The organism is Halorubrum zhoui (genome assembly GCF_051194155.1).
Lineage (GTDB): Archaea > Halobacteriota > Halobacteria > Halobacteriales > Haloferacaceae > Halorubrum.
Map to the genome: position 1 here is coordinate 1 of NZ_JBLZNJ010000001.1, position 56446 is coordinate 56446.

At 68.6% G+C, this 56446-nt stretch carries 53 protein-coding genes and 1 rRNA gene (1 of these 54 cut by a window edge); 31 read left to right on the forward strand and 23 right to left on the reverse strand.

Translation table 11 applies throughout. The features are described from left to right. The first annotated feature begins 203 nt into the window (after positions 1-203). A 5S ribosomal RNA gene (gene rrf / locus ACNTAO_RS00005) occupies positions 204-325 on the forward strand. 119 nt (positions 326-444) lie between these two features. Here rrf and ACNTAO_RS00010 read toward each other — a convergent pair. Further along, entirely contained in the window at positions 445-723 is a 279-nt protein-coding gene (locus ACNTAO_RS00010) for a DUF8124 family protein (RefSeq protein WP_435159864.1), read from the reverse strand. Between the two features lie 110 nt (positions 724-833). Here ACNTAO_RS00010 and ACNTAO_RS00015 point away from each other — a divergent pair, with 110 nt between their 5' ends. Next, positions 834-1727, forward strand: coding sequence for a DMT family transporter (locus tag ACNTAO_RS00015; protein WP_435159865.1), 894 nt, complete (start codon positions 834-836; stop codon positions 1725-1727). Positions 1728-1735: 8 nt separating this feature from the next. Here the strand turns inward: ACNTAO_RS00015 and ACNTAO_RS00020 are convergent, their stop codons facing one another. Beyond that, on the reverse strand, positions 1736-2236 hold the full coding sequence (locus tag ACNTAO_RS00020) for an SRPBCC family protein (protein WP_435159866.1): 501 nt from the start codon (positions 2234-2236) through the stop codon (positions 1736-1738). Positions 2237-2410: 174 nt separating this feature from the next. Here ACNTAO_RS00020 and ACNTAO_RS00025 point away from each other — a divergent pair, with 174 nt between their 5' ends. Together ACNTAO_RS00025 and ACNTAO_RS00030 are read left to right on the forward strand one after the other, a co-directional pair. Further along, positions 2411-3337, forward strand: coding sequence for a DNA-3-methyladenine glycosylase family protein (locus ACNTAO_RS00025; protein WP_435159867.1), 927 nt, complete (start codon positions 2411-2413; stop codon positions 3335-3337). Between the two features lie 79 nt (positions 3338-3416). Further along, positions 3417-3764, forward strand: a complete 348-nt coding sequence (locus ACNTAO_RS00030; protein ID WP_435159868.1) for a DUF555 domain-containing protein — start codon at positions 3417-3419, stop codon at positions 3762-3764. Between the two features lie 79 nt (positions 3765-3843). Here the strand turns inward: ACNTAO_RS00030 and ACNTAO_RS00035 are convergent, their stop codons facing one another. The 4 genes from ACNTAO_RS00035 to ACNTAO_RS00050 form a co-directional block, all read right to left on the reverse strand. After that, complete coding sequence (locus tag ACNTAO_RS00035; protein ID WP_435159869.1) at positions 3844-4077, reverse strand: UPF0058 family protein; 234 nt, start codon at positions 4075-4077, stop codon at positions 3844-3846. Between the two features lie 119 nt (positions 4078-4196). Continuing rightward, positions 4197-4376, reverse strand: a complete 180-nt coding sequence (locus ACNTAO_RS00040; protein ID WP_435159870.1) for a DUF7836 family putative zinc-binding protein — start codon at positions 4374-4376, stop codon at positions 4197-4199. Between the two features lie 77 nt (positions 4377-4453). Then, complete coding sequence (locus ACNTAO_RS00045) at positions 4454-5473, reverse strand: transcription initiation factor IIB (RefSeq protein WP_435159871.1); 1020 nt, start codon at positions 5471-5473, stop codon at positions 4454-4456. Between the two features lie 194 nt (positions 5474-5667). After that, positions 5668-6993 (reverse strand): Zn-dependent hydrolase, encoded by a 1326-nt coding sequence (locus tag ACNTAO_RS00050; RefSeq protein WP_435159872.1) that lies wholly within the window; start codon positions 6991-6993, stop codon positions 5668-5670. 203 nt (positions 6994-7196) lie between these two features. Between ACNTAO_RS00050 and ACNTAO_RS00055 the strand changes: the two genes are divergently transcribed. Then, positions 7197-7382 carry a PLDc N-terminal domain-containing protein gene (locus tag ACNTAO_RS00055; protein WP_435160215.1) on the forward strand — a complete coding sequence of 62 codons (186 nt, stop codon included), beginning with the start codon at positions 7197-7199 and terminating at the stop codon, positions 7380-7382. Between the two features lie 14 nt (positions 7383-7396). Here ACNTAO_RS00055 and malQ read toward each other — a convergent pair whose 3' ends face one another. Then, positions 7397-8878 carry a 4-alpha-glucanotransferase gene (malQ, locus tag ACNTAO_RS00060; protein ID WP_435159874.1) on the reverse strand — a complete coding sequence of 494 codons (1482 nt, stop codon included), beginning with the start codon at positions 8876-8878 and terminating at the stop codon, positions 7397-7399. 149 nt (positions 8879-9027) lie between these two features. Between malQ and ACNTAO_RS00065 the strand changes: the two genes are divergently transcribed. After that, complete coding sequence (locus ACNTAO_RS00065) at positions 9028-13794, forward strand: DUF7997 domain-containing protein (RefSeq protein WP_435159875.1); 4767 nt, start codon at positions 9028-9030, stop codon at positions 13792-13794. A gap of 21 nt (positions 13795-13815) precedes the next feature. Here ACNTAO_RS00065 and ACNTAO_RS00070 read toward each other — a convergent pair whose 3' ends face one another. Together ACNTAO_RS00070 and ACNTAO_RS00075 are read right to left on the reverse strand one after the other, a co-directional pair. Then, a complete protein-coding gene (locus ACNTAO_RS00070) occupies positions 13816-14268 on the reverse strand; it encodes a DUF8009 family protein (protein WP_435159876.1) in 453 nt (150 codons plus the stop codon). Further along, a complete protein-coding gene (locus ACNTAO_RS00075) occupies positions 14261-16063 on the reverse strand; it encodes a DNA mismatch repair protein (RefSeq protein ID WP_435159877.1) in 1803 nt (600 codons plus the stop codon). Before ACNTAO_RS00075 ends, ACNTAO_RS00070 begins: the two co-directional genes overlap by 8 nt. A 133-nt stretch (positions 16064-16196) precedes the next feature. Here ACNTAO_RS00075 and ACNTAO_RS00080 point away from each other — a divergent pair, with 133 nt between their 5' ends. After that, the gene (locus tag ACNTAO_RS00080) at positions 16197-17369 is read left to right on the forward strand and encodes an MFS transporter (protein WP_435159878.1); all 1173 of its coding nucleotides are present in this window, start codon (positions 16197-16199) and stop codon (positions 17367-17369) included. Positions 17370-17589: 220 nt separating this feature from the next. On the opposite strand, the gene ACNTAO_RS00085 is transcribed toward ACNTAO_RS00080, so the two are convergent. Both ACNTAO_RS00085 and ACNTAO_RS00090 read right to left on the reverse strand, forming a co-directional pair. Then, complete coding sequence (locus tag ACNTAO_RS00085; RefSeq protein WP_435159879.1) at positions 17590-18243, reverse strand: potassium channel family protein; 654 nt, start codon at positions 18241-18243, stop codon at positions 17590-17592. Positions 18244-18247: 4 nt separating this feature from the next. Continuing rightward, positions 18248-19693, reverse strand: coding sequence for an APC family permease (locus ACNTAO_RS00090; protein ID WP_435159881.1), 1446 nt, complete (start codon positions 19691-19693; stop codon positions 18248-18250). A gap of 220 nt (positions 19694-19913) precedes the next feature. Here ACNTAO_RS00090 and ACNTAO_RS00095 point away from each other — a divergent pair, with 220 nt between their 5' ends. Beyond that, positions 19914-21089, forward strand: coding sequence for a glycosyltransferase family protein (locus ACNTAO_RS00095; RefSeq protein ID WP_435159882.1), 1176 nt, complete (start codon positions 19914-19916; stop codon positions 21087-21089). A gap of 74 nt (positions 21090-21163) precedes the next feature. Then, entirely contained in the window at positions 21164-21697 is a 534-nt protein-coding gene (locus ACNTAO_RS00100) for a DUF7109 family protein (protein WP_435159883.1), read from the forward strand. A gap of 38 nt (positions 21698-21735) precedes the next feature. Here the strand turns inward: ACNTAO_RS00100 and ACNTAO_RS00105 are convergent, their stop codons facing one another. Further along, positions 21736-22119, reverse strand: coding sequence for a TlpA family protein disulfide reductase (locus tag ACNTAO_RS00105; protein ID WP_435159884.1), 384 nt, complete (start codon positions 22117-22119; stop codon positions 21736-21738). An 88-nt stretch (positions 22120-22207) separates the two neighbouring features. On the opposite strand from ACNTAO_RS00105, the gene ACNTAO_RS00110 reads away from it, so the two are divergent. The 4 genes from ACNTAO_RS00110 (at position 22208) to ACNTAO_RS00125 (ending at position 25576) form a co-directional block, all read left to right on the forward strand. After that, complete coding sequence (locus tag ACNTAO_RS00110) at positions 22208-23125, forward strand: PLP-dependent cysteine synthase family protein (RefSeq protein ID WP_435159885.1); 918 nt, start codon at positions 22208-22210, stop codon at positions 23123-23125. A gap of 72 nt (positions 23126-23197) precedes the next feature. Further along, a complete protein-coding gene (locus ACNTAO_RS00115; RefSeq protein ID WP_435159886.1) occupies positions 23198-23587 on the forward strand; it encodes a hypothetical protein in 390 nt (129 codons plus the stop codon). A 76-nt stretch (positions 23588-23663) separates the two neighbouring features. Beyond that, positions 23664-24284, forward strand: a complete 621-nt coding sequence (locus tag ACNTAO_RS00120) for an MOSC domain-containing protein (protein WP_435159887.1) — start codon at positions 23664-23666, stop codon at positions 24282-24284. A gap of 119 nt (positions 24285-24403) precedes the next feature. Beyond that, entirely contained in the window at positions 24404-25576 is a 1173-nt protein-coding gene (locus tag ACNTAO_RS00125) for an MFS transporter (RefSeq protein WP_435159888.1), read from the forward strand. Positions 25577-25608: 32 nt separating this feature from the next. Here ACNTAO_RS00125 and ACNTAO_RS00130 read toward each other — a convergent pair whose 3' ends face one another. Next, entirely contained in the window at positions 25609-26595 is a 987-nt protein-coding gene (locus ACNTAO_RS00130; protein WP_435159889.1) for an acetamidase/formamidase family protein, read from the reverse strand. Between the two features lie 79 nt (positions 26596-26674). Beyond that, entirely contained in the window at positions 26675-27913 is a 1239-nt protein-coding gene (locus ACNTAO_RS00135; RefSeq protein ID WP_435159890.1) for a mandelate racemase/muconate lactonizing enzyme family protein, read from the reverse strand. A 109-nt stretch (positions 27914-28022) separates the two neighbouring features. Here ACNTAO_RS00135 and ACNTAO_RS00140 point away from each other — a divergent pair, with 109 nt between their 5' ends. Beyond that, positions 28023-28601: a TRAM domain-containing protein gene (locus tag ACNTAO_RS00140; RefSeq protein WP_435159891.1), complete on the forward strand. Its 579-nt coding sequence runs from the start codon at positions 28023-28025 to the stop codon at positions 28599-28601. A 101-nt stretch (positions 28602-28702) separates the two neighbouring features. On the opposite strand, the gene ACNTAO_RS00145 is transcribed toward ACNTAO_RS00140, so the two are convergent. After that, on the reverse strand, positions 28703-29782 hold the full coding sequence (locus tag ACNTAO_RS00145) for a geranylgeranyl reductase family protein (protein WP_435159892.1): 1080 nt from the start codon (positions 29780-29782) through the stop codon (positions 28703-28705). A 481-nt stretch (positions 29783-30263) separates the two neighbouring features. After that, positions 30264-32456, reverse strand: a complete 2193-nt coding sequence (locus tag ACNTAO_RS00150) for a thioredoxin domain-containing protein (protein WP_435159893.1) — start codon at positions 32454-32456, stop codon at positions 30264-30266. A gap of 179 nt (positions 32457-32635) precedes the next feature. Here ACNTAO_RS00150 and purD point away from each other — a divergent pair, with 179 nt between their 5' ends. Both purD and ACNTAO_RS00160 read left to right on the forward strand, forming a co-directional pair. After that, positions 32636-33919 carry a phosphoribosylamine--glycine ligase gene (gene purD, locus ACNTAO_RS00155; protein ID WP_435159894.1) on the forward strand — a complete coding sequence of 428 codons (1284 nt, stop codon included), beginning with the start codon at positions 32636-32638 and terminating at the stop codon, positions 33917-33919. Positions 33920-34173: 254 nt separating this feature from the next. After that, complete coding sequence (locus ACNTAO_RS00160; protein ID WP_435159895.1) at positions 34174-34803, forward strand: acyltransferase; 630 nt, start codon at positions 34174-34176, stop codon at positions 34801-34803. A gap of 5 nt (positions 34804-34808) precedes the next feature. On the opposite strand, the gene ACNTAO_RS00165 is transcribed toward ACNTAO_RS00160, so the two are convergent. Further along, positions 34809-35153 carry a DUF5798 family protein gene (locus ACNTAO_RS00165; RefSeq protein WP_435159896.1) on the reverse strand — a complete coding sequence of 115 codons (345 nt, stop codon included), beginning with the start codon at positions 35151-35153 and terminating at the stop codon, positions 34809-34811. A 127-nt stretch (positions 35154-35280) separates the two neighbouring features. Here ACNTAO_RS00165 and surE point away from each other — a divergent pair, with 127 nt between their 5' ends. Beyond that, the gene (surE, locus tag ACNTAO_RS00170) at positions 35281-36096 is read left to right on the forward strand and encodes a 5'/3'-nucleotidase SurE (protein ID WP_435159897.1); all 816 of its coding nucleotides are present in this window, start codon (positions 35281-35283) and stop codon (positions 36094-36096) included. A 6-nt stretch (positions 36097-36102) separates the two neighbouring features. On the opposite strand, the gene ACNTAO_RS00175 is transcribed toward surE, so the two are convergent. Next, a complete protein-coding gene (locus tag ACNTAO_RS00175) occupies positions 36103-36735 on the reverse strand; it encodes a nucleotide exchange factor GrpE (protein ID WP_435159898.1) in 633 nt (210 codons plus the stop codon). Positions 36736-36874: 139 nt separating this feature from the next. Here ACNTAO_RS00175 and menD point away from each other — a divergent pair, with 139 nt between their 5' ends. Continuing rightward, positions 36875-38734: a 2-succinyl-5-enolpyruvyl-6-hydroxy-3-cyclohexene-1-carboxylic-acid synthase gene (menD, locus tag ACNTAO_RS00180; protein WP_435159899.1), complete on the forward strand. Its 1860-nt coding sequence runs from the start codon at positions 36875-36877 to the stop codon at positions 38732-38734. Between the two features lie 98 nt (positions 38735-38832). Beyond that, a complete protein-coding gene (locus tag ACNTAO_RS00185) occupies positions 38833-39612 on the forward strand; it encodes a DUF2797 domain-containing protein (protein WP_435159900.1) in 780 nt (259 codons plus the stop codon). Between the two features lie 9 nt (positions 39613-39621). Here the strand turns inward: ACNTAO_RS00185 and ACNTAO_RS00190 are convergent, their stop codons facing one another. Both ACNTAO_RS00190 and ACNTAO_RS00195 read right to left on the reverse strand, forming a co-directional pair. After that, complete coding sequence (locus ACNTAO_RS00190) at positions 39622-40923, reverse strand: RNA-guided endonuclease InsQ/TnpB family protein (RefSeq protein WP_435159901.1); 1302 nt, start codon at positions 40921-40923, stop codon at positions 39622-39624. Positions 40924-41108: 185 nt separating this feature from the next. After that, on the reverse strand, positions 41109-41558 hold the full coding sequence (locus ACNTAO_RS00195) for a DoxX family protein (RefSeq protein WP_435159902.1): 450 nt from the start codon (positions 41556-41558) through the stop codon (positions 41109-41111). A 69-nt stretch (positions 41559-41627) separates the two neighbouring features. Between ACNTAO_RS00195 and ACNTAO_RS00200 the strand changes: the two genes are divergently transcribed. Next, the gene (locus ACNTAO_RS00200) at positions 41628-42101 is read left to right on the forward strand and encodes a winged helix-turn-helix transcriptional regulator (protein ID WP_435159903.1); all 474 of its coding nucleotides are present in this window, start codon (positions 41628-41630) and stop codon (positions 42099-42101) included. Positions 42102-42165: 64 nt separating this feature from the next. After that, positions 42166-42639, forward strand: coding sequence for a DUF7960 family protein (locus ACNTAO_RS00205; protein WP_435159904.1), 474 nt, complete (start codon positions 42166-42168; stop codon positions 42637-42639). Between the two features lie 10 nt (positions 42640-42649). On the opposite strand, the gene ACNTAO_RS00210 is transcribed toward ACNTAO_RS00205, so the two are convergent. Together ACNTAO_RS00210 and ACNTAO_RS00215 are read right to left on the reverse strand one after the other, a co-directional pair. Next, entirely contained in the window at positions 42650-42928 is a 279-nt protein-coding gene (locus ACNTAO_RS00210; RefSeq protein WP_435159905.1) for an acylphosphatase, read from the reverse strand. 53 nt (positions 42929-42981) lie between these two features. Beyond that, positions 42982-44499, reverse strand: coding sequence for an aldehyde dehydrogenase family protein (locus tag ACNTAO_RS00215; RefSeq protein WP_435159906.1), 1518 nt, complete (start codon positions 44497-44499; stop codon positions 42982-42984). A gap of 89 nt (positions 44500-44588) precedes the next feature. Here ACNTAO_RS00215 and ACNTAO_RS00220 point away from each other — a divergent pair, with 89 nt between their 5' ends. Further along, complete coding sequence (locus ACNTAO_RS00220) at positions 44589-45326, forward strand: helix-turn-helix domain-containing protein (protein ID WP_435159907.1); 738 nt, start codon at positions 44589-44591, stop codon at positions 45324-45326. A gap of 476 nt (positions 45327-45802) precedes the next feature. Here the strand turns inward: ACNTAO_RS00220 and ACNTAO_RS00225 are convergent, their stop codons facing one another. Continuing rightward, positions 45803-46642, reverse strand: coding sequence for a proline dehydrogenase family protein (locus tag ACNTAO_RS00225; RefSeq protein WP_435159908.1), 840 nt, complete (start codon positions 46640-46642; stop codon positions 45803-45805). A 164-nt stretch (positions 46643-46806) separates the two neighbouring features. Between ACNTAO_RS00225 and ACNTAO_RS00230 the strand changes: the two genes are divergently transcribed. From ACNTAO_RS00230 to ACNTAO_RS00270, 9 genes are all read left to right on the forward strand, one after another. Then, a complete protein-coding gene (locus ACNTAO_RS00230) occupies positions 46807-48144 on the forward strand; it encodes an ABC transporter substrate-binding protein (protein ID WP_435159909.1) in 1338 nt (445 codons plus the stop codon). An 8-nt stretch (positions 48145-48152) separates the two neighbouring features. Continuing rightward, positions 48153-49100 (forward strand): branched-chain amino acid ABC transporter permease, encoded by a 948-nt coding sequence (locus ACNTAO_RS00235; protein WP_435159910.1) that lies wholly within the window; start codon positions 48153-48155, stop codon positions 49098-49100. Further along, positions 49097-50362, forward strand: a complete 1266-nt coding sequence (locus tag ACNTAO_RS00240) for a branched-chain amino acid ABC transporter permease (RefSeq protein WP_435159911.1) — start codon at positions 49097-49099, stop codon at positions 50360-50362. The genes ACNTAO_RS00235 and ACNTAO_RS00240 overlap by 4 nt, the downstream gene beginning before the upstream one ends. Beyond that, positions 50355-51137 (forward strand): ABC transporter ATP-binding protein, encoded by a 783-nt coding sequence (locus tag ACNTAO_RS00245; RefSeq protein ID WP_435159912.1) that lies wholly within the window; start codon positions 50355-50357, stop codon positions 51135-51137. The genes ACNTAO_RS00240 and ACNTAO_RS00245 overlap by 8 nt, the downstream gene beginning before the upstream one ends. Then, positions 51134-51877 (forward strand): ABC transporter ATP-binding protein, encoded by a 744-nt coding sequence (locus ACNTAO_RS00250; protein ID WP_435159913.1) that lies wholly within the window; start codon positions 51134-51136, stop codon positions 51875-51877. Before ACNTAO_RS00245 ends, ACNTAO_RS00250 begins: the two co-directional genes overlap by 4 nt. Positions 51878-51915: 38 nt before the next feature. Further along, positions 51916-53457 (forward strand): phosphohexomutase domain-containing protein, encoded by a 1542-nt coding sequence (locus ACNTAO_RS00255; RefSeq protein ID WP_435159914.1) that lies wholly within the window; start codon positions 51916-51918, stop codon positions 53455-53457. A 106-nt stretch (positions 53458-53563) separates the two neighbouring features. After that, positions 53564-54700 (forward strand): BMP family lipoprotein, encoded by a 1137-nt coding sequence (locus tag ACNTAO_RS00260; RefSeq protein WP_435159915.1) that lies wholly within the window; start codon positions 53564-53566, stop codon positions 54698-54700. Between the two features lie 53 nt (positions 54701-54753). Then, complete coding sequence (locus tag ACNTAO_RS00265) at positions 54754-56358, forward strand: ABC transporter ATP-binding protein (RefSeq protein ID WP_435159916.1); 1605 nt, start codon at positions 54754-54756, stop codon at positions 56356-56358. Further along, on the forward strand, positions 56355-56446 hold the start of the coding sequence (locus ACNTAO_RS00270; protein ID WP_435159917.1) for an ABC transporter permease. 1225 nt of this gene lie beyond the right edge of the window; 92 of the gene's 1317 nt are visible here — the first part of the coding sequence; its start codon is at positions 56355-56357; its stop codon lies beyond the right edge, outside the window. Before ACNTAO_RS00265 ends, ACNTAO_RS00270 begins: the two co-directional genes overlap by 4 nt.

The following is a 56446-nucleotide window of genomic DNA, read 5'->3' on the forward strand; positions in this document are numbered from 1 at the left end:
CGAGGCAACGAGGCGTTGAGTCCACGAGCACTAACAGACCATGCCACAGTCATACGTCCACTGGAGTTCCACACTCCGGATGGGTTCAGGCGGTAGCTGGATCGCACGGATACACGGTCGTGCTGGAGTAGTCCAGCCGAATCGAACCAGCCCGACACAGGCGTCTCCACGAGGAGTCTCGGTTCGAGCCCGAGAGTCGGCATAAAGGCGGCCAGAGCGGTGGGGAAACACCCGTACCCATTCCGAACACGGAAGTTAAGCCCACCAGCGTGCCGGGAAGTACTGGAGTGAGCGATCCTCTGGGAACCGCGGGTCGCCGCCTATCCATTCATACGGGGGCATTCCCCCACGCATCTTCATTACGACGAGCAGCAGTGCTGTGAGGCGACTGAGGGCGCTGTCATCGACCGGTCGGGACGATCCGGCCGTCGCGTGGCCGACGGCTCAGCGTCGGGTAGGGGCCGTGAGGTCGTGGTCGACGACGGTCCCGTCTGGGCGGATCGTCACCGTCCCGAGACCGACGGTGTCACCCGTCGTATACTCCGTCGTGATCTGTTCGAGGACGGTCTGCTGGTCGAGTCGGTCCCACACGACGTCGGCGACGAGCGACTGAAACGCCGCTGGATCGGTCCATCCGGGGTCGATGTCTGTCGGCACGTGCACGAGGAACCGGAGTTCGTCGTCGGTGACACGCACGCCGACGCCGAAGGTGTCCGCGGCCATGGTACCGGTTCGGCCCCGTCGGTAAAGTTCTCGTCGGGGCGGTACGCCCCGGCCGTGGCGCGCCGTCCCGAAAGGTGTTTGCGGACTCGTAGCGTGGTCCACGTGCGTATATGTCGAAGTCGTCACCGATCGTCTCTCCGGTCGTCGGACTGGTCGGTGCGGTGCTCGCGGTGAGCACCGGGGCGATACTCGTGCGGTGGAGTGGAGCCCCGAGTTCGGTGGCCGCGTTCTACCGCGTGGTGTTCACGACGGTGCCACTGCTTCCGGTTGCCGTCTGGCGCTACCGCGAGGCGTTCGCACGGATGCGGGCGCGTGATGCAGCGTTCGCTGCGCTCTCGGGCGTCGCACTCGCCGTTCACTTTGCGGCGTGGTTCGAGAGTCTCGCGTGGACGAGCGTCGCGGCGAGCGTCACGCTCGTGCAGTCACAACCGGTGTTCGTCGCGCTCGGGGCGTGGGGACTGCTCCACGAGCGGGTGACGCGTCGGACGGGTATCGGTATCGCGGTCGCGGTCTCCGGGATGGTCGCGATGTCGCTCGGCGATCTCCTCGGTGGCGCGTTCGTCGGTACACGGCCGGTGTACGGCAACGGGCTCGCCTTGCTCGGTGCGGTGACGGCTGCCGGGTACGTCCTCGCTGGACGGTCGCTTCGACAGCGACTCGCGTTGATCCCGTACGTCGTCGTGGTGTACGGCGTGTGTGCGGCCGTGCTGTTGGGTATCGTCGTGGGCCAGGGCGCGCCACTGACCGGCTATCCCCCGCGGGAGTGGGCCGTGTTCGTCGGTCTCGCCGTCGGACCGGGACTGCTCGGGCACACCGTGCTCAACTGGGCACTGGGTCACCTCGAGTCGAGTGTGGTATCGGTGTCGCTGCTCGGCGAGCCGGTCGGAGCGACCGTCCTCGCGGCCGTGCTCCTCGGCGAGTTGCCGACTCGGTTCACGGTCGTCGGTGGCGTGGTCGTCCTCGCCGGCATCCTGCTCACGACGCGCGCGCGTGGCGACCGGTGACGCGCGAGTCAGCCGTCGACGAGCTGTCGTGCCGTACGGCGGTGTCGGTCGCGGAACATCCCTTCGAACCCGACCTTCGCGAGTGGACCGACGGCGTCGCCGAGCGCACCGAGAGGCAGCCGGTACGTCACCGAGTCGACGAGGATCGTCTCGTCGCCGTCGGCGTGGAAGGTGTGGGTGTGTTCCCACCTTCGGAACGGGCCGTCGACCATGTCGTCGACGAAGTAGGCGCTCCCCTCGACTGGTGTGGTACCGGCCGGCTCTCGTTCGACGATCCGTGATGTCCACTGCTGACGGGGGACGACGCCGAGCGGCTGCATCGACATCCGTATCTGCGATCCGACGGTCAACACCGCCGGGTCGGGCTCGCCGTTCGGTCCCTCGACGCGCGCTATCTCGAGGCGCATCCAGTCGGGGGTGAGCGCGACCAGGCCGTCGATCGTCGAGTGAAACGCCCACACCTCGTCGATAGGTGCCGCAATACGAGTCGTCCGGCGGTACGTTGGCATACGAATCGTACGCGCTGACCGAGTAAAAGCCTGCCCGCACGCGATCCACCTCGGGTGTGGTGTCCCGATCCAGCCGTGGACGAGCGAGTCGGCAGTCGTCCGCACCGGAGGCCGCGCGTGGCCGTCAGCGTGGTATCGAAACCCCGATACGGCCGCGTGGCGTGTGTCGTATCGATGGAACGTGGCGCGATCGACATCGCCGACCTCGACGGGCCGTTCGACCTGCAAGCGACCGTCGAGAGCGGCCAGAGCTACCTGTGGAACCGCGCCGACGGTGGGACGTACGAGACACTCCACGCGCACGGCGGCGACGAGTGGTACGCGACCGTCGTTGACCCGATACCGGGAGTTACCGACGAACGCGTCCCGGTGCGGGTGCGACAGGTCGGTGGCGTCCACGACGGAACCGTCGAGTGGGAAGCCTCGACGGACGCGGTGCCGCTGCTCACGCACCTGCTTCGGCTTGACGACGACCTCGACGCGATCGTGGCTTCGATGCCCGATCTACCGCTGCTCGAGCGCGCGTTCGACCGATACGAGGGAATGCGTCTGACCCGGGACCCGGCGTTCCCGTGTCTGATATCCTTCATTTGTTCGGCACAGATGCGCGTGGCACGCATCCACGGGATGCAGCGCCGGCTCCGAGAGACGTACGGCGACGTCGCGCCGCTTGACGGCGAGCCGTACCACGCGTTCCCGACGCCAGGACAGCTCGCAGCGCGTACCGAAGCCGAGCTGCGCGAGCTCTCGTTAGGGTACCGCGCGCCGTACGTCAAAGAGACGGCGACGATGGTCGACGACGGTGAGGCGCACCCGCGTGAGGCAGCCGGACTCCCGTACGAGGACGCCCGCGAGTCGCTCACGCGCTTCGTCGGCGTCGGTGACAAGGTGGCCGACTGCGTGGCGTTGTTCTCGCTCGGGTACCTGGAGGCCGTCCCGCTCGACACGTGGATCCGCACGACGATCGAAGAGTACTATCCCGACTGTGCGTGTGGGTCGTACGCGGAGACGTCGCACGCGATACGGGCGCAGTTCGGGGGCGAGTACGCCGGGTACGCACAAACGTACGTCTTCTACCATCTTCGGGCGGGCGGCGAGTGAGCCACGCCGGCCGACGTCACCGCATGTGGTGTCACGCGGCCGAACGTTGATACGCGCTCGTCCGGTATACGAACACGTAATGGACTGTCGAGTCGTCGTCGAGGCCGCCGTGCCGGTGTACGACGTCGAGACCCCCGAAGAGGCGGTTCGGATCGCGGTCTCGAAGACCGGCGCGTCGTTGAACCCCGACCTCAACTACGTGGAGATCGAGGCGGGTACCCGGACGTCGCCGAGCGGCGAGGCGCTCCCCGCAGCGTTCGTCGCCGCAGACGAGGCGCTCGTCGCCCTCGAACTCCAGATGGACGTGTTCAACGTCGATCGTGAAACACACGCGGGACGGATCGCGAGAACGGAGATCGGCGAGCGACTCACCGACGTCGCGCTCACTGTGCTCTCGGTCGAACCGATACCGTCCGAGGATACCTGAGAGACGGTGGCGTTGAGCCGAAGCGGCCGCTCGCCGGTCGTCGGCACACGGAGTCGGACGGGCGCCCGTCGTAGAAAACTCAGTCTGCGGTCGGTGCGAGCGGCTCCGTAGTCGCCTCGTCCATGGAGTCGGTGATTCCCGCTGTCAGCTTGAACACGGCCGCCTTGTGGTCTGTCTTCGACTTGTGAATCGACGTCGGTTTGACGCCGAGTTCCTCGTACATCGCGAGGTCCATCTCGTTGTCCCAGTACTCGCACTGTTTTCGTACTTCTGCGAGAAGGCCGTGAAGGTGGATGAGTTCCTGCTTCTTCATGAGTACCACCCTTTTGCTACCGGAGGGTTATATTACTATCCTGAGTCTAGTTACCACACCGCGTTTCTATATAGTGCCTCAGCGCGGCGTGTGAGTGGACGTGGTCGCTCGAGACGCGGTCACTGGAACTGCCGAACGGCCTCGAGGTCGCGTTCGGTCCGCATGAACTCCGTAAGCCGGTGGGTCGCGTGACAGCCCGGACAGCTGAAGTTCGTCCGGAGCTCGGGGAGGTCTGCTGGGTTGTCCTGCCACGCTTTTCCACACTCGGGACAGACGAGTCTGACGAACGCGTCGACCATATGATAAGCTCACCTCCGACGGCATAAAAACGTACGCACGAGCGGCCGGTCAGGCCGCGACGGCAGCGTGTCTCGTCTCATGGGAGCCGTTGGTCGCTCGCATCGAGCAGCTCCGTGTATCGGTTTCGGATGGTGACCTCGGAGACGTCAGCCACCTCGCTGACGTCGCTCTGTGTCACCTTTTGATTCGAGAGCAGGGCTGCGGCGTAGACGGCTGCCGCAGCGAGTCCGACCGGTGACTTGCCGCTCGTGATTTCGGCGCGCTTTGCGCTCTCGATGAGCGCTCGTGCCGTGCGCTCGACCTCCTCGTCTCGGTCGAGCCGAGAGACGAATCGCGGGACGTAACTCGCCGGGTCGGCGGGCTCGACCTCCAGTTTGAGTTCGCGGATCAGGTAGCGGTACGTCCGCGTGAGCTCCATCCGATCGACCCGCGAGACGGGCGTGAACTCGTCGAGGCTCCGCGGGGTTCCGGCCTGTCGGGCCGCGGCGTATAGTGACGCAGTCGCGACCCCCTCGATGGAGCGGCCGGGGAGGAGGTCCTCGCGCAGCGCGCGTCTGTAGATCACGGAGGCGGTCTCGCGAACCGTCTCGGGGAGACCGAGCGCGCTCGCCATACGGTCGATCTCGCCGAGCGCCTGCTTGAGGTTTCGCTCCTTCGAGTCGCGCGTCCGGAACCGCTCGTTCCACGTTCGCAGGCGGCGCATCCGCTCCCGCTGGCTGCTCGAGAGCGACTTGCCGTATCCGTCACGGTCCTGCCAGCCGATGTTCGTCGAGAGCCCCTTGTCGTGCATCAGCTTCGTCGTCGGGGCGCCGACGCGCGACTTCGAGTCGCGGTCTGCGGCGTCGAACGCACGCCACTCGGGGCCGCGGTCGACGGAGTCGGTCTCGACGACGAGTCCACACTCCGTACAGACGGTCTCGCCGTGTTCGGTGTCGGTCAGCAGGCGGCCGTCGCACTCCGGACAGCTGGTCGGCCGGGTCGTCTCCGCTCGTGGCGACTCCTCCGGCCGTACGCGTGCGTCCGTCTCGTCGGCTCGACCACCGCCCCGCCCGGTACCCGTCGATCGGTGCTCGTCTCGAATGCGTGTCTCTGTCATGGTGTATCGCCGGTCTGTTTCCCGGCGAAAAATGATGCCGAGAGTTCGACTTGCTAACTACAAGTAATCTATACAAGTATATAAATCATTCGCAAATGCTGGTTCGACGACGCGTGAATCGTCGCTCACGACCGTACGTAGCCACGATAGAAGGCTCCGCCGTGACGGGTGGCGATCGCGACGCGGGCACCCGCTCACACGGTGCTATTTGAACCTTGTGACGACGTTTCCCCCCGTCGGTGACCGCACTCTCCGGCGTCGACACCGGCCGCTCGCGCGAGGCCGCCCGCCAGCACCTGCGTCGCGACGGCACAGTCGTCCCAGTCGGTCCACTCGCGGGGGTTGTGTGAGATGCCGTCTCTCGACGGGGCAAAGAGCAACGATGCGTCGGTGACGCGTGCGACGCGCATCGCGTCGTGTGCGGCACCAGAGTGAAGATCGATTGCCGTCACGTCGGCGTCTGTGGCGGCCTCGTGTGCCGTCGTCCGAAGCCGCGCGCTCATCGGTACCGGGTCGACGCTCGCCGGTTGGACGAACGTGGTGTCGACCCCACGGTCGCGCTCTATCCGGTCGAGTGCGTCGCGCGCCGCGGCGACGATCGTCTCCATCGATTCGGCCGTCACGTCGCGCACGTCGAGGCTCGCCTCGACGCGACCGGGAACGACGTTCGACGCGCCCGGTGCGACCTCGAGTGATCCGACCGTCCCGACGGCCGTCGGCGAGTCGGACTCGACGACGCTCGCTGCTGCCGCCTCGACGTCGAGCACGAACTGACTCGCGGCGGCGAGCGCGTCGGCCCGTTCGTCCATCGCGGTAGCACCCGCGTGGTTCGCCTCGCCGACGATGGTCGCCTCCCCGTGGGTGATTCCGGTGATGGTGGTGACGACCCCGACGTCAGCGCCGGCGTCCTCGAGCGTGGTGTCCTGCTCGATGTGGAGCTCGTAAAATCCCTCCCAGCCGCTCGGGTCGACCGTGGCGTCACCGCGGTACCCGATTTCATCGAGGGCCGCACCGAGCGTCTCACCGTCGTCGTTCTCGAACGCGAGCGCCTCCTCGACGCTCGTCTCGCCGATCGCGACGCTCGACCCGAGGAGTCCGGTTCCGTACGTCGCTCCTTCCTCTTCGGTGAAACAGACCACGACGACCGGCCGTACCGGTTCGACTCCCGCGTCCTGCATGGCCCGAACCGACTCGAGTGCGGCGTACACGCCGAGGGGTCCGTCGAAGATCCCGCCTTCCGGCACGCTGTCGAGGTGGCTTCCGCAGGCGACCGGCGCGGCGTCGGGGTCCGCCTCCGCCGGCACCCACTCGCCGACGACGTTCCCGACGGCGTCGACGCGCACCGAGAGCCCGGCGGCTTCGAGTCGCTCGGTCAGTCGGTCGCGAGCCCGCCGGTTCGCCTCGCTGCCGGTCCGGTTCGTTCGGCCGCGTTTCGCCGGGTCGTCGAACTCGATCGCTCCGAACGCCGCGTTCGCCTCGATGTCCGCTCTGAGTCGGTCGGCGTCGACTGGAAGCTCCATACAGCTCCGGCTCGCTCCGACGGGAAAAACGGTTCGTCGAGTCGGCACGGACGAGCCGACGCGGACCGACGTCGACGGCTCGTCACGCCCCACGCGTTCTGTCTGCGGTGGTCTGGCGGCCACCGCTGCTCTCCGTCGACAGGGCGCCCGACACAAGACACTTGCTTAATCGCGCCACCTGTCTACACGTGGTTCTGATCCAGATGGGGATCGCGGCGGGGGTCTCGCTCGTCGTCGGGCTGCTCACTCTCCTCGCGCACGTCCTGATGATCGCGTGGACCTACCGCGACGCGACACGGCGGAGTTCGCACCCGGCGTTCCTCTGGGCACTCGTCGTGTTCTTCGCCCCGCTCTTTGGCGTCGTCTTGTACCTCATCTTCGGCCGGTGAGCGGACGCGGTCGCTCACCGAACGTGGAACGCACCGACCTCGCGGAGGCGCGCTGCGAGCTCGTCGCTCAGCGCCTCGCTGCTAACGCGCCACTCCCAGTTGCCCGCGACGGTCCCGGGCTCGTTGAGCCGTGCCTCGCTGCCGAGCCCGAGCAGGTCCTGGACGGTCGTCATCGCGAGGATCGCCTCTGACCCCCACACCTCGTCGATGATCGCCCACTCGATCGGGCGGTCGCCGACGCCCAGGTTGTAGTGGAGCGCGTCGCGCTGTGACTCCGGGAGGTCCTCGTAGTAACCGACCCAGGTGTCGGTGTCGTGTGTCGAGGTATAGCCGACGACCTGCTCGGGGTAGTGCATCGGCTGGTACGGGTTGCCTGCCTCCGCCCAGTTCGCGTACTGTGGCACCCGCATGCCCGGTATCTCGAACGCGGTGAGGAGGTCTTCCATCCGCCGGTCTTCGAATCCGAGGTCTTCGGCGATGAACGGGACGTCACCGAATTCGCGTTCGACCGCGTCGAACAGCGTCCGACCGGGACCATCACACCACTCGCCGGCCGCCGGGTCGTCGGCCGCAGCGGGGATCGCCCAGTATCGCACGAACCCGAGGACGTGATCGAGTCGCACCACGTCTGCGAGCTCGAAGAGCCGTCGAAACCGGTCGAGCCACCAGTCGAATCCCGTGTCCGCGAGGTGGTCCCAGTCGTACACGGGGTTCCCCCACCGTTGGCCGTCGTCGCCGCGATTCGGTGGCACTCCCGCGACGACGGTCGGCCGATTCTCGGCGTCGAGCCGAAACGCCGACGGCGACGCCCACACGTCGGCGGAGTCGAGCGCGACGTATATCGGCACGTCGCCGACGATCTCGACGCCGGCCGCTGCGGCCCGTTCGCGCAGTGCGGTCCACTGACGGTCGAACACCCACTGCAGGAAGGTTCGATACCGGATCTCCGTCGCGTGTGACTCCCGCGCCGCATCGAGTGCCTCTGGGTCGCGCGTCCGAAGCGGTGCCGGCCACTCGACCCAGGTGTCCTCTGGCCGGGCCGCAGAGAGCGCGCGAAACAGCGCGTAGTCGTCGACCCACGGCTCGCGCTCGCGGAAGTCGTCGAGCGTGGCAGCCGCGTCCGCGGTCGCGTCGAAGCGCTCGAAAGCCGACCGCAACCGCGGATGCGTGTACTCGCGAACCGCCTCGTAGTCGACGCGGTCGCGCGGAAACGACGGGACCGGCTCCAGGGCCGCCGGCTCGAGCCACCCCTCTTCGACGAGGCCGTGGAGGTCGATGAACAGCGGATTGCCGGCGAACGCCGACGGCGACTGGTACGGCGAGTCGCCCGCTGCGCCGATGGTCGGGCCCAGCGGACACACCTGCCAGTAGTCGACGTCGGCGGTCTCGAGAAACGAGAGAAACGTCTCGGCGCCCCGGCCGAGGTCGCCGATGCCGTGAGGACCCGGCAGCGACGTGACGTGACAGAACACGCCGTCTGAACGATCGAATCGCATAGCTACGCCTGTGTCACCCACCGACTCAAGCGTTGCGGGGTCGGCGGTACCGCGTCCGGCGGGCGGACCGGGCGTCGGCCGACCGACGGTCGAGGCGACCGCCCGTCAGGTCCGTCAAGGCTTTTGCCCCCGCGGCCGGCACACCTGTCATGCGACTGCGAACCGCGATCACCGAACACGCCCGTCGCCGTGGCGCTCGCTACCCCGCAGAGCGACCGACGACGGTCGGGGCGTTCACCGGCGACGGCGGCCGACTGGTCCACGTCGGACCCGACGGCGACGCCCACGACTGCTCGTACGCGCTCTCTGGTATCGGCGGCACCGATCGCATCCGGATCGGCATCGCCGGCGGCGCCGGCGTGCGCTGGCTCGCGGACCTCGAGACGACGCGACAGCACTACGCCGGCGATACCCCGCTCGTCGAGACCGAGTACGACGCCGGCCGGTACACCGTCCACCAGTACGACCTCGTCGTCGACGACACCCACCTCACGCACGTGGTGTTGCGCGGAGCCCCGCCGGCCGACGCCGACCTCGTCGCGAGCTGTGCGTTCGCGCCGGACCTCGCGGAGGGGCGCGTCGGAAACCTCGTCCACGAGGGTGCCGGACCGGACGGCGGCGACGTCGTCGAGGTGTTCCACCGGCGGGAACACGACTTCCTCACCGCCTCCACTGGCCTCTCTGCGGCACACGGCAAGCGGCAGGCGACGATCGCCCAGCTGCTCGGCGAGGACGACGGCTACGCCCTCCACCGCGGCGAGATCGACGAGCGCGAGGACACGAGTCTCACCCCGGACGTCGTGGTCAGAGCACCGTTCGAACGCGAGGGCCACACCGAGCGCGTCACGCTGGCCAGCCGAGCCGTCCGCGACGAGCCGGCAGCCTCTCACTCCGAGACGGACGCGACCCGAGACGCCGCCCGACTCGACGAAGACGGAGCACGAGCCGACCGGCTCGAGACCGTCGCGCAGATCGCTTCGGCCCACGGGGATACCGACAGCGTTCGGGCGGCGGCCGCCGACCGTGCACCGTCGGTTCCCGCCGGCACGCCACGGGCCGAGACGGTGGCGAGCGACCTGCGCGTTCTGGAGCTGCTCACCGCGGAGTCCGGTTCCCGGATTGCCGGGCCCGAGTTCGACCACTTCTACGCGACCTCCGGCGGCTACGGCTACACGTGGTTCCGCGACGAGGCGGAGGCGTCGAGTGCGTTGCTCACGGCGGCCGACGAACTCGACCTCGACGTGACGGACCGACTGCTCGACTCTGCCGCGTTCCTCTGTCGGACTCAGGACGCCGACGGGAGTTGGCCGCACCGCGTCTGGGCCGACTCGGGCCGCGTCGCGCCCGGCTGGGCGAACGCCCGCATCGAGTCCGCAGACGGCGACGACCCGAACGACCAGCTGGACCAGCCCGCGACCGTCGTCGCCTTCCTCGCGACGCTCCGTCGCCGCCGGGACGTCCCGGAGACCCTGTCGGCCCGCGTCGACGAGGCCCTCAGCGACGCGTTCGCGTTCCTCCGTGAGACCACCCGCGACGACGGCCTGCCGCGGCGCTGTCAGAACTGCTGGGAGAACGCGGTCGGCCGGTTCACCCACACCGCGTCGGCGTACCTCCGTGCGTGCTCGGCCGTCGCCCGCGCGCCGGTCGACCCCGACCTGCGGGCACGGGCCGCGCGGGCGGCCGACGAGGTCGTCGCGGGACTCCAAGAGCGCTGGATCCCCGAGCTCGAACGGTTCCCCCAGCGGGCGAGCGCCCACGAGTGCGACGAACGGGCGGACGCGAACACCTTCGGGCTCGCCGACGCGCTCGCCGAGTACGACGCACTGCTCGCGATTCGCCCGTCGCCCGGCGGCTCCCGGCGGACTGCCGGGACCGACGCGGCCGAGACCGCTGGCGGTGGCGACGCCGCCGACGCTGGTACCGCCAACGAGAGCGAGGTGTCGCTGCCGCCGGTCGCCGACGCAGTGTCGCCGTCGCGGTTCGTCTCACAGGTCGCGACGCACGTCACGACGACGATAGACGCCCTCCACCGGAAGACCGAGGACGTCGAGGGGCTGATCCGGTTCGTCGGCGACGACTGGCGGACCGCAGAGCAGACGGGCGCGAAGGTGTGGTCGATCGCGACGCTGTGGGGCGCGATCGCCTCGGCAACGGTCGCCGACGTCCACGAGCGACGCGGCGGCGACCCGGACACACACCTAGCCGAGGCGAAGCGGCTCTACGCGCTGTGTGAGCCGGACGGCCCGTTCTCGAACGAGGCCGACCTGCTCTGTGAGCAGGCGTTCGACGACGGCGACCTCGACAGCGCGACGCCGATCGCGTGGGCGCACGCCCTCCGGGTCGGCGCGACGGCCCACCTCGCCCGCCACGAGGCGCTGCCGGTGCCACACGAGCACCCGAGCGGTCCCGAGGCCCCGCGGTGGACCACCGGGCGCAAGTTCGGCGTAGTCACCCCGGCCGACCACGAGGCGTCGACGCCGGTCCCGGTCTGGTTCACGCTGACGGAGGGAGCGCTGACCGAGGCGCGATTCCCTCGGATCGACGTGATGAACCTCCGGACGCTCGACTTCCTGATCGTCGACCCGTCGACGGGACACACCGTCCGCACGTTCCAAGAGACGGGATTCGCGGGCGCAGACGAGACGATCACACGAACCACGGAGCCGGTCGCCGACGACGCGCTCGCGTACCGACAGACGATCCGTGAGGCGGGCGGTGGCCACGGCCACCGCTGGGAGCTCACCGTTGAGTACGCCGTCGACACCGAGGGAGACGCCCTGTTGGCCGACGTCGAGTTCAGCGGTGCCCGGCCGTACGACGTGTACGCGATCGCGGACACGACGCTCGGCAACGTCGGCACGGACGACCACGCCGAGCGCGTCGGTGAGGACCGGTACCGCCTGGTAGCACACTCCGAGCACGAAGAGCGCCCCCCGAGCAAACTCGTCGACGCGGACGGCGAACCGTTCGAGATCGCCGCCGCGCTGACGAACGCTGAGGGCTTCGCGTGGGCGAGCGCGTTCACCGCCGGCGACGACGACCTCCGGGCGTTGTTCCGGGACGGCGACCGTCGCTCGGCTACCACCGAGGCAGCGGGGAACGTCGTGCTCGTCGGCCTGCTGGGTCGTGGGACCACCGTGACGGACACGGTGGCGGTGGGCTTCGCCGAGCACGCAGATACCGCGGCCGCCCTCGGCGAGGCGGAGGGGGCCCTCACGCGCGGGTTCGAGGCGGTCACCGCGGCGTACGTCGACACCTGGCGCGAGTGGCTCGCCGGGCGGTCGTACCCGGACGCGGTCGCCGGCGCGGACGACCTGGAGGCGCAGTACCGGTTCGCGCTCATGACGCTCGCCGCGGTCGAGGACAAACGGCACCCTGGTGCCGGCATCGCGAGTCCGTCCGTGCCGTGGGGTGAGACCGAGTACGCGGCGGAGGGGCGCGGCTACGGCTACAACTTCGTCTGGTCGCGTGACCTCTATCAGGTGTTCACCGCTCTCGTCGAGGTCGGCGAGGTCGACCGGGGGGCCGACGCGCTCGCGTACCTCTACAACACCCAACAGGACGAGTCGGGATTCCTCCCGCAGAACACCTACATCGACGGCCGGACCCGCTGGGGCGGCGAGCAGATGGACAACATCGCGTACCCCGCCGTGATGGCCTGGCAGCTGTACGAACGCGGCGTGACCCTCGAGACGGCGGCGTACGACTACGAACAGGTCCGGCGATCAGTGGGCTACGTGGCCCGTAACGGTCCTCAGACCGCCCAGGAGCGCTGGGAGGAGGAAGCCGGCTACTCACCGTCGAGCATCGCCGCGGAGATAGCCGGCCTCACCTGTGCCGCGGCGCTCGCGCTCGCCGAGGCCGACCGACTGTCGGCCGGCGACGATGTGGCTCGGGGGGCGTCGCCGACGCCGTCGACGCTCCGCGCGGACGCACTCGCCTGGCTCGCGCTTGCCGACGAGTGGACCGCGAACGTTGAGACGTGGTGTGCGACGACCACCGGCACCGAACGCCACCGTGAGACGCCCTACTACCTCCGGATCACGGCCGACGGCGACCCGGATGCCGGCAGAGCACGGACGATCGCCAACGACGGCCCGACGTACGACGAGCGCGAGATCGTCGACGGCGGCTTCTTAGAGCTGGTGCGCCTCGGCGTGAAACCGGCCGACGACCCCGTCGTGCAGAACTCGGTCGCGGTCGTCGACGACTCGATCCGCGTCGACACCCCACACGGGCCGGCCTGGTACCGCTACGTCGGCGACGCGTACGGCGAGTTGGGCTACGGCGACCCCGGCGGTCCGTGGGCGGGCGCCGGTAACGGCGTCGGCCGCCTCTGGCCGATATTCACGGGCGAGCGCGGAGAGTACGAGTTGCGTGCACGAGCCGACGACGTCGACGGATTCGGCGGCACCGACGAGTCCGCACTCGAACCCGACGCCCTCCTCGAGACGATGGCCGGCTTCGGCAACGACGGACTGATGCTTCCCGAACAGGTGTGGGACCGCGAGTACCGCACCGACTACGGCTGGGAGTTCGGCGAGGGCACCGGCGGGGCGACCCCGCTCGCCTGGTCGATGGCTGGATTCGTCCGGCTCGCACACGGCGTCGACGCCGGTGAACCGGTCGAGACGCCGGCGGTCGTCCGCGAGCGATACGTCGAGCGCGACCGCCCGGCCGGTCCGGACCTGACGGCGGCCGCCACCTTCGACGGTGCGACGGTCGTCGTCACCGGCGAGACGTCGGGCGCGGTGGTGTCGGCGTTCACGGCCGAGGGTTCGACCGTCGGTGAGCCGGTCGACGGCGAGTTCGAGCTTCGGCTCGACGACGTCGATCCCCGAACGGTCGTCGTTGCGGCCGCCACCGGCGAGGACCTCCACGCCGCCGGGACGGCCGTCGAACGCATACGACTCTGAGCCCCCGTGTCGCGGTGTGGCTCATCCCAGCGGCGTCACGTCGACCGTGTGCGTCGACACCGCGTCTGCCTCCTCGACGTCGGCGTCGACCGCCAGTTCGACGCTGCCACCGACGGCCTCGCGCACGGCCGTTCGCCACTCGGCCACCGCCTCGGCGTGTCGCTCGCGACGGGTCTCGACGTCCGCGTCCGGATGGTCGGCCACGGTGTCGTCGACTTCGGGATACGCTGGCAGCGGATCCACGAGGTCGGCCGCGTCGACGTGGATCGGCTCGGCCGGCTCACTGGCACCGTCGCTCACGCGGTGGATTCGCGCGCGCATCCGCCCGGAAAACGGCGGCGTCACCCGCAACACCACGCGGCCGTCGCTCCGGAGCGTGGCCTCGAGTGCGTTCGCGACGTCCGCTCTGTGGACCGCGAGCGAGCGGATTCGACGCGGATCGGCGGGGTCGCGGTCGGACGAATCCTCACGCATCGTCGGGGCTCCATCGGGCATCGGAGAGCGTTCGTTGGACGGCTGCCTCGCCGACGGCGGCCGCGAGGTGTTCGAACCCCCGCCGGACGTCGCGGTCGGCCGCGTTCGCGACGAGTCGCGAGACGATGAACTCGGGCGTCGACCGGCCGATCGTGCCGAACCGCGGCTGGTAGTCGACGCGTAGCGCCAGGTCGTTCGTGAGCCCCTCCGCGAAGATGCCGTCGACTCTGGCGGCGTCGGGGAGCGGACTCAGGTCGTCTGCGAGGTGGGTGACGTAGACGCCGAGCGCCTCGCGCTCGACGGTCAGGTCGACGAGACCGTTGAGCAGGTCGGCCGCTCGGCCGGGCTCCGTGATCGCTTCGAACTCGTCGACGAGCATGAGCGTCCGTCCGGACTCGACGAGCGGCGGGACGACAGACCGGAGCGTAGACTCCAACACTCCGGCGTTGAACGACGCGTGTCGTCGGTGAAACACGATCCGGTCGAACCCGCCGACGGCAGCTGAAGACGCGGGCACCGGCAGCCCCATCGACGTGAGTAGCGCGACCGCACACAGCGTCTCGAGCAGCGTGGTTTTCCCGCCGGAGTTTGCCCCCGTGAGAACGGTCACGCGGTCACCCGTCGGCGGGTCCACGCCGCCGGCGACGTCGGCCGCCGTCGCGTCGCCGTCGTCACCGCCCCCGAGAGGGTGCGTTCCGACCCCGTACGAGACCGGCTGGACCGACCCGTCGACGAAGAGGCTGCGTGCGTCCCGAACCGCCAAGCCGTCGTCGACCAGCCGCGGGCGTGTGAGCCGATGTGCGGCCGCGAACCGACCGAGTGAGAGCTGGAGAGCGAGGTCGCCGACGACCGCGACGGCCCGCGCTACGTCGCTACCCCCCTCGTCGAGACGCTCGCGCACCGTCGCGGCGACGGCCGCCTCGCGGTCTTCGACGGCGTCCTCGAGCGTCTCGACGAGCCCGCGGAGCGTGGCCGAGACGAAGTCAGCCGCATCGAGCGCGTCCTCGGGTGCGGCCGCACGGACCGTCCCCGGGTCAGCGCCGGTCTCGGCCGCGACGTGGTCGACGGTCGCGGCGGCGAGGGCCTCGAAGTCGCGGACCGATCCGTCCCGAACCTGCTCGAGGACGTCGAACGCCGAGTCTGCGAGCGTCTCTGCGGCGGTGAGCCGCTCGCGGCGCGCGTCGAGCTCCGCGTCTGCGCCGGTCGCGATCGCCACGGCCCCGTCGCCGATCGGACCGCGGACGTCGCGGAGGGCGTCAGCGGCCGCCTCGAGCCCCTCGTCGTCGAGTCCCTCCAGCGCGGCGAACGTCTCGCCGGTGAGTCCGACGTCTCGCAGGGTGCGTGCCGTCTCGACGGCCGCCCGGTCGGTGCCGTCTGCCTCGTCGTAGGCGGCGAACGCCTCGACGACGCGATCCCGCTCGGCCTCGTCGAGCCTCTCCCAGGCGTCACGGGCCGCGACGACGTCCTCGAGCCGCGACTCGATCGTTTCCCGGTCGAGACACGGGGTGCGCACCCGGATCCGGTCGGCGGCGTGTTCGGTCAGCGCGTAGCCGGCCGCGAGCGAGAGCAGGTCGTCGTACACGGCGCGGGTGTCGGCGGTCGCGAGCACATCCATCCCGGCTTCGCCGTTCGCTCGCCGGAGGATCCGCGTCGCCCGCCCGCGAGGGACCCCGGCGTCGACGAGGGCGCGGACGTCGGCCGCCTCGATGGCCTCGACCGCTCGCGACTCGCCGAGTTCCGTCGTGAGGAGGGCGCTCGTCTTCGGACCGATTCCCCAGTAGTCCTCCAGTCGCATAGCGTGGAGTCTCGGCCCGGCGTCTTGGCGCTTTCGTCCGTGTGTTGGCTCGGCGCGGGCCTCCTCGCGCCCGGCGTCCCCGCCAGCCGGCCGCTTTCACAATCTTTGTGCTGCCGCCGACGAAACGGTCGGCGTGTCTCGTCACCGGCTGTTCGGATCGCTGTGTGCGATGGTGTTCCTCGTCAACTTCGCTCGGGTGGTGTTCGCCCCGCTCGTCGGCGAGTTCATCGACGAGTTCGGCATCCGCGAGGGAACCGCCGGGCTCGTCGTCACGCTGGTGTGGCTCGGCTCGGCCTCGCCGCGGGTGCCGACCGGGTGGATCCTCACGCGCGTGCCGCGGCTGCCGGTCGTCCTCGCCGCCGGCACGACCCTCACGCTCGGCGCGCTCGGCGTGGCTGTCGCCCGAAGCGTACCGGCGCTCCTCCTCACGTCGTTCCTCGTCGGGATCGCCTCCGGCGTCTACTTCGTCGCCGCGAACCCGCTCGTCTCGGAGCTGTTTCCCGACCGCGTCGGCCGGGTCATGGGCATCCACGGGACGGCCAGCCAGTTGGCCGCGGTCGTCGCCGCCCCCGTCGTCACCGTCGCGCTGTGGCTCGACTGGCGATACGCGTTCGTCGCGCTTGCGGCCGCCGCCGCACTCACGACCGCACTCATCGGTCTCCTCGGGCGACGGACGACACTCCCCGACGCGGGCCGCGACGACACCGACTTCGTCGCCGGCGCCCGGTCCGAGTGGCGGCTCGTCGTCGCCGCCGTCGTGCTCATCGGGCTCACGAGCTTCGTCTGGCAGGGGCTGTTCAACTTCTACGAGCTTTATATGCTCGAGAAGGGGCTCGCGCCGACGACCGCCCGAAATCTGCTCACGCTCATCTTCGCCGCCGGCGTCCCGGCGTTTCTCGTCTCTGGTGAGATCGCCGACCGACTGCCGAGCGTCCCGTTCATCCTCGCGATCGTCACGGCGTTTCTCGCGAGCGTCGTGGCCGTCGTGCTCGCGTCCGGTCTCCTCGCCGTCGCGGTCGCGAGCGTCCTCGTCGGCTTCTCGATCCACATGTTGTTTCCGGCGGGCGACACCTACCTGCTCGGGTCGCTCCCCGACGAGGCTCGGGCGTCGGCGTACGCGGTGTTCTCCGCGGGGATGATGACGACGCAGGCGGCCGGCTCGTGGGTCGTCGGCGAGGCCGTCGAAGCCGGCGTGAGCTACGACGGCGTCTTCGTGACCGCGACGGTAGGGCTCGCCGTACTCGTGCTCGTGTACGCCGTGGCGAACGCGGCGGGACGCGTCCCCGGCGGTGCTGCCGAGTCGTGACGCCCGCCGCGAGCGACCGAGTCGTCGCCGGCGGGTCGTCGCCGATGACCCGTCACCGGTGATCCGTCGCCGTCGCGCCGGCGAAGCGAACACGGCTGTCTCGCCGGTTCGACGCCGGATCCGATCGCGTGGTGAGTCCATCTGTGTCGGGTCTGTACCGGGATGTCTCTCGACGAGCCGGAAACGAAGGCGATTCGGACGGGCTGTCGGTAGCCTCGGGCTACCCGCGCATGAGGTTCATGACCTCGTCTGCGACGTCCGGCTCGACGGCGACGACGTATCGTCGACCGGGAGTCAGCGTCGTATCCGGCCTGGCGACCTGGTGGCCGTCGTCGTCCGAGACGACGAGCGTTCCGGTGGGGAACCGCACCGCAGAGAGCGCCTTCCCGGCTGCAGGCGCTCCCTCCTCGACGCGGACGAGCATCACGTCGAGCGAGCCCGTCACGTCTGCAAGCGTCTGGACGTCGTCGCCGACGATCTCGTTCGCGGCGAGCTGGGCGCCGGCCCGCTCCGGGTACACCACCGCGTCGACGAACTCGGTGTACGACGTGGCCTCGGCGCGGTCGACCCGCGCGACGGTTCGGATCCCCGGTGAGAGTTCGGTGGCGGCCAGACACACCGCGAGGTTGAGTCCGGACTCGCCGGTGAGTGCGGCGACGACGTCGGCCCCCTCGACGTCGGCCTGGTCGAGTATCGACGGGTCGGTGGCGTCGCCTTCGATCACCGTCGCCAGCCACTCGTCCGCGATGGCCGACGACGTGGCCTCGTCGCGCTCGATGATCGTGACCCTGTGGCCCCGCTCCGTGAGGATAGACGCCGCTTGAAAGCCGACTCGTCCGCCGCCTGCGACGACGACATCGAGGTCTGTACTCATCGTATCACGCTTCGGGCTCCTCCGTCATTTCTGTACCGGTCTCTGACAGGTCGGGCTCTGCGGGTCCCGTGTATCGGCGCAGCCCGAGGTACGCGACCCCACCGAGCAGCAGCCAGCCGGCGCTGAGCCCGAGCGCCAGCGGGTCGGTTCGAACGAGGAACACCACGAGCACCCCGGTCAACACCAGGTTCAACACGATCCCGATCACCGGCGGTGCCGGGTAGAACGGCATCTCGTAGGGACGTGCCATCTCCGGTCGCTCCCGCCGGAGGCGGATCACGGCGACGTTGACGACGACGAACGAGAGCAGGAAGAACAAACTCGACATGTTGCCCGCGCTCTGAGTGGGCAACACCACCGACCCGAGCATCACCACCGCGCTCGCGACGATCGCCACGAACGGCGTCCCGTACCGGTAGTGGAGCTGTCCGAACGAGGGGAGTAGCTGGTCTTCACGTCCCATCGAGAACGCCACGCGCGAGGAGGCGATCACGACCGCGTTGAGCGCCGTGAGCGTCGAGAACACCGCACCGAAGACGATGAGCGCCCCGCCGTTGCGGATGACCGGGAGCCCGGTTGGCATAAACGAGGTCGCCGCCGCGGCGATGCCGGCCTCACCGGCCTCCGCGAGCCCGCCCGCGCCGAGCGTGCCGATCGCGACGGCCACCACGGCGAGGTAGACGACGACCGTGGCCGCGAGGCTCACGAAGATCGCCTTCGGGATGTTCTCGCGTGGGTTCTCGACCTCCTCGGTGACGGTCGTGATCAGGTCGTACCCCTCGAAGGCGATGAACGTCAGTCCCATCGCCGGCAACACGGCCGTCGGTCCGTTCGTGAACAGCGGCTGGAACTCGGCGCTCGAGAACATCGGCGAGGCGACGCCGAAGCCGACGAACACCACGAGGATGCTCACCTTGATTATGGTAAACAGGGTCTCCACGCTCCCACTCGCGGCGGTCGAGAGGGCGTTGAGCGTCACCAGCCCGAGCACGGCGACGAACGCGAGCGCCACCGACGGGGGGAGCGTCGCCTCCACCACCGGGAGCGCGAGCCCGGCCACCTCCTCCGGCGGCGGCACGATCTCGTACACGTGGAGCAGTTCGAGGAAGTTCGGCGCGAATCCGAGCGCGTACAGCGCGCCGGCGATCATGTACGCGAACCAGAGCATCCACCCCATGATGAACGAGGCGGCGTCGTCGAATATCTCGCGGACGAACGCGTATCCGCCGCCGCTCTTCGGGATCGACGCTGCGAGCTCGGCGTACGAGAGCCCGGTGAACGCCGTGACGACGCCGTTCAGCGCGAAGACGACGATCGCCGCCGGCCCGGCGATCTCCGCGGCGAGCCCCGTCAGTACGAAGATCCCCGCGCCGATCATCGCGCCCATCCCGATCATCGTCGCGTCCAGCAGGCTCAGCTCTGCCTCCGGAGATCGGGTTTCACTACTCACCGTCGCTCACCGCCTGCGTGTGTCAGTGCGTGACCCATCGCGTATGTGCGTTCCAAGTGAGCGCCTCCGGCGGTCTATATGTTGGGTTGGTTCGGTGACGGTCGCCGGCCACACGCTACGCCGACCGCTGACTCGCTGGTGTGACGGTCCGGTTAGTGCTGGCCCAGTCGTCCCGTGTGCATCGTGCATATTTAGGGCCTCGTCGCCCTGTAGTACGCTAATGGAGTACGTCCAAGAGCGCGTGACGACGCTGCACGCGCTGTCCGAGCCGCAGCCCGACGCGCCCGCCGGGCGGGCGGCCGTCGTGGTGCCGATGACCGAGCGTGAGTACGGCACCCTCGCGGCCGAGCGGGTGCTCACGGCCTTGGAGACGGTTGCCCCGGCGCGGGTGGTCGTGCCGCTGCGTGCGACCCCGGCGCGCGCCGGGCCGTTCGCCGCCTGGCTCGACACCTTCGACGTCGACGTCGAGACGCTGTGGTGTGACGGCCCTCGCCTGGCCGACCTTCTCGCCGAACGCGGACTCGACGGCACCCGTGGGAAAGGTCGCGACGTGTGGCTCGCGCTCGGACAGGCCCTGAACGAAGAGTATGTCGTCGTCCACGACGCGGACACCGAGACGTACTCGCCGGCGTTCGTTCGCCGGCTGTTGTACCCCGTCGCGAACGGCCACGCGTTCTCGAAGGGCTACTACGCCAGAGTGGAGGACGGAGCGCTCTACGGCCGGCTCTTCCGACTCTTTTTCCGGCCGTTGGTTCGGGCGCTCGCCGACGCCCACGCCGCGCCGGTGCTCGAGTACCTCGAGTCGTTCCGGTACGCGCTCGCCGGCGAGTTCGCCGCGACGACGGACCTGGCGGCCTCACTTCGCGTCCAACGCGGCTGGGGACTCGAGGTCGGTACGCTGGGCGAGGCGTTCCGGTATGCTGGCTTCGAGGAGAGTGCTCAGGTCGACCTCGGGCGATACGAACACGACCACCGGGCGGTGAGCGGCCCCACCGGACTCGCCGACATGAGCCGGGCCGTGGGGGCGGCGACGCTCCGGGCGGTCGAGGACGCGGGCGTCGACGTCGACTACGACCGACTCGCCGAGCGGTATCGAACCGCGGCCACCGCGCTCGTTCGACAGTACGGCGCCGACGCGGCGTTCAACGACCTCTCGTACGATCCAGCCGACGAGCGCGACCAGGTGGCGACGTACGCCGAGGCGATAGCCGAACCTGGGCCCGACACCCGGCTCCCAGCCTGGGAGACGGCACCGCTCTCGCCGACGGAAGTCGCGAACGCGGCTCGAACGGATCTTGACTCCGTCCTCGATACCACGGCCGAGTCGGCATCGACGTCGACGAGCGATCCCGTCGCCAGACGAGACGGGGCCCCGACGGGTGGTGGTGACCGATGACCGATGACCGGAGACGACCGATGACCGGAGACGACCGATGACCGGAGACGACCGATGACCGACGGAGGGCGGTGATGGACCGCGCGCCGACCGACGACGCGCCCGACTGGCTCGCGCCCGATGCGCTCGCGGGCATCGTCGACCTGTTCGGGTGGCTCACGCCGACGGAGCTGCGTCGGGCGGTCGACGAACTCGCGTTCAAGCGCCGAGAGACGGTTGAACCGAGTACGGTTGCGGCCGTCGTCGACGACGCCGTCGACGCCTACGTACTCGTGTCTGCACCATCGGCGGCGATCGACGAGGGCACCGTGCCCCTCGACGATGAGCATCCACTCTTGACGGTCGGCCCGGTCGCGTTTCCGACCCTCCCGGACGGCGCCACCGACCTTCCGCACATCCTCGACGTCGATTCTCGAACCGTCATCCGGGAGGCCCTCGCTGACGCGGTGCTCGATCGGCTCTCAGAGGAGGCGGTGGCGGCGATCACCGCGGACGACGCCACGCGGCTCGAGACGCTCGCAGACGTCACGTACGACCTCGAGGCGTGGGCGGCCGTCGACGTCGGTCGGGTTCGCGACCGGATCGTGGCCGAACTCGACGACTCGTGAGTTGGCTCCGTGGCCAGTGAACGGGCTCGACAGCGACGCTACTGCGTCGTACCGAGGTCCGCGAGGTCGCGTGCGAGCGCCTCGGCTATCGAGACGTCTGCCTGCTCGACGAACCGAGCGACCTCCGTGCCGTCGGCGTCTTCCACGACGACCGTGGGGATCCGCTCGATCCCGTAGGCCTCGACGCCCGGTCCCTCCTTGCCGTCAGGTCCCTTCGAGACGGGATACGACTGGATCTGCTCGTCGTCGACGCCGGCAGCAGACAGGGCCGCACCGAACGCCGGGAGCTGCGTCTGACAGTCGCCACACCAGTCGCCGCCCCACACCACGTACCGGTAGTCGCCGTCGAGGGCGTCGAGTACGGCTGTATCGAGCGAGTCGGGGTCGAACGACGGGTCGGGTTCGAGCGTTTCGAGCGACATACCCGTCGTTTCGCGCGCCGGCTTATGAACGCCGCGGCGGCGGCGACGTCCGCCGAGCATTTGAGCACTGGGTGCGTCGGTGCGGGTGATGGACGACAACGTGCTCGCAGGGCTCGGCTCGCCGCTGGTGCGGGTGTCCTCGCCGCCAGAGACGACGGTGGCGGCGAAAGTCGAGTCACGAAACCCCGGGGGGTCGGCCAAGGACCGGCCCGCGCGCTGGATGATCGAAGCCGCGGAGGCGGCGGGCGACCTCGAGCCGGGCGACGGCATCGTCGAGCCGACCTCGGGGAACACGGGCATCGGGCTAGCGATGGTCGGGGCGGTGAAAGGGTACGACGTGACGCTCGTCATTCCCGCCGGCAAGTCGGTCGAGCGTCGACGGCTGATGCGTGCGTACGGAGCCACTGTGGAGGTCGTCGACGGCGACATCGCCGCCGCAAAAGACCGTGCAGACCAACTCGAACGCGAGGCTGGCATGGTCCAACTCCGTCAGTTCGAGAACCCGGCGAACCCGCGGTCTCACTACGAGACGACGGGCGTGGAGGTCCTCGAGCAGGTCGGCGACCGCACGGTCGACGCGCTCGTCGCTGGCGTCGGCACCGGCGGGACGATAACCGGTACGGGCCGACGACTCCGGGAGACGTTCCCCGAGGTCCGGATCGTGGCGGTCGAGCCGGCGACGAACGCCGTCCTCTCCGGCGGCGACACGACCGGCGACGAGTTTCAGGGGATGGGGCCGGGATTCGTCGCGCCGAACCTCGACGAGTCGCTCCTCGACGACGCGCGAACGGTCGAGCTTCCGGCTGCCGAAGCCGAGTGCCGTCGTCTGGCGCGCGAGGAGGGACTTCTCGTCGGACAGTCGTCGGGAGCCTCGAACCTGGCCGCAAAGCGCGTCGCAGCCGACCTCCGTGATACGGGCGCGTATGTCGGTGCAGAGCCGCTCGTGATCACCGTCTTCTGGGACAGCGGCGAACGGTACCTCTCGTCGGGGACGTTCGACGAGTGAGCCGGTGCTGGCGGTGCAGTGGGGAGCACGACCGATCCGGACGTTCAAGACGACACGCCACCGAAGGCGTGTGTGAGCGCTCGATCGACGACCGAGGATCGACCCGGTGTGCCCGACGCGATCGACCGTCGGTTCGACGGCCCGTGGCTCCGCGTGCTCGCGCTGGCGACGGCCGGGTGGATCGTCTGCTTCGCACTCGACTGGATGCTCCTCGCTGCCGGCACTCCCGCCGCGGCCGCGGTCGGATTCACCCACCGGTACCTCGTCGCTCCCCTCGCGACCGCCGCGATCCTGCTCGACGCGCTCTCGTTGGGCGAGCGCGGCGTCGTGGCGCTCGGTTGGGTCAAGTGGGCGTACGCGCTCGCGGCGCTGCTCGCTCCGCCGGTCGCCGTGGTGTACTACGCCCACCGTGAGTGGATGCGGCCCGACGACGCGTCACTCCTCGCTGGCCCCGGTGAGTGACGGCCGTCTGCGTCGACCCCCGGCCTGCGTACCCACCTCGCCGTACGACTATGTCCCCTCGACCCGAACGACGCTCGTGAACGACCAGGCCCCCAATCCACACGCTGTCACCGACTCGCGAACCGACGCCGACCCGCAGACTGGAACCGTAACCGACCTGTTTCTGGCGCCAGAGAGCGGCGACCCGCCGCAGTCACGTTCCGCCGTCGACGTCGTCGAAGGCGGGGTCGCCGGCGACCGCTACTGTCGCGGGGCGGGTCACTTCCAGCTCGACGCGTGCGCGGTGACGCTCGTCGCCGCCGAAGCCATCGCGGCCGTCCGCGCGGAGACCGGAATCGACGTCTCCGACGGGCGGCACCGCCGAAACGTCGTCGTCGACGGCTTCGGAACCGGCATCGACGCCCTCCTCGAGACGGACCTCCGCGTCGGCGAGGCGCTGCTCAGACCGACCCGCCGGCGGCCGCCCTGTGCACACGTCGAAGCACTCGCCGGCGAGGACGGACTCGCGGCCGCGCTTCGGGACCGCGGTGGGCTTTGTTGTGACGTCGTCGAACCGGGACGCGTCGCGGTCGACGACGCGGTCGTGATCGAGCGAGCCGCACCGCGCGAGGCGGGGGCGGCGATCGCCGACAGACTGCGTGCCACGGGCTCGTCGGCGCGAGATGGCGGCGACGGTCACGACGACATCGACCGGTAGCCAACGGTTTAACGCGCCGCATCACGACCGTCGAGTCGACCCGTGATACGCGTGCCGCCTCTCAACTTCTTCGGACCGGTCCGTTCTGCCCGCCAACGCCGTTTCACGGAGCGGGTCACATGAGCTGGCGCTACCGTCACACGGTGTTGACCCTGTGTATGCTCGCGTTCTTCGTCACGTACTTCGCGCGGGTGGCGATCAGCCCGGTCGTCCCGTTCGTGATCGACGACTTCGGCGTCTCGAACACCGCCGTCGGGCTCGCGCTGTCGGGAATGTGGTTCGCCTACGGCGTCGCGCAGTTCCCGAGCGGGATCCTCGCCGACCGCTTCGGAGAACGACCCGTCATCCTCGTCGCCGTCGTGGGGACGATCGCGACGAGCCTGCTGCTCGCGGTCGCCCCCGCGTTTCCAGCCTTCGTCGTCGCGGCGGTCCTGCTCGGACTCGTCGCGGGGCTCCACTACGCGGTCGCGACGACGCTGCTCTCGCGCACCTTCGACGACCTCGGCACCGCCGTGGGCCTCCACTCGCTCGGCGGGCCGCTCGCGGGACTCACCGCCCCCGTCGCAGCCGCCTGGGTGGGCGTCCGGTACGGCTGGCGTCCCGGGGTCGCACTCGCCGCTGCGGTCGGGGTCCCGGTCCTCGTCGCCTTCGCGTGGCGCGTTCGGCCGGCTCCGCCCCGCCGCCCCGACCAGTCGATGCGCGCCCGGCTGCGGATAGGCCCGCTCGTCGCACTGCTCTCGCGGCCGAGCGTGCTCCTCCCGCTCGCCGTCGCCATGCTCGGGACCTACGTCGCTCAGGGGATCATCTCGTTTCTCCCGACGTTTCTCGTCGAGTTTCGCGCCCGATCCCCCGCGTTCGCGGGCGCCGTCTTCTCCGCGTTCTTCGTCGTCCGCGCGGGCGCACAGGTCGGGATCGGTCGTCTCTCTGACCGCGTGGGCCGCGACGCGGCGATCGGGGCCGCGATGCTCGCCGGCGGTCTCGGCGCTGCCGGCTTCGTCTGGCTCCCGGGCACCCTCGGGCTCGGCGTCGCCGTCGTCTTCGCCGGCTTCGGGTCGAGCTTCTTTTCGGCTATCGACCCGCGGTTCATGGACGCGATGAGCGAGGCCGAACGCGGGGCGGGATTCGGTCTCGTGCGAACGGCGTACACCGTCGTCGGCTCGGCGGGATCGGTCGGCGTCGGGCTCGCGGCCGACCTGTTCGGATGGGGCGTCTCGTTCGGGGTCGTCGCCGCGCTCTTTGGCGTCGCGTTCGCCGTCCTCGCGGGCAACCGGCTGGTCGGTCCGGGGTACTGAGCCGACTCCCCCGTAGACACGCTGCTGGCGGCTCAGCTGTCTGGGAAGATGGACTCCGGAATGTACGCGGAGACCGTCCAGTTCGGGGCGTCGACGACCTCGCTCACCTTCAGGTCCATCGCGGCCGAACAAAGGATGTACGCCTCTCCGGGGGTGAGCCCGCGGTGTGCGGTGAGGTGATCGATCATGTGCCGCGTCGCCTTCTTCGTCGCGTCCATCAGATCGTCGCTTATCCCCGTCGTCCCGTACATCGGTTCGTCGGCCCCCGTCGCGGTGAACGGGCCCGTCGTCTCGAACTGTGGTTGCTCGATATCGAGGTCCGACCGCACGGAGAGCCGTGCGGTGACGAACATCGGAGCCTCGATACCCGTCACACACACCTCACCGTCACCCTGTGCCGCGTGACAGTCGCCGGTGGAGAACAGCCCGCCGGCGACCTCGACCGGGAGGTACAGCGTCGATCCGGCCGTCAGGTGTTTGACGTCCATGTTGCCGCCGGTGTCGTACGGCGGGAGCGTGTCGTGTTCGCCTTCGGCACCCGGTGCGACGCCGATGACGCCCGGGAACGGGTCGAGCGGCACCTCGATGCCGTTCACGAACCGCCCGACGTCACCCTGGAGGTCCCACACGTGGACGTCCGCCTCGGGGAACGCCTCGGGAAGCAATCCGAGTCCCATCTCACCCGGCATGAACCCGGTGTACCCCCAGCCTTTGTGCTGGAGGTCGAGGAGGTCGACCTGCAGGACGTCGCCCGGCTCAGCGCCCTCGACGGCAACCGGGCCCGTCAACGGGTGTACCGGATCGAAGCTCACGTTCGCGAAGTCGGTCGCGGTCGACTCCGTGTCGAGCTGCCGGTCGACCGCATCCCGACACTCGAACCGCACGACGTCACCGTCGTCGACCGTCAAGACCGGCTCGAGTGAGTTGTCCCACGCGCGATGGATATTCTGCTCGGCGTCCGAGAGGTGGTGGTCGATGCTGTACGACTCGGCGGCGGCCTCGGCGGCAGGGTCCGACATACGTGTGTCTTGTTACCAGGGACCGAGTTAACTCCGACTGGAGATCCTGCGACTGCGGCGGCTCCGGTCGCGATCCGGCTCACGCCGGATCGAACACCTCCTCGCCGTCGACCATGTGGGCCTCGACGGCGTCCATGTCGAGGGTCACGCCGAGCCCGGGACGCTCCGGCACTTCGATGTACCCGTCTTCGATCACCGACTCCTCGACGAGATCGTCCCACCAGCCGAGCTCGTAAGAGTGGTACTCGACGGCGAGTGCGTTCGGAATCGCCGCGCCGACGTGTGCGGCCGCCATCGTCGCCACCGGCGAGGCGACGTTGTGCATCGCGACGGGCACGTAGTACTGATTCGCCACGTCGGCGATCTTCCGCGTCTCGCGCATCCCACCGACCTTTGGGAGGTCCGGCGCGACGATGTCGACCGCCTGATCTTCGATGAGTCGCCGCAGCTCGGTCACGCGATAGCGGTTCTCGCCGACCGCGATCGGCGTCACCGTCGACTCCGTCACCGACTGCTGGACCGCGAGGTTCTCCGGTGGTACGGGGTCTTCGAGCCACCAGACGTCGTACTCCTCGATGGCGGCTGCGAGCCGTTTCGCGGAGCCGCCGGAGAACGTCCAGTGACAGTCGAAGGCGACGTCGGCGACGTCCCGAACCCGCTCCGTCACTGCCTCGACGATCTCCGCTTTGTGCCGGATCTCGCCCGGACGGAGGTGTCGGTTCGCGCGGTCCTTCTCGAGTCCGCTTGGCACGTCGAGGTCGAACTTGAGCGCGTCGTAGCCGAGTTCCTCGACAACCCGCTCGGCCTCGTCCGCGCACGCTTCGGGGTCGGCTTCTTCTTCGGTGTGACAGTCACAGTAGACGCGCATCCGATCGCGGTACTTCCCACCGAGGAGTTGGTACGCGGGCACCCCGAGGAGCTTCCCCGCGAGGTCGTGCAGCGCGACCTCGATCCCGGATATCGCCGTGACGGTCACACCCTCGATGGACCCCTCTCCGGACATCTTCTGGACGAGGTGCTCGTAGAGCCGATCGATGTCCAACGGGTTTTCACCCACGACGAACGGCTTCATCCGCGATATCAGCTCGGGGACGCCGGCCCCCCAGTACGCCTCACCCGTCCCGGTCACGCCGGCGTCGGTGTACACCCGCACGAGCGTCCACGGAAAGTTCCCGTCCACCATCGTCGTCTGGACGTCCGTGATCGCGACGTCCCTGCTGCCGCCGCGTTCGCCGGTCACGCCCATCGTCTCCCGAGAGAGCTCCCGCATCGTGTACTCCGCGTTCGGATCGTGTAGCGACGCGTAGTCGTTGGCCATACACGAGTGTTGCTTCGAATCGGGGTAAACGTTTGCGGCGACGCTCGGATCGGCCGTCGGACGAGCACGATTGCGGTGGGGTTTTGCACTCGCCACGAGAGACGTACCCATGACAGACCGAACCGACGAACTCGCTTCACTGTTCACCGCCCGCATAATCGACGAGAACGGACGCTACACGGTGTCGATCCCGAAACGACTTTTCGAGCGCGGACCGATCACGGACGGCGACGCGCTCCGTGTCGCACTGATCGACGGCGACGAGGCGCGTGGTTCGGCGTCTATCCACTCCGCGGACGCTCCGAGTGATGCATCACCGACCGACACCCGCTCGGCTGACAACCACGCTGCGACGGTCGCGGGGCGACGGACCCCGAGTGGCGCGAGCGACGCACCCGGATCGACCACCGAGACCACGGCGTCGCCGAGCGGCGAGACGACGCGGACGGCGAGACCGCCGGCCGAGGCGACTGCGACGACCCGGGTCGATCCCGACGGCCCGCCGGTCTCGGAAGGTGAGCGACGGACGGTGACCGTCGAGACGCTCGGTGACGAGGGTGACGGCATCGCGAAGGTCGAACGCGGCTACGTCGTCATCGTCTCCGGCGCGGAGCCCGGCGACACGGTGACCGTCGAGATCACGAACGTGCGTGAAAACGTCTCGTTCGGGTCGATCATCTCGGAGTAGCCGGCTCGACCGTCTCGGAGTAGCCGGCTCGACCGTCTCGGAGTAGCCGGGTCGATCGCCTCCGGGTGGCCGAGGTGGCCGCCGCCTCTCGATGCGCTAGCTCACCCGAACAGCCGGCGGAGGTGCTCGCGCGAGAAGAACGACGACGGCCGGTCCATGTGGACGCCGATCTCGCCCGAGAGCGCCCGCAGCCCGATCCGTTGGACGGGCTTCGGGAGCGAGTAACAGGCGCGAACGAGCCGGCCGAGTCGTATCTCTTGTGCCAACTCGTCGCGCCACGCCGCCTCGTACGCCGCGAGCGTCGACGGCTCTGTCGGGTCGATCGTCGACGCGGCGACGTCGGCCGCCGTCATCCCGTAGAGAATGCCACCGCCGGTGAACGGCTTCGTCTGTGCGGCTGCATCACCGATCAGGAATGCACGCCGGGTCGTCACCGACGATGGCGGGCCGATCGGGATCGCGCCCGAGCAGAAGTGGTCGGTCTCCACATCGTACGCGTCGGTGAGCCGGTTGAATAGCGCCGAAACGTCGTCGCCGGGTGGGGCCGCGAGCCCGTACTCCACGCCGGCGTCACCACGCGGAATGCGCCACGCGAAGAACCGCGGTGCGGTTAGGTGGACGTCGACGTCGTCGCCGTGGTCCGGGTCGTCGTCGAACGCGAGCACCCCGTGGAGCAGTTCGCTCGGCTCTTCGAGACCGAGTGATCGGCGCACGCGAGAGGTCGGCCCGTCACATCCGGCGACCATTCGCGTCTCGACCGTCCGCGTCTCACCGTCGGCGCTGACCGTGAGAACGACCCGGTCGTCGTGTTCTCGTACGTCGGTAACGGTGTGCCCCTCGTGAACTGCCGCGCCCGCGCTTTCGGCGCACGCGGCGAGGGTCCGGTCGAGTTCGACGCGGTCGATGACGTTCGAGACCGCTTCGCGTTTGTAAAACCGGTAGGCCGACGAGTCGGGGCCGCCGACGTGAAAGCGCGCTCCGTGGACCTCGTTCTGGAATAGTCGAGCGCGTGCCGCCGCTGGCACGTACTCCCAGATGTCGGTCGAGACGTGTCCCGAGCAGGCCAACGGCGTGCCGACCGTCCCCTTCTCGAAGACGGCGACGTCGTGGCCCGCTTCGGCCGCGCGCCTGGCGAACCGCGACCCAGCGGGGCCGGCTCCGACGACGACGAAATCGTGCATGTGAGCGTGTTCGACGCCTCCGACTATAAGTGTCGATACTTTCTGTGATGACCACGAGACCGCACGACAGCCGGATACTACTTCGCCACACCCTCCCTAACACGCATGTAGCGGCGGTAGTGTACCCACGACGATCGCACGACCGCCGGACACTACTTCGCCACGCCCCTCCGGGCCGATTCGCTCTCGTACGTGCGTGGTGATCGTGTGACCGAGACGCCTCTGCGACAGCCGGGCACCTGTTTCAGCCACGCCCTCCCCAGCCGATTCGCTCTCGTACGTGCGTGGTGATCGTGTAACCGAGACGCCTCTGCGACAGCCGGGCACCTGTTTCAGCCACGCCCTCCCCAGCCGATTCGCTCGTCGCCTGCGGCGACTCGCTCATCCCTCGCACGCGCTCGCGAGGCCGCCGCCGGCGACCTCGCGAGGCGCGCGCCACCGCGGTACGGGTGGAAAACGGCGTGTCTGCGTCTCGTGTCGTCTACCGTCTCCCGTCGAGCCAGTCCAGTGCGGCGTCGATATCCGTCCGTGGCGGCGAGCAGGTGAACCCCTCACAGACGTACACCGTCGGCTCGCCGGCGTTCGCGTCACGCCCCTCCCAGATCGGCGGCGCTGCGTCGAGGCCGAGTCGGTCGAGCCACGCGTCAAGTCCGTCGGCGGTCGGTGGTCGGCGCGTGAGAACGTGCCCAGGCAGGTACTGCTCACCGAGCGCGTCCCGCCACGCCGACGGGACCGCCTCGGCAGCGACCGTCACCTCGACCGCGCCGGTCGCGAGGCGCGCCGCCGCACGGACCAGCGAGACGTGTTCGAGTGGACTCGACCGAATACGATCCGCGTGCGTCGCGAGCACGTCCTCGGCGATCGATCGGAACCGGTCGTCAGGACGGAACCCGTCGAGTATCAGGAGCGTCTCGGCGGCGACCCCGAGACTCGACGGCGTCGACCGGTCGGCGAACTCCTGCGGGCGCGCAAAGAGCGTCCCGGCATCGCCAGCGCCGTCCGTCCCCGTGGCGTCGTCCACCCCCGCGGCGTCGTCCGCGTCGCGCGTAAAGTAGATGGTCCCGTCGTCCGGCTCGTAGAACGCCGCCACCAACGCGTCCGTCACCTCGAGGGCGAACGCGAGCGGCTCGAGGTCGCCGGTCGCAGCGTGCACGTCGACGCCCGCCCGCGCGAGGAACGCGTAATCGTCGAGGTAGCCGGGCCCGGCGACGTCTCCGTCGAGCCATCGTCTATCGAGCCGGCCGGTTTCGACGTCGTACAGTCGATCTCGACAGAAGCCGAGCGTCTCCGTGGCGACGTCGTCGTACGGTGCCCCGAGCGTCTGACCGGCCCGTGCGAACGCAGAGATGGCGCGGCCGTTCCACGACGCGAGCACTTTCTCGTCACGAGTCGGGCGCGGCCGAGACTCGCGGGCGTCGAACAGTGTTGCGCGCGCCGCGGTCAGCGTCTCGGCGACCTCGTCAACGGGTCGGTCGTGGTCGGCGGCGACCCGCTCGACCGACCCCGAGAGCGTCGGCACCGTCGTCCCTCGCTCGAAGTTCCCACCCGATTCGATCCCGTAGCGTTGTCGTACCATCGAGGCGTCGTCGCCGTCGAGCGTGCCGTCGACCTCCGCCGGCGTCCACGCGTAGAACGCCCCCTCGACCCGTTCGTCCGGATCTCCGCCCCGGCTTCGGGGCTGCCGGCTCCGTGCGTCCAGTGTGCTGAAGAAGCCGCCGTCCGGGTGGCGAAGCTCGCGGTCGAGGAACCGGAGTGACTCCCCAGCGATTCGTGCGTACGCGGCGTCCCCCGTCAGTCGATAGGCGTCGAGGTATGCCATCGGCAGCTCGGCGTTGTCGTACAGCATCTTCTCGAAGTGGGGGATCGTCCACGATCGGTCGACGGCGTAGCGGTGGAAGCCGCCGCCGACCTGGTCGTACATCCCGCCCGACGCCATTCCGTCGAGCGTCTTCGTGGCCGCTGTGAGCAGCTCTCGCCGGCCCGTCTGTGCCCCCGAGCGCAACAGGAGGTCGACGCGCCCGGGCATGGGAAACTTCGGCCCCCCGCTGCCGAACCCGCCGTGTTCGTGGTCGACGCCGCGCATCGCGGCCGCGGCCGCCTCGTCGAGCAGCGTCTCGTCCGGCGGGTCGCCTGTGCCGGCTGGAACGGACTCGAGTTCGTCGCGAGCGCTCGCACTCCACTGTGCTGCACGCTCGACCATCTGTGCCCGCTGTTCGGCGTCTCCCCACGACGATGCGATCCGTTCACAGAGGCCGGCGAACGACGGCGTGTTTCCCCGGGGCTCCGGCGGAAAGTACGTCCCGACGTAGAACGGCTCACCCTCCGGCGTACACCACGCCGACAGCGGCCATCCGCCACCCCCGGTGACCAGCTGACAGACGGTCATGAAGGTGCTGTCGACGTCTGGACGCTCCTCCCGGTCGACTTTGATCGGCACGAACGAGTCGTTGATCAACGCCGCCACCTCCTCGTCGGCGAAGCTCTCTTCTTCCATGACGTGACACCAGTGACACGACGAGTAGCCGATCGAGACGAACACCGGGACGTCGTGCGCTCGGGCACGCTCGAACGCCGCCGCTCCCCACGGCTGCCAGTGTACCGGGTTGTCGGCGTGCTGTTGGAGATAGGGGCTCGGCTCGTCGGCGAGCCGGTTCCGTTCGGTTGGCTGGGACATGGCCGAGATTATAGCGGTAGCGTCAAAAACCCCGTCACACGCGGTGACGTCTCAGACACTCGAGAGTTGCTACTCGGCGCCGACCAATATCCCGACCAACACATTCTGATCCACGTATCTGGATCGATAGCCGGGCTGAGAGGGGAAGGCTTACGCCTCTTTGTGGATATCCGTCGGTCATGACGGAGACCGTTCTCTTGATCGGCGGCGGCGGCCGAGAGCATGCGATCGCGCGCGCACTCGCTGGTGACTGCACGCTGTACGCCTGCGCGAGCGTCCGCAATCCGGGCATTCGACGGCTCGCGGAGGGGTTCGAGACGATCTCGGAGACGGACACCGAGGCGATAGCGGCCTTCGCAACGGACATCGACGCGGACCTCGCGGTCATCGGTCCCGAGTCGGCGCTCGAAGCCGGCGTCGCGGACGCCCTCGACGATGCCGGAGTGTACGCCTTCGGGCCGCGCGCCGAGGAGGCACGGCTCGAGACGGACAAAGCCTACCAGCGCCGGTTCATGCGCGATGCCGACGTTCCGGGGTGTCCCGACTTCGCCGTCTTCGACGACACCGACGCCGCCTGCGACTACATCGACGCCTCCGACGGTGATCTCGCGGTGAAGCCCGCCGGCCTGACCGGTGGAAAGGGGGTGAAGGTGATCGGCGACCAAGTCACGGCCGACGAGGCGAAGGCGTACCTCCAGGCGTCCGACTACGACCGTGTGGTGCTCGAAGAGCGACTCGTCGGCGAGGAGTTCACCGTGCAGGCGTTCGTCGCGAACGGCGAGTTCCGAGCGACGCCTGCGGTACAGGACCACAAGCGCGCCTACGAGGGCGACGAGGGCCCGAACACCGGCGGAATGGGGTCGTATTCGGACACGTCTCCGTCGCTGCCGTTCATGCGTGAGGGCGACTACGACGCCGCCCTCGACGTCATCGAGGCCGTCGTCGAGGCGCTCCCGGCGTACAAAGGCGTCCTCTACGGGCAGTTCATGTCGACGGCGACGGGCCCGAAGGTGGTCGAGTTCAACGCGCGCTTCGGTGACCCCGAGGCGATGAACACGCTCCCCGTGCTGGAGACGTCGCTCATCGACGTCGTGACCGCCGCACGCGACGACGATCCGCTGCCCGCTATCGACGTGTCGGGTGCGGCGACGGTGTGTAAGTACGCTGTTCCGCAGGGCTATCCGACCGACCCGGACAGTGGCGCGCGAATCGCCGTCGACGAGGAGAGCGCCGGCGACGCGCTCCTCTACTACGCGAGCGTCGACGAGCGCGACGACGGGCTGTACACGACGACGTCCCGCTCGTTCGCGGTCGTGGGGCGCGGCGATTCGATCGAGGCTGCGGAAGCGGAGGCGAGCGAGGCGCTCGCCGCGGCCGGTGACCGCGTCCGAATACGCGAGGACATCGGCACGCAGGCGCTGCTCGACCGGCGCGTCACACACATGCGCGAGCTGCGCGAGTAGCGAGTCGACGAGACGGCCGATACGGTCGTGGACGCGTCACCACGGGACTCACGGTTGCGAGCCTCACGGCGTTGCTGGCGAACAGGCGGTCGGCCGCTCCTCACGGCGGCTGACCGCGCACCCGCCTCGGCCGACCGTGAGCTATCGAGGTGTCGTACACGGCCGTGGCCGCGCCATCGCACATAACCTCTCGGGCGTCGGCGGGTCGAGCACCGCCGCCGAGGTTTTTGTAGGCTCCGCGCGAACCACCGCCCGTGAGCGAGGAGTCAGGCACGGCGGACGGCGAGGACGAGAGCAGTGGCGCGCACGGAGCAACGGCCGAGCGGGGGTCCGTGCGGCGGGATCGGCTCGAACGACACCCGACGACCGGGCCGCGCAACTCGCTGTGGTCGTGGCCAACCGCGAAGTCGCCACTCGCCGTGGTGCGGAACTACGTCGTGATCGTGCTCGCGCGGATCGCGCCGAGTCTCCGGCTGAAGAACTGGCTCCTCTCGGCCATCGGGGTGACCGTCGGCACCGGCGTGGCGTGGGGGCTCGAGTCGACGCCGGACGTCTTCTGGCCAGAGCGGATAACCGTCGCCGATCACGCGATCGTCGGCTACGACGTCACGCTCCTGTGTCACGAGTTTCTCCAAGACGAGTACCGACTCGGTGACGTCGTCGTCGGTGAGCGGGCGATGATCGGCGCCGGAGCGACCGTGCTCCCTGGCGTCACGATCGGCGCAGGCGCCCGAGTCGCTGCTAACTCGCTGGTGGCGACGGACGTTCCGCCGCGGACGACTGTCGCCGGCGTTCCTGCAACCGTCGTCTCTCGAGCGGTCGATGACGACGACGCCGGCACCAACAGCGACAGCGACGGTCTATCTGGCTCTCGTGGCCGGTAGACGCTTCAGCGTTCGTTTGCAGGCGATCCGGTCCCCTCGTCATCGGTTTCGGGCACTGTGTCGGTTCCGTCATCGGTGTCGACTCCATCCCCGGTCGCCGTCTCCGCCTCGGCAATGTGTGCTTGCGCGCTCACGCTGTCGAGGTCGACGCCGACCTCTCTGGCTACGGCGTCGAGTACCGCCCGCTGTTCTGCCATCTCGTTTTCGAGCGCGCGGACTCGTTCGCCGGTGTCACTCACCGTCGTCTGCGTGTGCTCGACCTCGTCGCGCAGGTCGTTCAGCCGCTTGTACGTCTGTTCTGCTTTGTCCGCGAGCGTCTGAATGCGCTTCGCTGTGTCCCCGAATCCCATGCGCGGTGATCGGCCTCACGGCACCTGTGTGTTTCCGTTCACCCGCGGGCGTGTCGACGGCCGACTCGCGTCGACGAGCGGTTCGTGTCGACGGTGGACTTTTGTCTCGACCGCCCGTATCGCGCGTGTGAGCGCCGACCGGATCCTCTTGACGAACGACGACGGCATCGACGCGGTCGGTCTCAGAGCCCTCTACGACGCGCTCTCCGACCGGTACGACGTCGTGACCGTTGCACCGAGCGGTGATCAGTCGTCGATCGGGCGCGTCCTCTCCGACGGCGTGCGTGTCCACGACCACGACCTCGGGTACGCGGTCGACGGGACGCCCGTCGACTGCGTGGTCGCCGGACTCGACGAACTGGTGCCCGACGTCGACCTCGTCGTCGCCGGCTGCAACGAGGGTGCCAACCTCGGCTCGTACGTCCTCGGCCGGTCCGGAACCGTCTCTGCGGCGGTCGAAGCGGCGTTCTTCGACGTTCCTGCCGTGGCGACCTCGATGTACGTGCCGGGCGGCGACGACTGGTGGAAGACCGAGCTCGAACCCGACGCCTTCGCCCACGCCGTTCGCGCGACGCGGTTCCTGGTGGACAACGCGTTCGACGCCGACGTCTTTTCTGCGGCCGACTACCTCAACGTGAACGCGCCGGTCGCCGAGTCACAGACCGCGCCGATGCGGGTCACCGCACCGTCAGACTGGTACGGACTCCGTGCCGATGCGAACGGTAACGGAGAGGTCCACTTCTCGGACCCGATCTGGGGTCGGATGACGCCGGAGGACGTCCCCGACCCAGTCGGTACCGACCGCAGAGCCGTCGTCGACGGAGAGGTGTCGGTGTCGCCACTCACCGTGCCACACGGTACGGCTACGGCCGCCTCGCTCGACGATCTGGCGGACGCGTACCGTGAGGCGCACGACGACGAGCGCGTGGTCGACGCCGAGTGACGCGACTCAGGACTCGTCGTCGGCACTAACCGTGACTTGTGCCTCCGTGAGGACCCGATCACCCATCTCGTAGCCGGGCTCGTACACCTCGTGAACCGTGCCGTCGGGCTGCTCGCTCTCGACGCGGAGCATCACCTGGTGTCTGTTCGGATCGACCTCGTCGCCCGGCTCCGGCTGTATCGGGTCGACGCCCTCCTCGGCGAGCACCTCGTCGAACTTCTCCAGCGTGGACTCGACGCCGGGACGAATGTTACTGTCCTCCGCTTGATCGAGCGCACGGAGCAGATCGTTTCGTACGGGAACTACCTTCTCGACGAGCGCCTCGGAGGCGCGCTCGCGGATCTCCTCGCGTTTGCGCGTGGCGCGTTCCTTGTAGTTGCTGAAGTCGGCACGTACCCGTGCGAGCTTGCTCGTCAGCGCCGACACCTCCTCGCGGCTCGACTCGAGTTCCGCCTCGAGTTCGGCGACCTCTCTGGCCAGCGCCTCGTCGTGCTCGCTCACCCGGTCGACGAGCGTCGGCGCAGCCTCGTCACCGGCCTCGGCGTCGGTCGACGACGCGCTCGTCTCCTCGGCGGCCTCGTCTGTGGCCTCCGCGGGCGTCTCGGACGGCTCGCCCTCGACGGCTTCCTCTTCGCTCATACCCGAGTCAAGTTGGCCGGCGTGTATAAGGGTTGCAGAACGCCGTCGTGTGGGGCGGTACCGCACGACTCTGACCGTGGTCGACGGCCGGCGATTCGACCTGCCGGGTTACTTATTGGGTGCTCGCGTACGACCGCTGATGACTGCACCGAACCGGAATACGCTGTGGGCCCGAGCAATAGTCGACGAGCTCGTCGCCTCGGGCGTCGACGCCGTCGTCGTCTCGCCTGGAAGTCGATCGACACCGCTCACGATGGCCGCCGATCGACACGAGGAGCTCCACTGTTTCTCCCAGCTCGACGAGCGGTCCGCGGCGTACTTCGCGCTCGGCCGGGCGCGCCGCACGGGCCGGGTGACGCCGCTCATCTGCACGTCGGGGACCGCCGCGGCCAACTACCACCCGGCGGTGATGGAGGCCGACCGAGCCAGGGTCCCACTGCTCGCGCTTACCGCGGACCGCCCACCCGAGCTTCGCGACTCCGGGGCGAACCAGACGGCCGATCAAGAGAAGCTCTACGGCGATTCGGTTCGGCTGTACGCCGACCTCCCGGAACCAGCGGCGGCCGACCGCACCCTGCGGTCGCTCCGGACCACGGTCGACCGGGCGGTGGCGGTCGCCGAGGGTGCCGACCCCGGTCCCGTCCACCTCAACGTCCCCTTCGCGAAGCCACTCGAACCGACACCGGTGCCGGGAGACGTCCCCGACGACCTCGACCCGACCGCCGCGACCGGACGGTCTGGGCCCTTCGTCGACGTGACGCCTGGGACGCCCGAACCGGACGACGCGGGGCTACGCGAGCTGGCGGCGGCACTTGAGACGGATCGCGGCGTGATCGTCGCCGGCCCGGCAGATCCGCCCGGACTAGACCCCGAGGCGGTCACCGCGCTCTCGCACGCGACCGGGTACCCGGTACTCGCCGACCCGCTCTCCGGGCTCCGCTTCGGCGGCCACACCCGCGTCGCTCCCGTCCTCGGGGCGTACGACGCGTACCTCTCGGAGGCGATCGCCGGGCCAGACGAGACCCAGCGTGGCTGGGACGACCCGACGGTCGTGTTCCGGCTCGGGGCGTCGCCCACCTCGAAGCGGCTTCGGACGTACCTCGCGGCGACCGACGCCGACCAGCACGTCGTCGACCCGACCGGGCGATGGCGCGAGGCGGCGTTCACCGCGACGAACCTCGTCGTCGCCGAGCCGAGCCGGCTCTGTGCGCGACTCGCACGGCTGATCGGGGGCGGCGGTGGTGATCCGGCCTGGCGCGAGCAGTGGTTGCGAGCGGAGCGGATCGCGACAGCGCTTCACCGCGGGGACCCCTCGTCGGTGGCGGCCGACATCGCCGCAGCGGGCACGGGCGGGGACGTGCCAACCGACGTTCACGAGGGGACGGTGCTCCAAACCGTCGCGGAGGCGGTCCCGGACCCGGCGACGGTGTTCGTCTCGAACTCGATGCCCGTGCGCGACCTCGACCGGTTTGTGCCCCCCTCGACGACGAACCTCACCGCCCTCGGCAACCGCGGCGTCTCGGGCATCGACGGCATCGTCTCGAGTGCGCTCGGCGCCGGTTCGGCGACGACCGACGACCTCACGCTGGTCGTCGGCGACCTCGCGCTGTATCACGATTCGAACGGGCTCCTCGCCGTCGACCGCTGTGCCGTCGACGTCACGATCGTCCTGATCAACAACGACGGCGGCGGGATCTTTCACAAGCTCCCGGTCGAGTCGTTCGACCCGCCGTTCACTGACTCGTTCAAGACCCCACACGGGCTCGCGTTCGAACCCCTCTCGACGCTCTACGGGCTCGAGTACGTCCGAATCGATGCGCGCGACGACGGCACAGACGATCCGGCGGTCGCCCTCGCAGCAGCATACACCCACGCCCACGAGACTGACGGCTCACACCTGATCGAGGTGCGAACCGACGCCGAAGCGAGCCAACGGATCCGTGAGCGACTCCTCGACGCGGTCGAGCGGGCCGTGCACGGGGGCGACGAGTCGTCGTAGGTCCACGCGCGTCGGGGTCGGTGTGCACGTGCGCGTCGGGTCGATACGAATGCGCCCTCGGTGCGAACGTTATTGCGTGATCGAGGCCAACGGTGACTGTGCAAGTCGTGGGATATGAGTCGTCGTCGCCCGAGGCAGCCACGAGCGACGGCGCCGGACTGTACGTCGCGTCCGACGGCGACGTCTCGTTCCTCGACGCGAGCGCCGGAACCGAGCTCGGGTTCGGCCTCGGCGAGCGACGCTGTGCCGGATCGGTTCACGAGGACGGCCACGTGGCGTGTGACGCTCCCGACGCGCCGTACTGTGATGCACACACGTCCGTCTGGGTGTGTGCACGCTGTACGGGAACGTGTCTCAAAGACGAGATGGACTGCCACGAACAGCACGCGATCTACCTCGCTGCGTTCGCCCCCGCCGTGTTCAAAGTCGGCGTCACGCGGCGCTGGCGACTCGAGACTCGCCTCCGCGAGCAGGGTGCAGACCGCGCAGCGCACGTCCGGACGCTCCCGAACGGTCGCGTTGCCCGTGAGATCGAGGCCGAACTCGCTGCAGGCGGGAATCTCGTCGACCGCGTCCGGGTGCCGACGAAGCTCGACGGACTCGGCCGCCACGTGGACGAGGAGGCGTGGGAGTCGCTGTGTGCCCGATTCGACCCGATCGAGCGGTTCTCGTTCGACTACGGGTTCGACCTCGCCGACCGGCCGGTCGCGGAGACCATTGCAGCCGGAACGGTGCGCGGCTGGCAGGGACGGGTGATGGTGCTCGATCGCGGCGGATCGACGTACGCGGTCGACGCCCGCGACCTGGTGGGGTACGAGCTGACCGAGACGCCGACGGCCAGGCGACTCCAGTCGAGTCTCGGTGCGTTCGGTGAGTGACGTCGCCTGTCAGTAACCCACGACTGAAGTCGTGGGCTTGTCAGTGGACTCCCCTTCTGCCGTCGTAACGACGGAGGCAGTGTAATCGCCGTTCAGGTTCAACGTTCCTGACGTTAGCGCACACTGACAGGGTGCGCCTCCACTCGAAGACGTCTGCCCCGAGTGGAGTTTCTTGAGCAGTTTGCGAGCGATGTTCTTGCTCGCGTTGTAATCCGCGTTCAGTTCGTACTCACACTTCTGACACACGAACCGGTGTTTCGACCGTCGATTCGACTCATGCGTAAACCCACACGACGAACACCGCTGACTCGTGTATGCAGGAGGTATCTGTTCAATCCCGATATCGAACATCTCGGCTCTGTATTCGACGTACTGGTACAGGCGTCGGAACGCCCATGCGTGGAACCGCTTTGCACCAGCCATCCGATTACGAATATCTGTTAAATTCTCGAAGGCAATGTGCGTGCATCGGTGGTCGCGGGCTTCTTCGAGAATCCGGTTTGAGGCACGGTGGAGTTCGTCCTGCATCCAGCGGTGTTCACGGTCTTGCATCGATTGAATCGACAGATGTGCCGACCGCGTTCCCGCTTGTTGCATCGACCCGCGAGTCTTCTCGAACTCACGGCGTCGGTGGTTCATCTCGTCAGCGTTCCCGATGAACGCCCCGGTCGAAGTCACGGCGAGCGAGCCGTCCACGTTCAGGTCAACGCCAAGGACTGTTCTGTGCTTGGCGTCAGAAGAATTGGGTGTGGACTCCTCTTGTTCGTCCGTTGTTCGGCGCATCCGTGCGTGGAGGTAGAACGACTCTGTGGGTCGGTCGTACTGCAACGTGGACATGCGGAACTCGTAGTCCTCGTTCAGCAGGTACTCGCCAATCGGTGTTCCCTCAGCATCGCTGGGAAGCACGTAGTCACACTCGACGCGACCGTTCACCGTTGAGAGGGAAACGTGGTCGCGGTGGAAGGTCGCACTTCGCTTGTCGTAGACGACGCTCCACGCGTCGAAGTGCGGTTGACTGGTGTTGTCGCCTTTTTTGAGTCGGGCGACACCGCTTTTCGTGGCCTCGATAGCCCGCCGAATCCCCTTCTGGACGAGGTTTGCAGTCAACTCCGTCTCGTTTCGGAGTCGCTCGTAGAGGGCGTTCTCGGCTTTCTGTTTCGAGGTCACGCAGTAGTCGTTCGGGTGTCTCCACGCCCACTCTGCAGTGGTGTTTGCACAGTGGAGGAACTGGTTTTTGGTCTGATGGAGGTCGTCGCACCGCTCTGCGGGTACGTCGAGTTTGACGTTGACAGTTCGAATCACGTCCCCCATCCGTATTTCACATGTCAACTTAGTTCTTTATAAAGTCTACGACTGGCGTGGGGGAGTCGGGTTGGTGTCGCTCGGGATTGGTGGAGTGGCTTGTCGGATTCCTCCCACGAGTAAACTCGTGGGCTTCCTCCTTGCGTTCATGTGAGCGACCGTGGGCGCTGTGGCTGCAACCCGGTACGATCGACTCAGAACACGCCGATGCCGACGGCGTAGGGCCACGCGCTGCCGCCGAGTGCGAGGAGGGCGAGGGCGGCGCCCGCGCCGTAGAGGTTCTTCAGGAAGCTCGTCATCTCGCTCTGTTTCTCGTCGGGATCGTCGGCCGCCCAGAAGTCGTGCATCGTGACCGCCGAGACGACGAGGAAGACGGCGAGCGCGCCCGCCGCGAGCACTGGGAACGCCCCGACGACGATCCCCAGTCCTCCGAGTGCGAGAAGTACGCCGGAGGCGACCACCGAGAACCGGGGCAGTGGGAGCCCCTTGAACTCGGCGTAGCCGGCCATCCCGTCGACGTCGGTGAAGTGATTCAGCCCCGTGAACGCGAGGACGCCGCCGAAGAGGAGGCGACCGAGGAGAAAGAGTTCGCCGGCGAGCGGCGTGTCGAACTGTAGCGGTAGCGTCGTGAGTTCAGCTATCATCGTGCAACTCGGTATACGGACGCAACCACTATATCACTTCGCGGACGTACTCGTAAGCAGGTAACACCCATGTCATCACCGGATCTCGACGCGAACGGCACAGTCGACACGAGCGAGTCCGACGGCGCGGGCGACGGGAGTGAGGCCGACGGCGCAGGCGACGGGAGTGAGGCCGACGGCGCAGGCGACGAGGGCGAAACGACGGGGAGTACCGACGCGACGGAGCCGGTCGAGACGGCGTGTCCCATCGTCGACTCGATCGCGCAGATCGGGTCGCGGTGGCGGCTCGTCGTCCTCTACGAGCTCCAGCACGGCGAACGACGGTTCAACGAGCTGAAGCGCGCGACGGACGCGAACGCACGCACCCTCTCGCGCGTGCTCGACGATCTCCAGGAGACCGGCTTCGTCGACCGGCGGATGGAGGCCGACGCCCCGGTCGCGACGTACTACAGCCTCACGGCCAAAGGCGAGTCGCTCGCGCCGGTGTTCGCCGAGATCGATCGCTGGGCTCGCGAGTGGCTCACCGCGTGTCAACGCGAGTGACGGCCGCTCGGCTCGTCGCCGTCGAGCCGAAAGCCACAGGCCCGTCGAGCACGAACCTCGCCGCGTGTACGCCGGACTGAAGAACACACCCTGTTGTCTGTGTGGCGGCTCCGACACCCACACGCGCATCGCGGTCCCCCCGCGAGCGCTCCGACTGATGGCGAACGGCGATCCGATCGCGTGGCGCGACGTCGTCGGCACCGTGACGCTGCGGTTCTGTGCGGACGACTGGTCGCTCGTGCGCGACCTCGCACTCGAGATGGACACCCACCCGCTCTCGCGGTGTAACGCCGCACACGTCTCACTCGACCTGCGGGAGGACCACGAGGCGCTGCTCTCGGCGACGAAGTCGGCCACCGACCAGACCGATCTCGAAGCACGCCTCGCGGCGGAGGCCGAAGCGACGCTCGCGGCCGTCGACGACGACTACACCGAACCCCGCGACGTCGTCGAGGCGATCGTCGTGTTGCGGGCTCTCGAAGAGCTGGGCGTCCGCGATCCTCCCAAAGACGCCACGGACGGTGCGATACGGCCCTGAGCGGGCCCACTCAGCGCTCGATCCTGAAGCCGTCGACACCCTCTGGCGGCTCCCGGGTCACCGAGACGTCGTCGACGTCGGCCGCGGGACTGCCCGTGTGACACCACTCGACCATCGATTCGACCGCCGACGCGGGTCCCTCGAAGACCGCCTCGACGCGGCCGTCGTCGAGGTTCTTCACCCAGCCGTCGACGTCGTGTTCGCGCGCGGCGTCTCGCGTCGTCGCGCGGTAGAAGACGCCTTGGACGTGTCCACTGACGAGGACGCGTGCGCGAGTTCGGTCGGCCATACGTGTCGCATCGGCCGGCGACGACAAAAATCGACGGCCCGAAACGAGACGGGTCAGTCGTCGACGTCGATCTCCGCGGAGAGTCCCTGTGCCATCTCGATGTCTCTCGCGTTGTTCAGCGTCCACGCGGTTCGGTCGGTGACGGCTTCGATCGCCTCCCGAGCGGAGGGGTTCCCGTTCCCGGACTTCTTTACGCCGCCGAACGGGAGCTGCACCTCGGCACCGATACACGGGAGGTTGCCGTACGCGAGTCCGAGTTCCGCGTGGTCGCGGTAGTAGTTGATCTGTCGGTAGTCTTCCGAGACGATCGCCCCGGCGAGACCGTAGTCCGTGTCGTTCTGGATCGCGACAGCCTCCTCGATACCTCCCTCGTACTCCATGAGTGCGACGTGCGGGCCGAATACCTCCTCTTTGGTGCACCTGAGGTCGGCGTGCGGGTCGGCCTCGTAGACGAACGGTCCGACCCAGTAGCCGTCTTCGTGGCCGTCGGGGATCTCGTCGGCGTCGAGCTCAGTCCGGTCGACCAGCACGTCGACGCCCTCCTCACGGGCCGCCTCGTTGTGCCGTGTCACCTTCTGTCTGTGTGCCGCCTCGACGAGGGGTCCCATGAACGTGCCGTCGTCGAGGGGGTCCCCGACCGAGACGTTCGCTGCGACCTCGACGAACCGTGATTTGAACGCCTCGTACACATCCGTGTGGACGATCAGCCGTTCGGCCGAGACGCAGCGCTGGCCGGTGGTTTTGAACGCCGACATCACGGCCGAGTGCACGGCGATGTCGAGGTCGGCTGCCTCCGTGATCACGACCGCGTTCTTCCCGCCCATCTCGCAGGCGGCCCGCCTGCCGGGGACGCCGCCGAGCGTCGCCTGTATCTCGTGGCCCACCTCCGCAGAGCCGGTGAAGAGTACGGTGGCGACGTCGTCGTGCTCTACGATGGCGTTGCCGGCGTCGCCGTATCCCTGTACCATGTTGAACACGCCGTCGGGGATCCCGGCGTCGTCGAACATCTCGGCGACGATCTCCGCACACCACGGCGTCTGCTCTGCGGGTTTGAACACGACCGTGTTCCCCTCGACCAGCGCGATGGCCATGTGCCAGTACGGGATGGCGACCGGGAAGTTCCACGGGGTGATACAGCCGGTCACCCCTCGGGGCTTCCGGCGCATGTACGCGTCCTTCGACGGAATCTCCGAGGGGACGACGTCGCCGGACGGGTGGCGGGCGTCGCCCGCGGCCCACTCGACCATGTGGGCGGCTTCGACGACGTCCGCTCTCCCCTCGCTTATTTCCTTGCCGCACTCTCTCGTGACGATCTCGCCGAGTTCGTCGGTACGGTCGCGCAGCTCGTGGTAGACGTCCCACAGGAACTCCGCACGCTCGACCCGCGAGCGTTCGCGCCAGGTCTCGTAGGCGTCGGCTGCGGCCGCGACCGCCCGGTCGACGTCTGCCGGCGTCCCACGCTGGAACGCGCCGAGCGTCTCGCCGGTCGCGGGGTTCTCGCTCTCGAACGTCTCCGTGCCGTCGCCGTCGACCCACTCCCCGCCGATGTAGTGGTTGGAGGCCGAATCCATAGTCGGTCCTCGTCGCCCGGAGAGCCAAACTTCCCACCCGACCATGGTCGGGAGACTCTTTGTGCTTGCGTGTATACCTCTCACACACAATGTCCGTGACGGATCACTCCGAGGTCGATCAGTGGGCCGGTACCCGGCTGACGCTCGACCTCTGGCACCCCGGCTGCTGGGCGATCGAAGCGACGCGTGAGACCGACGGCGGCGTGCTGGCACACGCCATCTACGACTCGCCGACGACGACCGAGGACGCTCCGAACAGCGTGAACGGGTTGTTCACCGCGTTCGCCGACACGACCGACTCGCTCGAGGCGCTGCTCGATGCGATTCGGTCGTCGGACCGTGCTGGCGAGCTCTTCGAGCTCCAGCAGCGGTTCGGCCGTGCGCGGGACGTGCCGGGCAACGTCGTCCGCGAGTTCTTCTTGGAGTACGACCCGGGCGACATGGTGTGTCCGACGCTGCTCGAACACGGCTTCATCCACAGCGCACCGGTCCGGATCGAAGACGGACGCGAGCAGTGGCAGGTGTGTTACACCGGCGAGCGGCGTGACATCAGCGAGTCGCTCGACGGGGTACGGGCGGGGGCAGACGCCGAGGTGGAGGTGGAGTCGATCTCCTCGTCGGGGGCGGGCACGCGACCGCCGCGCGAGCGCCGGCTCGACACGCTCACGCCCACCCAGCGGGAGGTGTTCGAACACGCCCGGGATGAAGGGTACTATCAGTGGCCACGTGAGACGTCGACGCGGGAGCTCGCGGCGAGTCTCGACCGGTCGAAGACTACGATGCTCGAGCACCTGCGAAAGGCCGAGTCGAAGCTCCTCGACCCGTGAGATAGCGACTCGCGAGCGATGGAGCAGGAGCGGTGGAGCAGGAACGGTGGGTCGTGAGCCGTAGGCGAGAGGATACGGACGACGAGGGGGTGATGGCGGCCCGCCCGGCGCTCGTTGGGTAGTCTAGCTATTACGTGTGTGGTAGCAGTTCTGTGACGGACACGACTGCATGACACCCGGGCACTACTTCGCCACACCCTCCCGGGCCGACTCTGTACGAATACGAGGCTGTAAGACACGTGACCAACACTGCCGCATAACACCCGGACACCAGTTACCGCCACCCCCTCCCGGGCCGATTCTGTACGTTGCTGGTGACTGTGTGACCGAGACGATCTGCGACAGCCGGACACCAGTTACCGCCACCCCCTCCCCAGCCGATTCGCTCGTCGCCTCCGGCGACTCGCTCATCCCTCGCACGCGCTCGCGAGCCCGCCTGCGGCGCGCTCACGAGGCGCGCGCCACCGCAGGTGGGGCTAGCTGCCGACGACTGCGCGGAGCGCGAAGAGCGCGTTCTCCTTGCGCTCGCGGATGCGACGGTAAAAGTACGAGAGCCACTTCGTCCCGTACGGTGCGTACTGATACACGGGGATGCCCTCGGCTGCTAGCTCGAACTGTGCCGACTCGCGAACGCCCGTCAGCATCTGTACCTCGTACGGGGTCCCGTGTTCTTCGTGGAGCGACTTCGCGTGTGATACCATCGCCGGGTCGTGACTCCCGACGCCGACACCGTCCTCGAACGAAGCGAACATGTACTCGAGACAGTCGCGATACGCCGCGTCGACGGCCGACTTCTCGGTGTGTGCGATCGCGGGCGGCTCGTCGTACGCACCCTTGACGAGTCGGACCTTCCCGGGAAGCGGCGCGAGCCGCTCGAGGTCCGTGCGGGTACGCTCCAGGTTCGCCTGGACGCAGACGCCGACGGTGCCGTCCGTCTCCCGGGCGTGCGTCTCGAACGCGTCGAGCGTGACGTCCGTCGTCTCGTGGTCCTCCATATCGATCCAGACGAAGACGTCCGCCGCACTCCCGGCCTCGACGATCCGCGAGAGGTTCTCCGCGAAGACGGCCTCGCTCACGTCGAGACCGATCTGTGACGGCTTGACCGAGACCGCAGCGTCGACGTCACGGGCCGCGATGTCCTCGATCAACGAGACGTACGCGTCGGCGTCGGCGTCTGCCGGCGCCCGCTCTGTGTAGTGCTCTCCGAGCAAATTCAAGATACCCGACACGTCCCGCCGGTTGAGCGACGCGACGTGATCGACAGCTTCCTCGGCCGTCTCGCCGGCGACGAAGTTGTTCGCGATGGGCGGAATCATGGACGCCCGTACGCGTTCGTGTCGTATGTACCACCACCCGACCAAAAATATCGTTCGATGTGCTTCGAAACGAAGTGTATCGGTCGTGGATCGGCACTTTGCTCCCGACCATGGACGGGACGGGTTAGAAGAACGCTTATGAAGAACGAGAGAACAGACAGGTTATGTCACGGGATACCACGAGCGCGACCGACCGACGAACCTACCTCCGCGTAGCCGGTGCGACCGGCCTCGCAGCGTTCGCCGGCTGCGTCAGCACGACCGACGACGGAGACGAGGCCGGCGGAACGAGCGACGACAGCAGCGAAAGTGGCGGCAGCGGCGAGACCGACACTGGTGGCGAAGACGACGCCGCGAGCGACGACGCCGACGAGTCCGCGTCGACGGGACCGTACCAGATCGGCATGGTCGACTCGCTCACCGGGTCGCTGTCGGCGTTCGGTGAACGGAATCAACGCGGAGTCGAACTCGCACTCGAACGAGTCAACGAGCAGGGCATCGACGGACGCGATCTCGAACTGATCGTCGAGGACTCAGAGAGCGAAAATCAGGGGGGTATCGCGGCCGCCCAGAAGCTCGTCAACCAGGACGAGGTCCCGTTTCTCATCGGTGCGGTCGGCTCGGGCGTCTCGCTCGCCATCTACGAGAGCGTGATCCAGGGCACCGACGTCGTCCAGTTGAGTCAGAACTCCACGGGGCTCAACCTCACCGACTTCCCCGGACTGCTCCGGATGTCGCCGTCGGGGCGAACACAGTCGCTCGCGCTCGCGAACCTCATCGCCGAGGACGGCTACGACGAGGTGGCCATCACCTACGTCAACAACGACTACGGTCAGAGTCTCACCGACGCGTTCGTCGACGCGTGGGACGGCGACGTGGTGTACAACACGCCCCACGACCAAGAACAGCAGTCGTACTCCGGAATCGTCGCCGAGATGAACGAGTCCGGCGCGGACGCGTGGCTCTTCATCGCCTACCAGGCGGAGTTCACGACGATGGTGAACGAGGTGTACTCCTCGGGCTACGAAGCGCAGTTTTACGGCGCCGACTCCGTCTCCGGCGACACCGTGCTCGCGAACACTCCCGAGGGAAGCATGGACGGCATGAAGATCGTCGTCCCCTCTGCGCCGGTCGAAGAAGAGAACTACCAGACGTTCGCCGCCGACTTCGAAGCGGAGTACGGCCAGGAGCCCACCTCGTGGGCCGCGTACGCGTACGACTGCGTGATCAACGCTGCACTCGCGATCCAGGCGGCCGACGAGTTCACCGGCGCCGCGTTGACGGACACCGTCCGTCGAGTCTCCGGCCCCGAGGGCGAGACCGTCACGTCGTTCGACGCGGCCAGCGACATCCTCGCCGACGGCGGGGGTCCAGACGACGTCGACTACCAGGGCGTCAGCGGCCCGATTGATTTCAACGAGGCCGGAGACCCCGTCGGGTTCCTCCAGATCCTGGAGGTCCAAGCCCACGAGTACGCAGGCACCGGGTTCATCGAAGGCTGAGCTCGACGATGACCGTCCTCGGCTACGTCGCCAACGGGTTGGTGTTCAGCAGCATCATCGTCCTCGGCAGCATCGGGTTGTCGTTAGTGTACAGCATCGCCGACTTCGCGAACTTCGCGCACGGCGACACGATGACCGTCGGGGCGTACGCCGCGCTCGTGACCTTCGGGGCCGTCGGCGGCCTCGGCGGGGCGGTGTTGGGGCTGCCGTACGGCTTCTTTTTGGCACTCCTCGTCGGGATCGCGGCCGGCGCGGTCGTCGCCGTCGCGACCGAGCGGCTGATCTACGAGCCGCTCGCGACCGACTCGATCGGGCTGTTGATCACGTCTATCGGCGTCGCGTTCGTCTATCGAGCGGTCGTCCAGATCGGGTTCGGGGCGGACTTCACCCGGTTCGAGATCGGGGCGCTTCGGCCAATCGAGTGGCTGATCCCGTACGGGATTCGCGTGACGCGTCACGACGTGGCGATCGTCGCCTCGGCGGTCGTCCTCGTCGCCGGACTCCACGTGCTCTTACAGTACACCGATCTCGGTCGGAAGATGCGCGCGATGGCCGACAACCCGACGCTCGCGCGCGTGAGCGGGATACGAACGCGACGGATCCGGTACTGGACGTGGGTCATCGGCGCCGGTCTCGCCGCAGCCGGCGGCGTCTTTCTCGGGCTGTTCAACCAGCTCTCGCCGCGGATGGGGTTCAACCTGCTTCTCGTGATCTTCGCGGCGGTGATTCTCGGTGGAATCGGCTCCGTTTACGGGGCGATGCTCGGCGGGTTCCTCATCGGAATGATAACCCGTCTCACCCCGCTGTTGTCTCGGCTCGGTGAGGTGCTCCCGCTCGTTCCGGACGGCTTCGGGGTTCCGATCGGCATCGAGTACGCGAACGCCATCGCGTTCGTCATCATGGTCGCGGTGCTTCTGGCCCGGCCGACCGGCATCGCCGGCGAGGAGGCCGTATGAGTCTCCTCGGTGACCCGGTCGCGTGGGTGAGCGAGCTGACCCGACCGGAGGCGTGGGTGCTCGCCAGCAGCGTCGCGTTCGCCACCGCCCTCGTCGGCGCGCTGGCCGTCGGTGCGCTCGGGCCGACGTACTTCCTCTTTCTCGTCGGGCTCGCGGGGATGTACGCGTTGCTGTCGTTCGGGCTCAACGCACAGTGGGGATTCACCGGGCTCATCAACTTCAGCGTCGCCGCCTTCTTCGGGGTCGGCGCGTACGGCGCTGCGCTGATGACCGCCGACGCCTCCCCCATCGCCGGCGGCTTCTCGCCGCTCGTCGGTCTCGCCGTCGGGCTCCTCGTCGCGCTCGTGTTGGCGCTTCTGATCGGCATCCCGACGCTTCGACTGCGGGCCGACTACCTCGCCATCGCCTCGCTCGGACTCGCGGAGGTCGTCCGTCTCATCGTGCTCAACGAGCGGTGGTTGACGAACGGAAGCGCCGGGCTCCGTGGGATCCCGAGCTTCTTCGCCGGGTGGCCGGTGCTCTCGTCGTTTCCGGAGACGATGCCCGGGCTCCGGATTACGGTGGTGCCGGGCGCACCGGTCGTACTCGAGACCCCGTTCTGGGAGGCAGCGCTCAACGTGGTGGTGATCGTCGCGTTCACCCTCGGGACCTACGCCGTCCTACGGCGCGTACACCAGTCGCCGTGGGGACGCGTTCTCCGGACCATTCGCTCGGACGAAGACCTCGCGCGGGCGCTCGGCAAGCACACTTACGCGTTCAAGATGCAGTCGTTCGTGCTGGGGAGCCTGATCATGGCGCTCGCGGGCGTCTTCTACACCCACCTCAACCTCTACGTCGGTCCGGGCGACCTCGATCCGATAACCACGTTCTACGTGTGGGTGGCGGTGATCCTCGGCGGGAGCGGGTCGAACCGCGGGGCGCTCTTCGGCGGCATCGTCGTGGTCACCATCCGCGAGGGGACGCGGTTCCTGAACGATTTCGCCGTCCCCGTCGACCCCGCACCGCTGCGACTACTGCTCATCGGCGTGCTCATCCTCGTCGTCATGCGCTACCGACCACAGGGTATCCTCCCACCGCAACGAGAACTCATCTGGCCGGCGGCGCGCCGCTCGACGGAACCGGCGACGCCGCCAGAGACCGGCACTCGAACGCGACGAGCGCCGGAGCCGACCGCCGACGCCGACGAACGCGGCGTGGACGGGGCGGCCGGCGTGAGCGACGACGGCACGACGGACCGGACCAGAGGTGAGCGGAATGAGTGAGACGGCGGATCCGGACGCCGTCCTCCGCGTCGAGGACCTCCAGAAGTCCTTCGGGGGGCTCGTCGCGACGGACCACGCCTCGTTTACCGTCGAACGCGGCACGATAACCGGACTGATCGGCCCGAACGGCGCCGGCAAGTCGACGATATTCAACCTGATATCCGGCTTCTACGAGCCGGACGGCGGCACCGTCGCGGTGAATGGGACCGACGTGACCGGGATGGAACCCCACGAGATCGCCGACTACGGGCTGATACGCACGTTCCAGACCCCACGGAAGCTCGACGGGATGACGGTCCGCGAGGCCATGCTCGTCGGGCCACGCGAGCAGCCCGGCGAGTCGTTCCGGGCACTGTTCACCCGCCCGGGTGCGGTCACGGCGCGCGAGTCCGAGAACCTCGAACGCGCCGCCCAGATGCTGGAGGCGTTCGAGATCGACCACCTCGCGGCGCAGCCGGCGACCGACATCTCTGGCGGGCAGATGAAACTGGTCGAACTCGCCCGCGCGATGCTCGCGGAGCCGGACGTGTTGTTGCTCGACGAGCCGGTAGCCGGGGTGAATCCCACGCTCGCGAAGAAGCTCACCGAGCAGATTCGGCGGCTCAACGACGCTGGCACCACGTTCCTGCTCATCGAACACGACATGGAGTTCGTGATGGAACTCGCCGACCCGATCGTGGTCCTCGACCAGGGACGCGTCCTCACCGAGGACACCCCGGAGGGCGTGATGAACGACGACCGCGTGGTCGACGCCTACCTCGGAGGTGGCGCGTGACCGACGACGCTCAGCGGTCGGACGCCGACGCCCCCGCGTTGGCGCTCTCGGGAGTCGACAGCGGGTACGGCGACGTACAGGTGCTCGACGACCTCTCCGTGCGGCTCGATCCCGGCGAGATCGTCTGTCTCGTCGGTCCGAACGGGGCGGGGAAGTCGACGGTGCTCAAGACCGCGTTTGGACTGCTCGACCCTTGGACCGGACGCGTCACGCATCACGGCCAGGAGATCGGTGGGCTGGCCCCGGAGGCGATCGTGAGAGCGGGCGTCGGCTACGTCCCACAGACGGAGAACGTCTTCGGCTCGCTCACGATAGCCGAGAACCTCCGGATGGGTGGGGTCGCCCGCGACGAGGGCCTCGAGTCGGTGATAGACGAGCTGTATGACCGCTTTCCGATCTTGGCGGAGAAACGCACCGCGAAGGCGCACACGCTCTCCGGCGGCCAGCGACAGGTGCTGGCGTTCGCGCGGGCGCTGGTGATGGAGCCGGACGTGTTGCTCATCGACGAGCCGTCCGCCGGCCTCGCGCCCAACACCGCAGACGAGGTGTTCGGCGACGTCGTGGCCGTCAACGAGATGGACACCGCGATCCTGATGGTCGAACAGAACGTGACGAAGGGACTCGAGGTCGCAGACCGCGGCTACGTCCTCGATCAGGGGACGGTTCGGTTCGAGGGGACGGCCGAGGAGCTGCTCGGCGACGACGAGGTGTCGAGGCTCTACCTCGGCGGTGGCGCGTGACCGACGACTTATACCCGATGCCGACACACGGATGAGCCATGGGACTGTTCGGAACGGCGGGGGTCCGCGGACGCGTCGAGACGCGGGTGACGCCGACGCTCGCGCTGCGAGTCGGTCGGGCCGTCGCCGCGGTCGCACGCGAACACAGGGCGGAGTCGGCCGACACGGCGACCGACGACGGTCACGACCGCCCCGAGGTCGTCGTCGCCCGCGACGGCCGGGTGACCGGGCCTGCACTCGCGGCCGCGGTCGAGGCCGGACTGGCCTCCGGGGGGGCACGGGTGACGCGTGCGGGCCAGCTTCCGACGCCGGCGCTCGCGTACGCCTCGCGCGGGCGGTACGGAGTCGTACTCACTGCCTCACACAACCCACCCAGCGACAACGGAATCAAGCTCTTCGCGGACGGCGTCGAGTTCGACCGGCGACACGAGCGTGCGGTCGAAGACCGCGTCGACGCTCACGACTCACCGGTCTCGTGGGATCGATGGACGACATCGGTCGCCGAGAACCCGCTAGCCCCGTACCTCTCGGCGGTCGAGGTCTACGCTCGAGAGCTCTCGGTCGGGACGCCGACCGATCCTGACGCCGTCGACCTCGACGGGCTCCGGATCGCCGTCGACTGTGGCAACGGAATGGCCGCGCCCGCGACGCCGGCGGTCCTCCGCGAACTCGGTGCGACGGTCGTCACGCTCAACGGTAACGTCGACGGGCACTTTCCCGGCCGCGGGAGCAAGCCGACGCCGGAGACGCTCGCCGACCTGCGCGCCTTCGTCGCCGACGCCAACGACGGTGTCGACGACCCCGGCCGCGACGGCGCGGGCTTCGCGCTCGGCATCGGACACGACGGCGACGCAGACCGGATCGTGGTCGTCGACGCCGACGGAGCGGTCGTCCACGAGGACACGGTGCTCGCGATACTCGCCGAACACTACGTCGACGCGAGCGGCGTCGCCGACCCGGTCGTCGTGACGACCCCGAACGCCTCCGCGCGGATCGACGAGCGCGTTGAGGCGGCCGGTGGCCGCGTCGAACGCGTGCGACTCGGCGCGCTTCACGAGGGAATCGCCGCCGTCCGCGAGAACGCGGCCGACGAGGCCCGCGCCGACGGAACCCGCGCCACCGCCGACCTCGCTACGGACGACGGACACGCGGGGACCGACCGAACCGCGGTCGTCTTCGCGGCGGAGCCCTGGAAGCACGTCCACCCGGCCTTCGGCGGGTGGATCGATGGGGTGTGCTCGGCGGCGGTGCTCGCCCGCCTCGTCGCGACCGTCGGCCTCGAACCCCTGCGTGAGCCGGTGACCGAGCGCCCGTACCGAAAGACGAGCGTCGAGTGTCCGGACGAGGCCAAAGCGACGGTCATGGACCGGCTGACGAGTCGACTCCCGGCCGCGTTCCCCGCTGCAGCCGTCGACACCGACCACGGCGTTCGACTGGAGTTCTCGGACGCCTCGTGGGTGCTCGTGCGCCCCTCGGGGACCGAACCGTACGTCCGCGTGTACGCCGAGAGCGACGCGGTCGACGAGCTCACGGACGACGTTCGTGAGCTCGTCGAGGCGGCGGTCGACGCGGCCGCCTGACCGGCAACGAGTGGTCTCGTCGCCGTCGCTCGCGTTCCCCGGCGTCGGCCGCGTGCGCCCGGAGAGCGACGCGTTTATGCCACGTTCGCCCGGTCGTACACGTGATATGCGCGCAGACATCGATCGACGGCGGTTCCTCACGGCGGCGGGGTCGGCGGGGCTCGTCGGGCTCGCCGGCTGTAGCGGTGGCCCGAGCGAGGGGGGCGACGACGCAGACGCCAGCGACGAGAGCGACGGCGACGGATCGTCGGGGGGCGAGGACGGCTCGAGCGAGCCGCCCGCGACGATCGGCATCGTCTACTCCGATGGCGGGCTCGGTGACAACTCGTTCAACGACGCTGCCCAACAGGGGCTCTTCCAGGCCGAATCGGAGTACGGCATCGCCTACGACGAGTCACAGCCGGAGGGGACCGGCGAGTTCAACGACTTCCAACAGCGGTACGCGGGGTCGACCGACCCCGACTACGACCTGGTCTCGTGTATCGGGTTCAACCAGACGGACGCGCTGGCGGAGAACGCCCCGCAGTTCCCCGAGCAGGACTTCATGATCGTCGACTCGGTGGTCGACGAGCCAAACGTGGCGAGCTACGTCTTCCGCGAACACGAGGGCTCGTTCCTGATGGGTGTACTCGCCGCTCGGCTCTCGACGACGTCGTTCGCCGCCGGGGCCGGCGAGACCGATCCCGACTCGGCCACCGTCGGGTTCGTCGGCGGCGTCGACAGCCCGGTTATCCGCCGGTTCCAGGCGGGCTACGAGGCCGGCGTCGCACACGTCGACGCCGACGTGGACGTCGTCGTCTCGTACGTCGGGAGCTACGCCGACCCGACCGGCGGCCAGGAGGCGGCGCTCTCGATGTACCAGAACGGAGCCGACGTCGTCTATCACGCCTCCGGGGCGACCGGTGTCGGCGTCTTCCAGGCCGCCCAACAGGAGGGGCGGTTTGCCTTCGGCGTCGACCTCGACCAGTCGGTCACCGAGTCGGAGTTCGCGGACGTGATCGTCGCCTCGATGGTGAAACGCGTCGACACCGCGGTGTACGAGTCGATCGGCAACGTGATCGACGGCGAGCACCAGGGCGGCTCTTCGACCGCGCTCGGACTCGAGTCGAACGGCGTCGAGTGCGTGTACGGCCAGGAGATCGGCGACTCGGTCCCGGAACCGATCGCGACGGCCGTCGCCGACGCCCGAGAGGAGATCATCGCGGGCGACATCGACGTGCCGACCGAGACCGACGGAAACTGAGGCTCGGCGCCGACCCGGCGGTATTTTACGCTCCCGCGCGGAGATACGGACCAATGAATCCAGCGGTGCGGCTCGACGGCATCACGAAGCGGTTTCCAGGAGTGATAGCCAACGACGACGTCGACCTCACGATCGAGGCGGGGAGCGTCCACGCCCTGCTCGGCGAGAACGGTGCCGGGAAGACCACGCTGATGAACGTGCTCTACGGGCTCTACCAGCCGACTGCCGGCCGGGTCGTCGTCGACGGCGAGCCGCGGTCGTTCGACTCTCCGGCGGACGCCATCGACGCCGGCATCGGGATGATACACCAACACTTCATGCTCGTCCCGCCGATGCAGGTGTGGGAGAACGTCGTCCTCGGCAACGAGCCGCGAACCTGGGGTGGGCTCCGCGTCGACCGGGCGGCCGCCCGTACGGCGGTCCGTGAGCTGAGCGAGCGGTACGGCTTCGACGTCGACCCCGACGCGCGCATCGAGGACACCGCCGTCGGCGTCCAACAACGCGTCGAGATCCTGAAGGCGCTGTACCGCGGCGCAGACGTCCTCATCATGGACGAGCCGACGGCGGTACTCACCCCGCAAGAGGTCGACGAGTTGTACGACGTCTTCGAGGAGCTCACCGCGCAGGGAAAGACGATCCTCTTTATCACCCACAAGCTCGGCGAGGCGCTCTCGGCGGCCGACCGCGTGACCGTGCTTCGGGATGGCGTCGCCGTCGACACGGTCGCGGCCGGCGACGTGACCCGCGAGGCGCTCGCGGAGCTCATGGTCGGCCGAGAGGTGTTGATGGAGCCGGCGACGACGCCACAGCCGCCCGGCGATCCGGTGCTCTCGGTGACCGACCTCCACGTCGACGACGACCGGGGAGCCGAGGCGGTCGCCGGACTCTCGTGTACGGTTCGTGCGGGTGAGGTGCTTGGTGTCGCGGGGGTCGACGGCAACGGGCAGTCTCAGCTCGTAGAGGCGGTGACGGGAATGCGCGAGCCTACCGCCGGAACCGTCCGGTACCACGGCGAATCGATGGCGGGAGTGAGTCGGCGCGAACACATCGACCGCGGGATCGCGTTCGTTCCGGCGGATCGACAAGAGCGCGGGGTGGTGCTCTCGTACGACCTCGTCCAGAACGCCGTCCTCGGGAGTCAACACGACGAACGGTTCGCCCCGGGCGGTCGCATCGACTGGCACGAGGCACACGCACACGCCGCGGCCATCGTCGACGACTACGACGTCCGCCCGGGGCTTCCGGACGCCAGCGCCGAGGCGCTCTCCGGGGGGAACCAACAGAAGTTCATCGTCGGGCGCGAGTTCGAGCGCGACCCCGACCTCGTCGTGGCGACCCACCCCACGCGCGGGGTCGACGTCGGGTCGACCGAGTTCATCCACGAGCGGCTGCTCGAGCTGCGGGCGGCCGGCGCGGCCGTCCTGCTCGTCTCCTCGAAGCTCGACGAGGTACAGGGGCTCGCCGACCGGCTGGCGGTCATCCACGAGGGCACGTTCTCCGGGGTCGTCGACCCCGCCACGGTGACAGAAGAAGAGATCGGCCTGTTGATGGCGGGCGAGTCGCTCGCCGGGGGGGCCGCGACGGACGCGACGGTCCACGACGAGGCTTCGGCTCCGCCACGGGGACGTGGTGAACCCGACGCCGAGGTGGACGCGTGAGCGGTGCGAGCGGTGACGGCGACTCGCGGCTTCGCGTCGCGGCGCGGCGGGTGGTGACGCCGTTCGTCGATCGGACGGTCGCCGAGCG

Coding starts and splice junctions, on each gene's coding strand:
- ACNTAO_RS00010 (WP_435159864.1), bottom strand. CDS start 723: ATGGCCGCGGACACCTTCGGCGTCGGCGTGCGTGTCACCGACGACGAA.
- ACNTAO_RS00015 (WP_435159865.1), top strand. CDS start 834: ATGTCGAAGTCGTCACCGATCGTCTCTCCGGTCGTCGGACTGGTCGGT.
- ACNTAO_RS00020 (WP_435159866.1), bottom strand. CDS start 2,236: ATGCCAACGTACCGCCGGACGACTCGTATTGCGGCACCTATCGACGAG.
- ACNTAO_RS00025 (WP_435159867.1), top strand. CDS start 2,411: ATGGAACGTGGCGCGATCGACATCGCCGACCTCGACGGGCCGTTCGAC.
- ACNTAO_RS00030 (WP_435159868.1), top strand. CDS start 3,417: ATGGACTGTCGAGTCGTCGTCGAGGCCGCCGTGCCGGTGTACGACGTC.
- ACNTAO_RS00035 (WP_435159869.1), bottom strand. CDS start 4,077: ATGAAGAAGCAGGAACTCATCCACCTTCACGGCCTTCTCGCAGAAGTA.
- ACNTAO_RS00040 (WP_435159870.1), bottom strand. CDS start 4,376: ATGGTCGACGCGTTCGTCAGACTCGTCTGTCCCGAGTGTGGAAAAGCG.
- ACNTAO_RS00045 (WP_435159871.1), bottom strand. CDS start 5,473: ATGACAGAGACACGCATTCGAGACGAGCACCGATCGACGGGTACCGGG.
- ACNTAO_RS00050 (WP_435159872.1), bottom strand. CDS start 6,993: ATGGAGCTTCCAGTCGACGCCGACCGACTCAGAGCGGACATCGAGGCG.
- ACNTAO_RS00055 (WP_435160215.1), top strand. CDS start 7,197: ATGGGGATCGCGGCGGGGGTCTCGCTCGTCGTCGGGCTGCTCACTCTC.
- malQ (WP_435159874.1), bottom strand. CDS start 8,878: ATGCGATTCGATCGTTCAGACGGCGTGTTCTGTCACGTCACGTCGCTG.
- ACNTAO_RS00065 (WP_435159875.1), top strand. CDS start 9,028: ATGCGACTGCGAACCGCGATCACCGAACACGCCCGTCGCCGTGGCGCT.
- ACNTAO_RS00070 (WP_435159876.1), bottom strand. CDS start 14,268: ATGCGTGAGGATTCGTCCGACCGCGACCCCGCCGATCCGCGTCGAATC.
- ACNTAO_RS00075 (WP_435159877.1), bottom strand. CDS start 16,063: ATGCGACTGGAGGACTACTGGGGAATCGGTCCGAAGACGAGCGCCCTC.
- ACNTAO_RS00085 (WP_435159879.1), bottom strand. CDS start 18,243: ATGAGTACAGACCTCGATGTCGTCGTCGCAGGCGGCGGACGAGTCGGC.
- ACNTAO_RS00095 (WP_435159882.1), top strand. CDS start 19,914: ATGGAGTACGTCCAAGAGCGCGTGACGACGCTGCACGCGCTGTCCGAG.
- ACNTAO_RS00100 (WP_435159883.1), top strand. CDS start 21,164: ATGGACCGCGCGCCGACCGACGACGCGCCCGACTGGCTCGCGCCCGAT.
- ACNTAO_RS00105 (WP_435159884.1), bottom strand. CDS start 22,119: ATGTCGCTCGAAACGCTCGAACCCGACCCGTCGTTCGACCCCGACTCG.
- ACNTAO_RS00110 (WP_435159885.1), top strand. CDS start 22,208: ATGGACGACAACGTGCTCGCAGGGCTCGGCTCGCCGCTGGTGCGGGTG.
- ACNTAO_RS00125 (WP_435159888.1), top strand. CDS start 24,404: ATGAGCTGGCGCTACCGTCACACGGTGTTGACCCTGTGTATGCTCGCG.
- ACNTAO_RS00130 (WP_435159889.1), bottom strand. CDS start 26,595: ATGTCGGACCCTGCCGCCGAGGCCGCCGCCGAGTCGTACAGCATCGAC.
- ACNTAO_RS00135 (WP_435159890.1), bottom strand. CDS start 27,913: ATGGCCAACGACTACGCGTCGCTACACGATCCGAACGCGGAGTACACG.
- ACNTAO_RS00140 (WP_435159891.1), top strand. CDS start 28,023: ATGACAGACCGAACCGACGAACTCGCTTCACTGTTCACCGCCCGCATA.
- ACNTAO_RS00145 (WP_435159892.1), bottom strand. CDS start 29,782: ATGCACGATTTCGTCGTCGTCGGAGCCGGCCCCGCTGGGTCGCGGTTC.
- ACNTAO_RS00150 (WP_435159893.1), bottom strand. CDS start 32,456: ATGTCCCAGCCAACCGAACGGAACCGGCTCGCCGACGAGCCGAGCCCC.
- purD (WP_435159894.1), top strand. CDS start 32,636: ATGACGGAGACCGTTCTCTTGATCGGCGGCGGCGGCCGAGAGCATGCG.
- ACNTAO_RS00165 (WP_435159896.1), bottom strand. CDS start 35,153: ATGGGATTCGGGGACACAGCGAAGCGCATTCAGACGCTCGCGGACAAA.
- ACNTAO_RS00175 (WP_435159898.1), bottom strand. CDS start 36,735: ATGAGCGAAGAGGAAGCCGTCGAGGGCGAGCCGTCCGAGACGCCCGCG.
- menD (WP_435159899.1), top strand. CDS start 36,875: ATGACTGCACCGAACCGGAATACGCTGTGGGCCCGAGCAATAGTCGAC.
- ACNTAO_RS00190 (WP_435159901.1), bottom strand. CDS start 40,923: ATGGGGGACGTGATTCGAACTGTCAACGTCAAACTCGACGTACCCGCA.
- ACNTAO_RS00195 (WP_435159902.1), bottom strand. CDS start 41,558: ATGATAGCTGAACTCACGACGCTACCGCTACAGTTCGACACGCCGCTC.
- ACNTAO_RS00200 (WP_435159903.1), top strand. CDS start 41,628: ATGTCATCACCGGATCTCGACGCGAACGGCACAGTCGACACGAGCGAG.
- ACNTAO_RS00210 (WP_435159905.1), bottom strand. CDS start 42,928: ATGGCCGACCGAACTCGCGCACGCGTCCTCGTCAGTGGACACGTCCAA.
- ACNTAO_RS00215 (WP_435159906.1), bottom strand. CDS start 44,499: ATGGATTCGGCCTCCAACCACTACATCGGCGGGGAGTGGGTCGACGGC.
- ACNTAO_RS00220 (WP_435159907.1), top strand. CDS start 44,589: ATGTCCGTGACGGATCACTCCGAGGTCGATCAGTGGGCCGGTACCCGG.
- ACNTAO_RS00225 (WP_435159908.1), bottom strand. CDS start 46,642: ATGATTCCGCCCATCGCGAACAACTTCGTCGCCGGCGAGACGGCCGAG.
- ACNTAO_RS00230 (WP_435159909.1), top strand. CDS start 46,807: ATGTCACGGGATACCACGAGCGCGACCGACCGACGAACCTACCTCCGC.
- ACNTAO_RS00235 (WP_435159910.1), top strand. CDS start 48,153: ATGACCGTCCTCGGCTACGTCGCCAACGGGTTGGTGTTCAGCAGCATC.
- ACNTAO_RS00240 (WP_435159911.1), top strand. CDS start 49,097: ATGAGTCTCCTCGGTGACCCGGTCGCGTGGGTGAGCGAGCTGACCCGA.
- ACNTAO_RS00245 (WP_435159912.1), top strand. CDS start 50,355: ATGAGTGAGACGGCGGATCCGGACGCCGTCCTCCGCGTCGAGGACCTC.
- ACNTAO_RS00255 (WP_435159914.1), top strand. CDS start 51,916: ATGGGACTGTTCGGAACGGCGGGGGTCCGCGGACGCGTCGAGACGCGG.
- ACNTAO_RS00260 (WP_435159915.1), top strand. CDS start 53,564: ATGCGCGCAGACATCGATCGACGGCGGTTCCTCACGGCGGCGGGGTCG.
- ACNTAO_RS00265 (WP_435159916.1), top strand. CDS start 54,754: ATGAATCCAGCGGTGCGGCTCGACGGCATCACGAAGCGGTTTCCAGGA.